Raw genomic sequence first — 55,993 nt, 5'->3', positions numbered from 1 at the left:
AAATTTTCGCAATTAGTCACTTCATTTTTAGAAAATATCGGTCACTTATAAGTATGAAGGCGGTTTGTCAGGTAAATCATACGGCTTACACATCGCTGGCAACAGGAGCGTATGATGGCTATTGAAACTTAAACTTCAATAGCGAAAGACGGAACTTGGATGACCCTACACCCTCTAAGTGTTAGCACTCAGGAAATCAGAGTGCTAACATCCAACGCTGGAGTCGATCTCTGACCACGCTTTTGTCTGATTCCAAAGGAGTTTCCTACGTGAGCCATGCAATGACCCTTCCGAATACTCTGAGCCCGTTGTCGGCTAAGGCCGCTTCGGCAGGTGCACTGGCGCTCTCGCATTCCTCGCTGCTGCCCGGTCAACTGGGCAATATCGACGCCTACATCCAGGCCGTAAATCGGATTCCGATGCTGACGCCGGCGGAAGAACGCCAGTTCGCCACCGAATTTCGCGAGCAGGACAATCTCGAGTCCGCGCGCCGTCTCGTCCTGTCGCACCTGCGGCTGGTCGTATCGATCGCGCGCAACTATCTCGGTTATGGCCTGCCGCACGCCGACCTGATCCAGGAAGGCAATATCGGCCTGATGAAGGCCGTGAAGCGCTTCGACCCGGAGCAGAACGTGCGCCTCGTGTCGTACGCGATGCACTGGATCAAGGCCGAGATCCACGAATACATTCTGCGCAACTGGCGCATGGTGAAGGTGGCCACCACCAAAGCGCAGCGCAAGCTGTTCTTCAACTTGCGCAGCCACAAACAGGGCTTGGGCGCATTCACGCCGGATGAGATCGAAGGTCTCGCCAAAGAGCTGAACGTGAAGCGTGAAGAAGTGGCCGAGATGGAAACGCGGCTCTCCGGCGGCGACATCGCACTGGAAGGTCAGGTCGAAGACGGTGAAGAGTCGTACGCGCCGATCGCCTATCTGGCCGACTCGCATAGCGAGCCGACCGCCATGCTGGCTTCGCGTCAGCGCGACAAGCTGCAAAGCGACGGCATCGCCGGCGCGCTCGAATCGCTGGACGCCCGTAGCCGCCGCATCATCGAGGCACGCTGGCTGCATGTGGAAGACGACGGCTCGGGTGGCTCGACGCTGCACGAACTGGCCGACGAATTTGGCGTGTCGGCCGAACGTATTCGCCAGATCGAGGCAAGCGCCATGAAGAAAATGCGCAGCGCGCTGGCGGAATATGCGTAACCCTTAAAGAGATCCAGAACGCCGGCTTGCCCGGCGCGCTATTGGGTCACTGAGCCCTGCCCTCGCAAGACGGCAGGGCTTTTTTCTATCCGGGCGCCGATGCGCCGGGCGCCGATGCGCTCGCGCATCTCCGCACCAGTGTCGCACTCAATCAGGAACGCGCTCAGCCGGCGCGCATTCCTTGACGTATCTCAAGTCACCTTGCAATACTCTCCAAAGGGGGCAAGCTTCGCGACCCAATGCCGCAGCGCTGAACTCACGCGCACAAGGTCACTGCTCCTAGAATCGGGATGCACTCGCCGGACCGCAATGCGGCCTGGTTCCAGCCGGACTCACCGGCGTGAAGTCGTCTTCGACCGATCATGACCCTAGCCCTCAATCGCAATAACGCTCACCGGCCAGGCTTGCGCAAGCGCCTCGCCGCCTGGGTGCGCGGTCCAACGCTGGCGCGGGATATCGCCATCGTCCTCGCCATCAAGCTCGCACTGCTGATGGCGCTCAAATACACGTTCTTCAACCATCCGCAGGCGGAGCATATGTCGCTGCCGCCTGAGCAAGTCGCGCAGGCGTTGCTGTCTGTGCCTGTCTCGCATCCGTCCCAAGGTGATCCCCATGCCCGTTAGCGAAGTCGTAGAACTGTCGCGCCTCCAGTTCGCCATTACGGCGCTTTATCACTTTCTGTTCGTGCCGCTCACGCTCGGCCTGTCCTGGCTGCTCGTCATCATGGAGTCGGTCTATGTGATGACCGGCAAGCAGATCTACAAGGACATGACCCAGTTCTGGGGCAAGCTGTTCGGCATCAACTTTGCGATGGGCGTCACGACCGGCCTCACGCTGGAATTTCAGTTCGGCACGAATTGGTCGTACTACTCACATTACGTCGGCGACATTTTTGGCGTGCCGCTGGCAGTGGAAGGCCTGATGGCATTCTTCCTCGAGTCGACCTTCGTCGGGCTGTTCTTCTTCGGCTGGAAGCGGCTCTCGAAAGTGCAACACGTGATCGTCACATTCCTCGTCGCGCTCGGTTCGAACCTGTCCGCGCTGTGGATTCTGGTGGCCAACGGCTGGATGAACAATCCGGTCGGCGCAGAATTCAACTACCAGACGATGCGCATGGAACTCGACAGCATCTTTTCCGTGCTCTTCAATCCGGTCGCGCAGGTCAAGTTCGTGCACACCGTATCGGCCGGTTATGTGACGGCGTCGATGTTCGTGCTCGGCGTGTCGTCGTGGTATCTGCTCAAGCGCCGCGATACCGAATTCGCGTTGCGCTCGTTCGCGATCGCCGCGGGTTTCGGCCTGGCGTCGACGCTGTGCGTGATCGTGCTCGGCGACGAGTCCGGCTACCGTACCGGCGAAGTTCAGCAAGTGAAGCTGGCCGCGATCGAATCCGAGTGGGAGACGGCGCCCGCGCCCGCACCGTTCACGATCTTCGGCATTCCGAACCAGAAGGGAGAGCGCACCGACTACGCCATCCGGATTCCGTACGCGCTCGGCCTCATCGCAACGCGTTCGATCGACGAACCGGTGCTCGGCCTGAAAGATTTGATGGCGCAGAACGAGGTACGCATCAAGAACGGCATGCTGGCCTACGCCGCGCTGCAAAAACTGAAGCAAGGCGACGCCACCGACGAAGCGAAAGCCGCCTTCGACGCGCACAAAAAGGACCTCGGCTACGGCCTGATGCTCAAGCAGTTCACCGCGAACGTCACCGATGCAACGCCTGATCAGATCGTAGAGGCCGCCAGGAAGACGATCCCGCCGGTGGCGCCCGTGTTCTTCTCGTTCCGCCTGATGGTCGGCCTCGGCATTCTGTTCCTCGCGACCTTCGTGCTGGCGTTCTGGTTCTGCGCGCAGCGCTCGCTGCTGCTGGATAAGCGCCGCTGGTTCCTGCGCTGGGCCGTGTGGGCAATTCCGCTGCCGTGGCTCGCGGCTGAATTCGGCTGGATCGTCGCGGAGGTGGGCCGTCAACCGTGGACCATCGCCGGCATTCTGCCGACCGCGCTGTCCGCGTCGAGCCTGACGCCGACCGACCTGTATCTGAGTATCGCCGGCTTCGTGGTGTTCTACACGGTGCTGTTCATCATCGAAATCATGCTGATGTTCAAGTACGCGCGGCTCGGGCCCTCGTCGTTGTATACGGGCCGCTATCACCACGAACAACAGCCGCTGAATCAGCCGCTGCCGTCCAACACGGCCGCATGAATCGCCGCCACGCCGTCTTAAGGGAAAAATCATCATCATGGATTACGCAACCCTCAAACTGATCTGGTGGGTGCTGATCGGCGTACTGCTGATCGGCTTCGCGCTCACCGACGGCTTCGACATGGGCGCGGCGATTCTGCTGCCGTTCATCGGCAAGACCGACGCCGAGCGGCGCATCGTCGTGAACACGGTCGGCGCGACGTGGGAAGGCAATCAGGTGTGGTTCATCACGGCGGGCGGCGCGATGTTCGCCGCGTGGCCGCTGGTGTACGCCGCATCGTTCTCCGGCTTTTACTTTGCGATGCTGCTGGTGCTGTTCTCGCTGTTCTTCCGGCCGGTCGGCTTCGACTACCGCAGCAAACGCGAAGACCCGCGCTGGCGCAACGCATGGGACTGGGCGCTGTTCGTCGGCGGCTTCGTGCCGGCGCTGGTGTTCGGCGTCGCGTTCGGCAACCTGCTGCAAGGCGTGCCGTTCTCGTTCGACACCGATCTGCGCGTCACGTACCACGGCAGCTTCTTCGCGCTGCTCAATCCATTTGCGGTGTTGTGCGGGCTCGTCAGCGTGTCGATGCTGGCCGCCCACGGCGCGGCCTTCGTGAAGATGAAGGCGGACGGCATCGTCGCACAGCGCGCGTCCACGGCGCTGCGGATCGCCTCACTGGTCGGCGTGGTGCTGTTTCTGATTGCCGGCGCACTGATCGCGACGATGATCGGCGGCTACCAGATCGTCAACGCCGCGCCGCTCGACACCGTCGCCAATCCGCTCCTGAAAAACGTGCTCGGCGCACCGGGCTTGTGGCTCACCAACTACGCGACCTATCCGTGGATGATGACCGCACCGGTAGCGGGTGTGGTGGGCGGCGTGCTGGCATTGCTGCTGGCGCGCTCGCGCTTCGAAAAGAGCGCCTTCCTGTCGACCTCGCTGATGATCATCGGCGTGATTCTGACGGCTGGCTTCTCGATGTTCCCGTTCATCATGCCCTCTTCGCTCGACGGCCGCAGCAGCCTGACGGTGTGGGATTCGACCTCGAGTCAGATGACGCTGCAGATCATGCTGATCGCCGTGATCATCTTCCTGCCGATCATCCTGCTCTATACGAGCTGGGTGTATCGCGTGTTGCGCGGCAAGGTGACCGCCGCGGCGCTCGAAGAAAATCACCATTCGATGTATTGATCCGGAAACGATTAACAGGAGTTTGCGATGTGGTATTTCAGCTGGATTCTCGGCATTGGCGTGGCGTTGGCGTTCGGCGTCATCAACGTGATGTGGCTCGAATCGCGCCGGCCATTGGAAGCGGGCAAGCATAAGACGCGTTGACGCATCCTGTGACGGACACGCTGCCGTCGACGCTGCCGGTAAACGCAAAAGCGGCACCTTGCTTCCAAGGTACCGCTTTTTTATTGCCGCGCTTTTTATTGCCGCATTGCCGGCGATGAAGCGACTCAGCGCGCTCCATCACCCCTGTATCACACCGGCAGAGGTGTCGTCCCGCCAGCCACTAGCAGACGCGTTGCCAGTTGTGCGGCGTAGCGTTGCGCGGCGTCGCCAACGACGATGTGGAAGGTATCCGCCGAGACCCATGCGGTATCGAGCGTAGCCAGACGCTGACGATCGAGCGCCGACGGATCGCGCACCACGACACGCAGACGCGTCGCCGCCACGGCGTCCAGCGACACCACGTTGCCCGCGCCGCCGAACACGGCGAGCCAGCGCAGCGGATCGGGGTCGAGCGGACCGCCTCGAGCGCTCGTTGCCGCCGCCGCGGGCGCCGCCGAGGCAGCCGAGGCAGCCGGTGCAGCCGAGGCAGCCGGTGCAGCCGGTGCAGCAGGCGCAACAGCAGCAGCAGCCGGCTTCACGGGCTCACCGCCACCTTGCGCGATCACGGTGCGAATCTCGTCGGCGATGATGTCGGCTTCCGGCCCAATGATCACCTGCACATTGGTCGAGCCGCGCTTGAGCACACCGCGCGCACCGAGCGTCTTCAGATCGCTTTCCGAGACCTTGTCCGAATCGACCACCGACAGACGCAGCCGCGTCGTGCAGGCATCCACCAGCGACAGATTCGACGCGCCGCCCAGCGCAGCGATATAACGCTGCGCGCGCGGCACGGCCGCACCGGCAGCCGGCGAGACGTAGCCACCAGCGGTGAACGACTCCACCTGTTCATCGGCGGCAGCGGGTTCGCGGCCCGGTGTCGCCATGTTGAATTTGCGGATGAAGAAGCGGAACAGACCGTAGTACGCCACCGCATACGCGAGGCCGAGCGGAATCGCCCACCAGCCCTTGGTCGACAGGCCGTAGTTCAGCACGTAGTCGATCGCGCCCGCGGAGAACGTGAAGCCGAGGTGAATCCCGAGCGCCGAGCAGATCGCGAGCGACAGACCGGTCAGCAACGCGTGGAACACATACAGCACCGGCGCGAGGAACATGAAGCTGAATTCGATCGGCTCGGTCACGCCCGTCAGGAACGACGTGAGGGCCATCGAGAACAGCAGGCCGCCGACCACCGCGCGGCGATCCTTCGGTGCTTCATGGAACATCGCCAGACACGCGGCCGGCAGGCCGAACATCATGACCGGGAAGAAACCCGTCATGAACGTGCCCGCGGTCGGGTCACCGGCGAAGAAGCGATGCAGGTCGCCCGTCACAGCGGCGCCGCCCGCCGGCGTGAACGTGCCGAACACGAACCACGTCAGCGAATTCAGGATGTGATGCAGACCCGTGACGAGCAGCAAGCGGTTCAGCACGCCGAACACGAATGCACCGATCGCGCCGGCGGTCGTCAGCCAGTGTCCGGCGAGGTCGATGGCGGCCTGCACAGGCTGCCAGACATAGCCGAGCACGATGCCTATCGCCAGACATGCGACGCCCGTGACAATCGGCACGAAGCGTTTCCCGCCGAAGAACGCGAGGTAGTCCGGCAGCTTGATGTCCTTGTACCTGTTGTACAGCAAGCCCGCGACGATACCTGCCACGATCCCGGACAACACGCCCATGTTGAGCTTGTCGTTGATGTCCTTCATCACCGCGATTTCGATCAGGTAACCGATCGCGCCCGCGAGCGCTGCCACGCCGTTGTTGTCCTTCGCGAACCCGACCGCCACGCCGATCGCGAACAGGAGCGGCAGGTTGTCGAAGATCGCGCCGCCGGCGTCGGCGATCATCTTGATGTTGAACACATCGGGCTGGCCGAGGCGCAGCAGCAGGCCGGCAACCGGCAGCACCGCGATCGGCAGCATCAGCGCGCGTCCAAGGCGCTGCACCTTCAGAAACGGATTCCCATCCATCGATACCTCCAATCCTTTGTCTCGTCGTTGAGTTTTGTAGCTGTACGTGATGATTGAGCGAAGCTGGTTGCGGACCGTGTGGGGTTCAGTCCAGAGGCCAGGTTTCGCGGCTCACTGCTCTTACCGCCTGTGCCGACTCGAGCGCCAGCGCATCCTGCGCGCGTTGACGGCACAGCTGATAATCGAGATTGCGCACCCGCGCCTTGATGCCCGGCACCGACACCGGATCCACCGAAAGTTCGGTCACGCCGAGGCCGACCAGCAGCGGCATCGCAAGCGGATCGCCCGCCAGTGCGCCGCAGACGCCGACCCATTTGCCATGCTTGCCGGCGCCCTGCACGGTTGCCGCGATCAGCCTCAGCACCGCCGGATGCAAGCCGTCGGCCTGCGCGGCGAGATCGGCCTGGCAGCGGTCCATGGCGAGCGTGTATTGCGTCAGATCGTTGGTGCCGATCGACAGGAAGTCCGCGTGTCGCGAGAGTTGATCGGCGAGCAAGGCCGCCGACGGCACTTCGATCATCACGCCGACTTCGATCGGCTCGGTACGGCCCAACTCGCGGGCGAAGTCGTCGATACGTTTGCGCAGGCGGATCAGCTCGCCGACATCGGTCACCATCGGCAGCAGGATGCGCACGGCGCCGAACGGCTTGACCGACAGCAGACCGCGCAACTGGTCGTCGAGCAGGTCCGGGCGCACTTGTGCGAGGCGGATGCCGCGCAGGCCGAGCGCCGGATTCGGTTCGGGCGGCAGCGTCAGGTAATCGACTTCCTTGTCCGCGCCGACGTCGAGCGTGCGGATGATCGCGGTGCGGCCATTCAATGCGTCGACGATTGCCTGGTAGCTCTGACGATGTTCGTCGGTGGTCGGCGCCTGCGCGCGGTGGATGAACAGCAGTTCGGTACGCAGCAGGCCGACGGAATCGGCGCCGTTGTCGACTGCGGTTTTCGCGTCGTCGAGCGTGGCGATGTTGGCGGCGACTTCGATCGCGCGGCCGTCGGAAGTGACGGCAGCCTGTTGCGAAGTGCGGCGGTTCGCTTCACGCACGCCGGCGAGGCGGTTGCGCTCGAGACGCGCACGTTCGACGTCGAGTTCGGTCGGCGCGAATTCCAGACGGCCGTTGGTGGCGTTCACCACCACTTGCGTACCCTCGGGAATCGCGTGCAACGCATCGCCGACTGCGACCAGCGCGGGGATGCCCGCTTGACGCGCGAGAATCGCCGCATGCGAAGTCGCGCCGCCGCGCGCCATCACCAGCGCGGTGACGCGCGAGCGATCCAGCGAGGACAGATCCGACGGCGTGAATTCTTCGGCCGCCAGGACGGCTTCTTCCGGCAACGTGCGCGCTGCGGCGTTCGTATAGCCCAGCGCACGCAGGACGCGCTTTTCGATGTCGCGCAGGTCGGCGGCACGCTCGGCGAGCAACGCGTCTTCGATATTCGTCAGGATGCCGATCTGTGCGCGGATCGTGTCGCGCCATGCGAAGCCGGCGCTCTTGCCCAGGCTGATCAGATCGCGTGCGGCATCGAGCAAGGTGGGGTCCTCGAGCAGCACGCGATGCACCGCGAAAATACCCGCTTCGCCGACCGCGCCGCGTTGCGACGCGTCGCGCACGGTGGTGCCCAGCTCGGCATCGACGGTGGCGATCGCCTTATCGAGCAGACGGCTTTCCGCCGCCGACGTGCCCTTCGCTTGTTCCGGCGGATCGATATCCGCGTCGTCCCAACGCACCAGCTTGCCGACCGCGACGCCCGGCGCCGCGCACACGCCCGCGAGCGTATTCGGCGCGAGCGGTTCGCCCACAGCGTGCGCGACGGGTTGCGGCGCCGGCGAGATTTGGCGTGCGGGCTGCTCCTCGACTTCGCCCTGCGCTTCACGCGTCAGTTCGCGGGCGATTGCTTCGACAGCCTCGGCCGCTTGCGGGCCGACGCCGAGCAACTCGACGGTCGCGCCCTCACCCGCACCCAGACCGAGCAGACCGACCACGCTCCCGATCGCCGCCTTGCGTCCTTCATAGCGCACTTCGACGCGCGCATCGAAACCGCGCGCCGCTTCACGAGCACGCGCGGCCGGCCGCGCGTGCAAACCGCCGGCGTGGAGCAGCGTGATCTGCTGACGCGCTTCTTCGGTGACGTGGGTCGCCTCACGCGATGCCTGCGCGGCCGCACCGGCGCGAGCACGCAGGACCAGCAGCGGCGTTTCGCCTGCTTTGAGCATGCCGCTTTCGACACGCTCGACAATCTCGAACGCCTCCGAATTGGCGATCGCGATCACCGACACGAGACTCGGCGCATTCAGCGCGACCTGGTCCTGATCGAATTCGATCAACACGTCGCCGGCGCGCACGTGAGCGCCTTGCGCGACCATCGGCGCAAAACCCTTGCCGTTCAGCTTGACCGTATCGATACCGATATGCAGCAAAATCTCCGCGCCTTCGGCGGTGGCCAGCGTCACGGCGTGACCGGTACGCGCGAGATGGGTGACGGTGCCGTCGTATGGCGCGACGAGCCGGCCCTCGAGCGGATCGACGCCGATGCCGTCGCCGAACATCCCACCCGAGAACACTGGGTCGGGTACGTTCGCCAGCAGCACGACCGGACCGGTCATCGGCGCGAGCAAAACAATATGGCCTTCAGAATGGCTCATCAAGCGGGACTCCTCGACACGTCGCATCTGATTTCTCGATCAGTGAGTTTCGGTGACTTTGTTGAGATGGCGCGGCGCATCGGGATTGCGCCCGCGCGCGGCGGCAAGGCCGGCGGCCATCACATAAAAGGACAGGATCGCGGCGATCGGGTCGAGCGCCGCATGAGCGGTGGCGGCAAGCGGCAAGCTTGCTTCGGGCACGTCGTCCGGAGCGGCCAGCAGCACGCGGGCGCCGCGCGCCCGCATGTCGCGCGCGAGTTGCAGCAAGCCGGCCTGTTCCGGTCCGCGCGGTGCGAAGACCAGCAGCGGATAGTCGCGGTCGATCAGTTCCATCGGACCATGCCGCACTTCCGCGCTCGAAAACGCTTCCGCCTGGATGCCGGAGGTTTCCTTCAATTTCAGCGCGGCTTCCTGCGCGATCGCGAGACCCAGGCCGCGGCCGATCACGATCATGCGTTCGATGTCGCGCAATTCGTCGATCGCTTTCGGCCAGTCGAGCTTGCCGGCCGCGTGCAACGCATCGGGCAAGGTGCGCAGCGCGCCGAGCAGCGCTTCGTCGCGCTGCCAGTGCGCGACGAGTTGCGCGGAAATCGACAGCATCGCGATGTAGCTCTTGGTGGCCGCGACGCTCAGCTCGGGACCGGCGACGAGCGGCAGATGCCACTCGCACGCATCGGCCAACGGCGAGCTAGGCGCATTCACCGCGGCCACGGTCAACGCACCGGCATTGCGCAGCGCTTCCATCGTGCCGACCAGATCGGGACTCTTGCCTGACTGGGAAAACGCCAGCGCGAGCTGACCGCGCACCTGCAGCGGCGCTTGCTGGAGTGTCGCGACCGACATCGGCAGCGAAGCGACCGGCACGCCGATACGGCTCATCGTCAGGCTTGCGAAGTAACTCGCCGCATGGTCCGAACTGCCGCGCGCGATCGTCAGCGCGACATGGCGCGGCTCATCCGCGAGCGCGGCCGCCAATGCCTCGACGCGCGAAGTATCCGTGAGTTGCGCGGCGACCGTTTCGGCGGACGCCAGCGCTTCGTTAAGCATATTCGACAATCGATTCTCCTTCGACGTAAGTCGCGCTCAACGCCAGTTCGCGGTCGAATACGACCACATCGGCCCACGCGCCGCGCACGATGCGGCCACGGTCTTCGACGCCGAGGTAGTCGGCGGCATAGCGCGACAAACGGTTCGACACATCGGCGATCGGCAAGCCGATCGACACAAGATTGCGCAGCGCCTGATCCATCGTCAGGGTGCTGCCGGCGAGTGTGCCGTCGGCAAGACGCACGCCGCCGAGACACTTCGTCACGTGCTGGCTGCCGAGGCGGTATTCGCCGTCCGGCATGCCGGTGGCCGAGGTGCTGTCCGTGACGACGTACAGACGCGGAATCGCGCGCAACGCAGCGCGGATCGCCCCCGGATGGACGTGCAGCAAATCGGGAATGATTTCGGCGAACTCGGCGTGCGCGAGCGCCGCACCGACGAGGCCGGGATTACGGTGATGCAGCGGCGACATCGCGTTGAACAGATGCGTGAAGCCGCAGGCGCCGTGTTTCAGTGCGGCGACCGCGTCGTCGTACGTGCCGAGCGAATGGCCGAGCTGCACGCGCACGCCGCGCGCCGCCATCTCGGAGATGATCTCCATGTGGCCGGCGATTTCAGGCGCCAGCGTGACCACGCGAATCGGCGCGATCGACAGATACTTCAGCACTTCGTCCATCACCGCCGAAACGGCAGCGTCCGGTTGCGCGCCAAGCTTGCCGGGATTGATGTAAGGCCCTTCAAGATGCACGCCGAGCACGCGCGAACCGCCCGGCGTGCGGACCCGCGCCACGTCGCCGAGGCCCGCGACCACGCGCATCAACTCGTCGCGCGGCGCGGTCATGGTGGTGGCGAGCAGGCTGGTCGTGCCGTAGCGCGCGTGCGTGCGGGTAATGGTTTCGATTGCATCGCCGTCTTCCATCACGTCGGCGCCGCCGCCGCCGTGCACGTGCAGATCGATGAAGCCAGGCAGGATGTACGGCGCGTCGTTCGTCGACGGATCGACGCGGTCGCCGGTCAGCGCCGTGATGCGGCCGTTTTCGTATTCGAGCGTGCCGTGAATCCACCCATCGGTGGTGAGTATGTTTCCGGTCAGCATGAGTCTCTCTGGTGAGGCGTAATGCAGGTTGCGACTGAATCGCGCTGTCTGGCGCCGCACATAGCGGCTGGCCGCGCGGACCGCTCAGGTGCGCAATTCAGGTGCGCAAATCATGTGCGCAATTCAGCGACAAAATCGTAGTAATCGTCGCGGCAATAGGTGTCGGTCAGTTCGATCGCTCGCTGTTCGGCGCTATAGCCGATACGGGTAATGACCAGCAACGCCGAACGCGGTTCGATGTCCATCAGCGCGGCGATCTCGCTCGATGCGTTGACCGCGCGAAAGTGCTGCAACGCGCGCACGACGGCGGCACCGCGTTGTTCGAGATAGCTGTAAAGCGACACGCCGATCGCCAGCGGGTCGGGCACGACGGCCACCGGCAACGCGGAATGTTCGACCGCCATCACGATGCCGTCCGCACGCCGCAGACGCCGCAGACTCGCCACCGCCGTGCCGGGCGACAGGCCGAGGTGCACCAGCTCGTCACGGTTGGCGGCGCGGATATCGCGCTCGAGCCACACCGAATCCGGCCGGAAACCGCGTTGCTGCATTTTCTTCGTGAAGCCGGTGAGCCGCGACAGCGGGTCTTCGACGCGCGGCGTGATGAAGCTGCCCGCGCCGCGTGCACGCCGGATCAGCCCTTGTTCGACCAGCAGTTCGATCGCCTTGCGCGCGGTGATGCGCGACACGCCGATCGCATCCGACAGCGTGCGCTCCGAAGGCAGTGCTTCACCCGCCGACCACACGCCGCAGTGGATCGCCGTCGCCAGATTGCGCGCGAGCTGCAAATAAAACGGCGTGACGTTGCGGGCGTCAGGCATCAGTGCGGACCAGCGAGTTTCCATGGGGCTCCGGCGGTCGTCTTGAAGAGTGCGGCCTACGAAAATGAGAGCCCATTATATAACCAACATAATACCAGTCAATCGATTGGTCCCATGCTGGTTCGTATCCGCGGAAAGCCTTGTCGGTACGGCGTTAGAAGGCGGTTAAGGGGCTTTGGAACGCGGGTTTCGGGGATCAGGATTTACCCGTATTCGCAATAGCGGAAAGCGTCGGAGCGGTTCGCACTGGTTCTTGTCCCAAATGCCAGAAATCCCTGGGAATCGATACCTTTCTGATACCAGTTTGACGCGCCCCCCCTTGCCGGAGCGACTTTTTTAATGGCAAGCGTTCCAATATAGTGCTGTGTACCAAGCCAGTAAAAATTCCCGGGGAGCCGCATTTGACAGATTCCGAGGCGCTGCGGCGTGCTCAGGCCGTCCGCCATTTCAATCGCTTCTACACGCAGCACATTGGTGCGCTGCACGAGCATTTGCAAAAGAGCGCCTTCTCGCTGACGGAAGTGCGCGTACTGCACGAGCTATCCCGCGGACGTGCCCAGACCGCCTCGGTGCTGGGGCGCAATCTCGGACTCGACAGCGGTTATCTGAGCCGCCTTCTGACCAGCTTCGAACGACGCAACCTGATTACGCGACGACCGTCCGACACGGACGCGCGCCAGTCGCTGATCGCCCTCACCGAGGGCGGTCACGCCGCGTATGCACCGCTCGATACGGCGGCCATCGAGGAGGTCTCGGCGGTGCTGAACGGCCTCAGCGCGCTCTCCCAGGAGCAGCTGATCGCGGCGATGAAGCTGATCGAGCGGCTGCTCGACGGCGGGCCAAAACACGAACTCGTGATCCTGCGCCAGCCGCGCGCGGGCGAGTGCGGCTGGCTCGTGCATCGTCAGGCGCAGTGGTTCGCCGCGGAATACGGCTGGGACCAATCGTTCGAAGGCTTGCTTGCGCGCGTCGTCGCAGATTATTCGCAACGTCAGGATCCGCTGCGCGAGATGTGCTGGATCGCCGACCAGGACGGCATGGTGATCGGCTCGGTGTGCATCGTCGGCGTGTCGACGACGGTAGCGGCCGTGCGGCTCCTGTGGGTCGAGCCGGACGTGCAGCGTCTGGGCGTCGGCACGCAGCTGATGAGCGAATGCGTGCGGTTCGCGAGGCGCGCGGGTTACACCAAGCTCACGCTGACCACCGCGAGTACGCTCAAGGAACCGCGGCGGCTATGCGAGCGCGCCGGTTTTCAGCTGGCAGGCACGAGCGCGGAGCGGCGTTTCGGCAAGGATCTGACGATCGAGCGATGGGAGTTGGCGTTGTAGCCTCGGGCTCGCCGGGGCGCAACCGCACGGACGCACGACGGTTCGGACGAAAAAAACGCCACAGTTTCCCGTGGCGTTTTTACTTTGCGGTACCGGTTGCGCGCAGTTGCTTAGAACGACGGCACCACCGAACCCTTGAACTGCGTCTTGATGAACTGACGGACGTCTTCCGACTGGTAGGCCGCGACCAGCTTCCTGACCCACGGCTTGTCCTTGTCCTGCGCGCGCACGGCGATCAGGTTCGCGTACGGGCTGCGGATGTCTTCGAGCGCGATCGCGTCTTTGGTCGGCTGCAGACCAGCGGCCAAAGCGAAATTCGTGTTGATCGCCGCGGCGTCGACGTCCGACAGCGAGCGCGGCAGTTGCGCGGCGTCGAGTTCGACCAGCTTGATCTTCTTCGGATTGTCCTCGACATCCAGCGCCGTTGCGTTATTGCCGTTGGTGCCCGCGCCGGCCTTCAGCTTGAGCACGCCTTGCGCCTGCAACAGCAGCAGCGCGCGATTCTCGTTCGACGGATCGTTCGGCACCGCGACCTTCGCGCCCTGCGGCAGGTCCTTCAGCGACTTCAGCTTCTTCGAATAGATGCCGAGCGGCGAGATATACGTGAGGCCGGCGTTGACGATCTTGTAGCCGCGCTGCTTGATCTGGCTGTCGAGGTACGGCTGATGCTGGAAGCTGTTGGCGTCGAGATCGCCCGCGTCGAGTGCGGCGTTCGGTTGCACGTAGTCGTTGAACTCGACGACCTTCACGTTCAGGCCTTCGCGCTTCGCGACCTTGGTGACGACTTCCCAGATTTGCGCATCCGGGCCGCCGATGGTCCCGACCTTGACGGCCTTGTCGTCGGCGTGCGCGCCGAAGCTGGTGACGATCGCCGCGCCGGCGACCACTGCGGAGAGGGCTTTGAGGATGTTTCTGCGCTGCATATGATTCTCGCTTTCTTCTGATCGATGTCAGATTCGGGTGGAAGCCGGCGGCGAGCGCCTTGTGGACGCGCCGCCAACTGGACCGCAAATGGTCTCATACGTCTGGCGAGATGGGAAATATCACAATCGCATATGGTTATGCACTGCATCGGCGCGGGCGGCATTCGCTGCGCTGCGACTGCCGCCGATCGCTGCGTCACGCAACGGCGCCGTTCACGCGGAACTCGCTCACCGTGTCACGCAGACGCCCCGCCTGATCCTGCAACGAAGCCGCCGCAGCCGCCGCCTGCTCGACCAGCGCCGCATTCTGCTGCGTCACTTCATCCATCTGCGTGACTGCGCGGCCGACCTGCGAAATGCCGCTGCTCTGCTCTTCCGACGCCGCGGCGATCTCGCCCATGATGTCGGTGACGCGCTGCACCGCCGTGCACACGCGTTGAGCCCGCGCAACAAATCGTCCGCTGGTCGATAATTGAAGGCCATTGGCCGCGAGCACAGGCGGCCGGATCAATCGCTCACGAGGCCGCTCATGTACGTCATCAATCTCATCTACACCGCACCGCTCGAGCGCATCGACGACGCGCTGGAAGCACACCGCGCGTTTCTGACCAAACAGTTCGAAGCAGGCGTGTTCGTGGCCGCCGGCCCGAAGGTGCCGCGCGACGGCGGCATCATTCTGGCGGTGCGCATCGAGCGCGATAAGCTAGATGAGATTCTCGCCAGTGATCCGTTCGCCGAGCAGAACCTCGCACGCTACGAGGTGACGGAGTTCAAGGCGACGCGGCTGGCGCCGGAGGTGAATTTGCCGATTCCGGCTTGAGGGTTACTGCGGAAGAATTTGAAAACGGGCGCGCGGCCGATGCGCGCGCCCGGGTGCATCAGCCGTGCGTCAAAGTATCAATCCAGCAGCAGCTTGATATCGTGCACCCAAGGCGTCGCGCCCTGGCCGTCGCGCGCGAATAGCCGCAGCTTGCCGTCCGGGTCGAACACATAGCTCGCCGCGGTGTGATCCATCGTGTAGCTGTCGGCGGTCTTGCCCGGTACCTTCGCGTAATACACGCGGAAATCCTTCGTGACCTTGGTGAGTTGCGCCTGGTCGGCCGGACGCAAACCGACGAACGTCGGATTGAACGCCGGCACGTACTGCGCCAGCAAAGCCGGCGTGTCGCGCTCCGGATCGACGGTGACGAACAGCACCTGCACGCGTTTCGCGTCCTCGGGGCCGAGTTGCTGGAGCGCTTGCGAGAGTTCGGCCATCGTGGTCGGACAAACGTCCGGGCAATGCGTGTAGCCAAAGAACAGCACCACGACTTTGCCCTTGTAATCCGCCATCGTGCGGATTTTGCCGGCCGTGTCGGGCAGCGAGAAGTTGCCGGCGAATTGCGTGTTGCCGGTGATATCGACATTCTGGAACGCCAGCTGCTGTTTGCCGCAGCCGGCCACCAGCAGCGCGCCGCCGAGCGCACAGGCAATCACGGCAGCACGCGCGGTACGCGCGAAGCGGTCTTTGAGCATGGTGTTACGCGCCGATCACGACGCGCGCATAGTGGTCGATCAACAGCGCGGCGAACAGCAGCGACAGATACACGATCGAGTAACGGAAGGTTTTGCGCGCCAGGTCGTCGGAATATTCCCGATAGATATTCCACGCGTAGGCAAGGAACACGGCGCCCAGCAGCACCGCCGACACGAGATACACCACGCCGCTCATGCCGGAGATGAACGGCATCATCGTGACCGCGAACAGGATCACGGTGTACAGCAGAATGTGCAGCCGCGTGTACTTCTCGCCGTGCGTGTTCGGCAGCATCGGCAGGCCGGCGTTTTCGTAGTCTTTGCGGCGATACAGCGCGAGCGCCCAGAAATGCGGCGGCGTCCACACGAAGATGATCAGCACGAGAATCCACGCGTCGCCCGGCACGTGACCGGTGACCGCGGCCCAGCCGAGCGCCGGCGGCATCGCGCCTGACGCGCCGCCGATCACGATGTTCTGCGGCGTGGCCGGCTTGAGCAATAGCGTGTAGATGACCGCATAGCCGACGAAAGTGGCGAGCGTCAGCCACATGGTGAGCGGATTGGCGAACGTGTAGAGCGTCCACATGCCAAGTCCGCCGAGCACAGCCGAAAACAGCAGGATCTGCGCGGTCGTGATCTCGCCGCGCGCGGATGGACGCCACGAGGTACGGCGCATCTTCGCGTCGATTTTCTGTTCGACGAGGCAATTGATGGCGAACGCCGCACCGGCCAGCAGCCAGATGCCGACGGTGCCGCCGATCAGCACGGTCCACGGCACCATGCCGGGGGTCGAAAGAAACATGCCGATCACGGCGCAGAACACCGCAAGCTGCGTGACGCGCGGCTTGGTCAGGGCGATGTACTGGGAGACCCGGCTGCCGGGCGTTTGGGAGAGTGTTGTGCTGTCCATGTGGGGTCACGCTGGCGCGGCATCGCGCGCAGGCAACACGGCGCGGCCGGGACGGCTATAAGCGATCCGAAAGTTTAACATAACGAGCAGAAGCAGCAGGATCGCGGCCCCACCGTTATGGGCGACAGCAACGGGCAACGGCCATTGCAGGACGATGTTCGACAGCCCGGTGACGAACTGGACCAACACCACCAGCAGCACGCCGTTCGCCGGCCGCCGCAGCGACTCGAAACGGCGCAGCTTCAGCGCGAACCAGACCAGATAGGCGACCACCACAAGCGCGAACGTGCGATGGGTCCAGTGGATCGCCACCAGCGCGTCCTGCGTGATCATGTCGCCGTCGCCGGTCATGCCGAGCGCGCGCCACAGGTGGAAGCCGTGCGCGAAGTCCATCGGCGGGACCCATTGGCCGTTGCAGGTCGGGAAATCCGTGCAGGCGAGGACCGCGTAGTTCGTGCTGACCCAGCCGCCCAGCGCAATCTGCGCGACCAGCAGAATCAGCCCGCCAATCGCTGCCGCACGCCAGCGCGCGGCTTCAGGCTCGTAAGCGGGCAGCGGTGTCTGCCGGGCGGCCAGCCAGCCGAGTGTGCCGAGCAGCGCGAGACCGAGCAGCAGGTGCGTCGTCACGATGACCGGTTGCAGCTTCATGGTCACCGTCCACGCGCCGAACGCGCCCTGCACGAGGATCAGCAGCAACAGCGAGGTCGGCCACCACGGCGACACATGCAACGGACGGCGCTTGATGCGAGCCGTCCACGCAATGACGGTCTGCGCGATGATCAGCACGCCGATCGCCATCGCGAAGTAACGGTGGATCATCTCGATCCAGGCTTTGGTCATGCTGACCGGCCCGGTGGGCATCGCCTGATGCGCGGCGGTAATCGCGGCGTGCGCGATGAACGGCGACGAGGTGCCATAGCAGCCCGGCCAGTCCGGGCAGCCGAGGCCGGAATCGGTGAGGCGCGTGAAGCCGCCGAACATCACCAGGTCCAGCGTCAGGAAAGTGGTGAGCCAGACCAGCTTGCGGAATTGGTTGTCGTCGGCCTTGACCCATACGTAGGACAGCGGCAACAACGCAATACACAAGCCGATCAGGGCCAGTTGCAGTACAAACATCGTTCTTACCCTGGTTGCGGCATCAGCCGATGCTCGACCATTTGAGCAGCTTCGTCACGTCGCCCTTGATCTTGCTGGGATTCGGATCTTTCGGGAAACGCATCATCAGGTTGCCGTTCGGATCGACCATGTAGAGGTGGTCGGTGAGCCTGGTGCCGTTGTCGGTGGGCAGCCAGGCTGACACCTGCGCCGGGTCGGCGACCAGCATGGTGGTGTCAGGGTAGGCCTTTTTTATCACGTCGGCGACCTTGCCTGCATCGGTGCGCAGCCACACCTCGACGACGCGCTCGCGTTCCGGGCCTTGAGCTGCGCGGATTTGCCGCATGAAGTACAGCTTGGTGGCGCAGGCTTTGTCGCACGCGCTGCTGTCGACCGAGATCAGCAGCCAGCGGCCACGCAATGAAGCGAGCTTGACCGGCTTGCCGTCTTCGCCTGTCACGACGAGCGATTCGGGAATCGGCCGCTGCGGTTCGACCAGCGTGCCGTAGCTCGTGCTGCCGCCGGCCGGCTTGATCACGTAGTACGTGAAATACGACACGACGATCGGCGCGGCGCAGATGATCGCCAACAGCAGCAGAGTCCAGCGGCCACGCCGCCACGATCCCTGACCGTTCGGCTGGCCGGGCATCACTTTGGGTGCGGCGGATTTGCCGGCTTGCGGCGAACGGGGAGATTGCGTCGACACTACAGGACCTCTTTCAATGATTGCGCGGTTCCGGCCCTTGGGCCACGAAGCCGCGCGCGCTGCATTACACGCTCGGCGCGTGCTCTTTCTTCGCGGTGCGGCGCGCGGCGTAGAGACCGAAGCCCAAGGCCGCGACCGCCATGCCCCACCACTGGAACATGTAGCCGTAGTTACGCTCGACGCCGCTTGTCGGCGCCGGCCAATCTCGCACCAGTTTGTCGCCGTCGTCGCTCAATTGCTGGATCACGAACGATTGCAGCGGCAGACCGGTTTCCGCCGCGTAGGCGCCGGTATCCAGATTCTGGCGGATCAGTTGATGCGCGGCCGAACCACCCTGCCCCAACTCGAATGCGCGCGAGGCATCGGCACGCGCAATGCCTTCGATGTCGATCTCGCCTTGCGGCGTGGTGTACGGCGCGATCGTCTCGCGATTGTTCATGTTGCGCGGCAGCCAGCCGCGATTGACCAGCACATACCCGCCGCCGGCCAGTTTAAAAGGCATCACGACGTAAAAACCCGGCTGATCGTTATACGGGCGATTATCGAGGTAGACGACCTTGTCCGCGACGAAGCTGCCACGCGCTTTCACGCGATGAAATTCGATACCCTTCAGTTCAATCGGTGCGGCGCCGATCATCTGCGCGGGCGCATTTTCGAACTGTGCGATGTGCGCTTCGAGCGCTTCCTTCTGATGCGCGCGGTCGCGCTGCCAGAAACCGAGCCGCACCGTCACCGCGATCACCAGCAGAATCAACAGCGCGGGAATCAGGCGGATCTTCACCGAAAACACTCCACCACCGCTTGCGGCACCGCCTGGAACACACGACAGACGCCGGCGCGCGGTGCGATAATAACTGTCTTGCCTCTGCGCTTTCCGATCTCAGTTGGTTCCATGCACATTCTCGTTCCCATCGCCTTCGTCCTGATCATCGCCAGCATGGTGTCGGCGCTGTACTTCATGATGCATGACAAGGGCAAAACCAAACGGATGGTCTGGTCGCTCGCCACACGGGTGGGCCTGTCGATCTCGCTGTTCCTGTTCATCCTGTTCGCACACTGGATGGGCTGGATTCAGTCGACCGGTATTCCTTACGGGCGTTGAGCTCGACGCAAAAATCCCCTTCATCAAGCAAAACGCCGCCCTGACAGGGTCGAGGGCGGCGCTGCATAAGTCTCTTCGTACTGCCCGTGCGCGGCGCCCTTGGGGAGTTTTGCGCGAACGGCCTGCGTATTCCGGTAACCGCTTCCGGCAACCGCTTCCGGCAACCGCTTCCGGCAACCGCTTCCGGGAAACCGGTATGAGGCAGGCCAGACTGCGTTACAGCCAGTACACGACGACGTACAACCCGAGCCACACGACGTCAACAAAGTGCCAGTACCAAGCCGCGCCTTCGAACGCGAAGTGATGCTCCGCCGTGAAGTGGCCGCGGATCATCCGCACCAGCACCACTGCCAGCATCGTGCCGCCGAGGAACACGTGGAAACCGTGGAAGCCCGTCAGCAGGAAGAACGTCGAACCATACACACCCGACGACAGCGTCAGGTTCAGTTCGTTGTACGCGTGGAAATATTCGAAGCCTTGCAGGAACAGGAAGCTGACGCCGAGTACGAGCGTGGCGGCCAGCCAGGCGATCGCCTTCTTGCGATGATCTTCGCGCAGTGCATGGTGCGAAACCGTCAGCGTGGCGCCCGACGACAGCAGCAGCGCCGTGTTGATGGTCGGCACCGGCCACGGCTGCATCGACTTGAAGGTCGACACCAGCGCTGCCGGACCGTTGTTCGGCCACACTGCCGAGAAATCCGGCCAGATCAGCTTGTAGTCGAGGCTGCCGAGTTGATGCATCGCGATCTCACGGGCATAGAACAGTGCACCGAAGAACGCGCCGAAGAACATCACTTCGGAGAAGATGAACCAGCTCATGCTCCAGCGGTACGACTTGTCGACTTTCTTGCCGTACATGCCGCCTTCCGATTCCGCGATCGCGTCGCCGAACCAGTGCCACAACGTAAAGAGCAGCCACAGCAGACCGACGACGACGCCGATCGGCGCCAGGGTATGGTCGTTGATCCAGGCCGCAAGCGATCCGAGCATGACCAGCAATCCGACCGCGGCGTTGATCGGATGCCGCGACGGATGCGGTACGAAATAGTACGGGCTCTCGTTTTGACCGCTCATTCTTGATTCTCCACTTCAGTCCAGTTGTTCCGGAATCTCCGGCTGTATCTTCGGCGGCGCGTCGGTACCGCACCGCTTCACTCTAATTCGTGGGCTTTGCAGCGCCCGGTACTACTTGTTCGACTGCCGCCTCAACCCACTACGGCGCGCACGATCAGAATCAACACGACAATCAGGATCGCCGCACTGATCAGCGCTGCTGCAATCACATGCAGCGGGTTCAGCGCCGCGTCCGCTTCCAGATCGCGCCGCTTGCGCACGCCGAAAAACGACCAGAACACGGCTTTCATCGACTGGCCGAAACTGCTCTTGCGCGGGCCGCCCCCGTTATCGCTCATACGTCTTCTCTCCCTTCGCCTGCGGCAAACGCCATCAGGCGGGATTGGCGGTGGTTGCCGCCGTGTTGGCCGCGGGTGCCGCGGTACCGGCAGCCGCCGGCGCCGGCGTGTTCAGTTCGAAGAACGTATACGACAACGTGATCGTCTTCACATCCTTCGGCAACTTCGGATCGACCACGAACATCACCGGCATCCGCTTCGTCTGATTCGCCGTCAAAGTCTGCTGCGTAAAGCAAAAACACTCGATCTTCTTGAAGTACTCGGTGGCCTGCTTCGGTGCGTAGCTCGGAATGGCTTGCGCCTGAATCGTGCGCGCCTGTTCGTTGCTGACCTCGTACATCACCGTCGTCACTTCGCCCGGATGCACGTCGAGACTGCGCTGCTCCGGCTTGAAACCCAGCGGACCGCGCGCGTTCGCATCGAATTCGATCGAAATCGTGCGGCTCATGTCGACCTGCGTGTTCTTCGCCTCGCGCGCCGTGGCATCACGCTGCACGAGGTTGTTGATGCCGGTGATCTGGCAGATCGCGCGGTACATCGGCACCAGTGCAAAACCAAACCCGAACATCATCAGCGCGACGACGAACAGCTTGATCAGCATTGAACGGTTAAAAGAGCGAACGGCCTGAGCCGGCGGTTGCGTCGACATCTCAATCCTCAACAAACCTGCAAACCAGACTGCAACGGCCGCGTCAGGCGAACCACCACTGCTTGATGATGACGCTCGCGAAAAAGACCGCGGCGATGGCGAGCATCACCCAACCTATCCGCCTGTTGCTCGCGCGAATCTGTTCCGGCGTACGTCTTTCCTGTGGATTGGGCGTCATGCTCGACTTTCTGAATACTTTCGTGACTACCGTTTTGCAGCGGCCGCCGAGGCGGCTGCCCGGTTCCGGCGGCTGCGACACCTACTCGCGCCGCCGCTGGAACCGTCACTCTCGCTGAACGCCGATTACTCGACGGTCGGCGGGTTTTCGAACGTATGGAACGGAGCCGGGCTCGGCACGGTCCATTCGAGACCCGTTGCGCCATCCCACGGCTTGTCGCCGGCCTTTTCAAGCTCGCCGCCGCCGCGGTATGCCGGCAGTGCGACTGCGAACAGGAAGTAGACCTGTGCCAAACCGAAGCCGAATGCGCCGATCGAGATGACCTGGTTCCAGTCGGTGAACTGCGCCGGATAGTCGGCGTAACGACGCGGCATGCCTGCGAGACCGACGAAGTGCATCGGCAGGAACGCAAGGTTGAAGAAGAACATCGACGCCCAGAAGTGGATCTTGCCGCGCGTTTCGTTGTACATCCAGCCGGTCCACTTCGGCGCCCAGTAGTACCACCCGGCGAACAGCGCGAACAGCGAACCCGCCACCAGCACGTAATGGAAGTGCGCCACCACGAAATAGGTACCGTGATACTGGATGTCGAGCGGCGCCATCGCGAGCATCAGGCCCGACAGACCGCCGAACGTGAAGACCAGCAGGAAGCCGACAGCGAACAGCATCGGCGTTTCGAACGACAGCGAACCGCGCCACATCGTCGCGACCCAGTTGAACACCTTCACGCCGGTCGGCACCGCGATCAGCATCGTCGCGTACATGAAGAACAGCTGGCCGGTCACCGGCATGCCGGTGGCGAACATGTGGTGCGCCCAGACCATGAACGACAGAATCGCGATCGACGAGGTTGCATACACCATCGAGCTATAGCCGAACAGCGGCTTGCGCGAGAACGCCGGGATAACCTGCGACACGATCCCGAACGCCGGCAAGATCATGATGTACACCTCGGGGTGACCGAAGAACCAGAAGATGTGCTGGTACATGACCGGGTCGCCGCCGCCTGCCGCGTTGAAGAACGACGTGCCGAAGTGGCGGTCGAACAGCACCATGGTGATCGCGCCTGCCAGAACCGGCATCACGGCGATCAGCAGGTACGCGGTGATCAGCCACGTCCAGACGAACATCGGCATCTTCATCAGCGTGAGGCCGGGTGCGCGCATGTTCAGGATCGTCACGACGATGTTGATCCCGCCCATGATCGACGACGCACCCATCAAGTGGACCGCGAAAATCGCGAAGTCCATGCCAGGGCCCATCTGCGTGGAGAGCGGCGCGTACAGCGTCCAGCCTGCGGCGGTCGCGCCGCCAGGCGAGAAGAACGAACCGACCAGAAGAACGGCAGCAACCGGCAGCAGCCAGAAGCTGAAGTTGTTCATCCGTGCGAAGGCCATGTCCGATGCGCCGATCTGCAGCGGCACCATCCAGTTCGCGAAGCCGACGAACGCCGGCATGATCGCGCCGAACACCATGATCAGGCCGTGCATGGTGGTCAACTGGTTGAAGAACTCGGGACGCATGATCTGCAGACCCGGCTCGAACAGCTCGGCACGGATCATCAGCGCCATCACGCCCCCGGAGAGGAACATGGTGAACGAGAAGATCAGGTACAGCGTACCGATGTCCTTGTGATTGGTTGCGAACAGCCAACGGCGCCAGCCATGCGGCGTTTCGTGGGCATGCTCGCCGTGCACGTGCTCGTGGCCCGCGACTACATCGCGTCCGATGCTAGACATGACAATCTCCTAAAGCGAATACTGCGGTGCTGACCATGAACACGTCAGGCAGCCGGGCTGATCTGAACACGCCGGGCTTCTTTCGCGTCGCTGCCGCCCGTGATCGTTTCCGGCTTCTTCAAATTGATGTGGTCTTCGGCAATGCCGGCTGCTTTCAACGCGTCGCGCACAGCTTCGGCGCGGCTCTTCGCGAGCTTCGCGTTGGCGTCGGCCGAACCGGTGGCGTCGGTGAAACCCGACAGCGCGAACTTCGCATCCGGATGCGCCTTCGCGTAGGCCGCGGCCGCGTCGACCGCCGCTTTCGCGTCGGCCGGCAGCGTGCTCTTGCCGGTCTCGAAGTAGACGTTTGCCGGAAGCGCTGCCTGCGACGTTGCCGCGCTCTCCGAACCGGCCGCAGCCGCTTCGGCACCCGAGGCGCCCGCTGCGCCCGAAGCCGCCGCTTCCGCGCCGCTTGCCGCTGCGCCTGCTTCGGCTAGATGGTTGCCGCCTTCCGGCAGCTTGCCGTTACGGGCGTCCGCAACCTGTTTCGGCTGGAGAAGGTCGCCGGTGTGGTTGCCCCACGAGTTACGTTCGAACGTGATGACCGAGGCGATTTCGACGTCGTTCAAGGTCGGCGCCCACGAAGGCATCGCGTTCTTGCCCTTCAGCACGAGGCTCACGTGCTCGGCGAGCGAGCCGTTGGCGATCTTGCTGCCGTCGATCGCCGGGAAGGCGCCTGCGCCCTTGCCGGTCGGCTGGTGGCAGACCGCGCAGTTGGCTGCGTACACCTTGCCGCCGTGCTCCATCAACTCGGCGAGCGTATAGGTCTTGTTCGGATCGTCCTGGCCGGCGGCCATTTTCTTTTTCTGCGTGTCGACCCACTTCGCGTAGTCGTCAGCGGACAGCACCTCGACCACCACCGGCATGAACGCGTGTTCCTTGCCGCACAGTTCGGTGCAGAAGCCGCGGAACGTGCCGACCTTTTCAGCCTTGAACCACGTATCGCGCACGAAGCCCGGAATCGCATCCTGCTTCACGCCGAAAGCCGGCACGTACCAGGAGTGGACCACGTCGTTCGCGGTGGTGATGATGCGGATTTTCTTGTCGACCGGGACGACGAGCGGATTGTCGACTTCCTGCAGATACGTGGTGGAAATCGGCTGGCGACCGTCGGTTTCCGCACGCGGCGTGGCCAGCGTGGACAGGAAGCTGATGCCCTCGCCCGGACCCTTCACGTAGTCGTAACCCCATTTCCACTGATAGCCCGTGACCTTGATGGTGACGTCGGCATTGGTGGTGTCCTTCATCGCGACGACGGTCTTGGTGGCGGGAAGCGCCATCAGCACGACGATAACGAACGGCACGATCGTCCAGATGATTTCGACGGTGGTGCTTTCGTGGAAGTTAGAAGCCTTGTGACCCTTCGATTTGCGGTGGGCAAAGATCGAATAGAACATCACAGCGAACACGCCGATGAAAATCACCGTGCAGAGAATCAGCATGAACGTGTGAAGGTTGTAGAGCTCCTCAGCGATTTTCGTCACAGGCGGCTGGAGATTGATCTCGTTGACGGCGGGGCCGCCCGGAACATCGCCCACTGCCAGGGCGGCACCGGCGAAAAGCAGTCCGCTCATCGCCAGCACGCCCATGAGGGCTCGCTTGATTGTTTTCATAGCTTCCTTACCCAAAATTTCCATTCAAACCCTCGACCCCGCTGGCAGGTTGCCCCGCGCTCCCCGTGAACGCCGCGCGCCTTCACGCGTTTAACAACGCGTGAGCCACATACGCAATTCGCCTGCGAACTGCGCGCGCCGATACTGCGCGAGATGTTGCCCGATCATGATCGTCTGGCCGCGCGAGACCAGTTTGATCTGGTCACGCGGCGTTGCGCCCGCCTCGATCCGCACCCAGCGCGGATTGAATTCGAACTGCGTGAGCTGCTCAGCGCTGACCTGCTCGATGACGAGCCGGTTCTGAAACAGCCGGACGCGCTCGTAATCGACAGCATGGCGCGCATATATGGCAAACGCGATGCCCACCGCCAACAATTCGATACCGGTGAACGGCAACACCAGCCAGGCGCCGACCAGAACCAGCATGAAAGCAATTGCCAGCGAGAACAACGCAAGCGACACGTAGAAACACACGAACTGCCGTGGCGATATCGAACAGTTGCGTTTCATCGTCCAGTCTTTGAGGACTGGGTCAGAATCCGCCAGCAGATCTGATGCATCCATCGCTGCCTCCCGCGAATCGCCGCCCGCGGCCTTCCATAACCGCCGCGCCACCTCGTGTTGCAGCCCCGCGCCTCGGGCCTGCCGCCCCAAATGTGGGAACTCCGGGCGACAAACTGACGCATTATAGGCGTGATCCATAGCATCCACAAGCAAGCCTCTATCGGCTCACAAGCCAGGCGCGACAAGCCTCCGCGCCGTTTTGACGCACCCTCCGGGCGTCTTTTGAAGCGCTAATTTCAGACATAACAGATGTCCTCTTTACCGCTTCAACGATTCTTCGACGAACCTCGCCCGATGTCCTCGATCCGCACGATCCCATGACCTTCCGCCGTGGTGCGCGGCACGGCTTTCCATGCGTGCCCGTAGATCACCTCGAAGGTCAGCGCGATCGTGCCGTCGGCGCGCCGGCGGGCTTCGAGCGCCGCCAGCAAAGCCTTGCGCAGCCGGCGCGCAGCCGGATTCGACGACGCCGCGCGCTCGAACGGATACGCGCCCCAACGGCGCACGTCCGCGAGCAGCGACTCGGGCGACTTATAAGTAATTGTCAGCGCTTCCTGGTCCATCACGGGAATCTCGAAGCCGCTTTCGACCAGCATGTCGCCAAGATCATGCATGTCGACGAAGTCAATGACATGCGCGCGCGAACTCACGCCGTGCGCCGCCTCGACCTCGGCGTACGCGCCGCGCAATTCCTTCAGCGAATCGGGACCGAGCGTGCTGAACATCAGCAGGCCGTTCACTTTCAATACCCGCTGCCATTCGGGAAATACGAGATCCGGCCGCGAGTGCCAGTGCAGTGCGAGATTGGACCAGACGAATTCGAAGGCGCCGGCCGCGAACGGCAGCGCGGAGAAGTCGGCCTGCGCAAACCGCGGACCGCGCGCGCCGAGCGCCTTGCCGAGCGTTGCAGGCAGAAAGCGCCGCCAGCTCGTGTCGCCGGCGTCGTGGCGCAGCGCACGCACGAGCATCCCATGCGACAGATCGGTGCCGAACACCGGCGCCTCGGGAAAGCGCTCGCGCAACACGGGAATGTCTTCGCCCATGCCGCAGCCCGCGTCGAGCACGCTCGACGGCGCGACCTTGATGTAGTCGAGACGCTCGCGCATGCGTTGCGCGATTTCGCGCGGCAGGAACGCGACTTCGTCGAAGGTCGCTGCACGGCGGTCGAAAATCCGCCTGAGGCGCCGGGAATCATAGGCCGGACGGCCAGATTGAGCGGGAGATGGGGACATGGGTGTCGTACTGGCGAAGAGCCCGAAGTATACTCGCTCGCTTCCGTCCCTTCAGCGTGAAAGGCCTTCGCGGGCGGTCCGATCATGTCATTTCGATCATTTTCTTCGTCTTCCGTTAGCCAGTGCACGCGTTTTGTGCGCGGCTTGCATTCGGCATGGCCACACGTCGTGCACGCCGCGCTGCCGAACCTGTGCGCACTGTGCGGCAATTTGTCGCACAAGACGCTATGCGCCGGTTGCGACGAAGCGTACTGGAATGAAAGCAGGTTGCGCTGCACGGCATGCGCCGTTCCGTTGCCCGGAACGCAGCGCGCGGGGCGCGCGCACTATCGCTGCGCGGATTGCATCGGCGAGCCGCCGCCGTTCGACGCGACCTTCGCGCTCGCCGACTACCGCGCGCCGCTCGACGCCCTCGCGCTCGGCCTGAAATTTCGCGCACGGCTCATGCTGGCGCGCGAATTTGCGCAACGCCTCGCACGTCTTGCCGAAGACTCGCTGGCAGATGCATCGGCATGGCCCGACGTGATCGCTCCCGTGCCGCTCGCCAGCAAGCGGCTGGCCGAACGCGGCTACAACCAGGCGTGGCAAATCGCCAAACCGCTGGCGCGCGCGCTAAATGTGCGCAGCGACACAACCCTGCTGCATCGGACCGTCCACACCGCGCCGCAATCGCGGCTCGACCTCGATGCGCGCCGGCTCAATGTAGGCCGCGCGTTCCAGGTCGTGAAACCGGTGCAGGGTCTGCACGTCGGCATCGTCGACGATGTAATGACGACCGGTGCGACGCTCGAAGCGTTGGCGCGCACGCTGAAGGCCGCCGGTGCGCGGCGCGTCACCAACTTCGTCGCGCTGCGCACGCCAAAAAACTAGTCTCAACCTGATCCCATCATGTTCAATGTCGTTCTCGTCGAACCGGAAATTCCGCCGAACACCGGCAACGTCATCCGCCTGTGCGCCAACACGGGCGCGCGGCTGCATCTGATCGAGCCGCTCGGCTTTCCACTCGACGACGCCAAATTGCGCCGCGCCGGCCTCGACTATCACGAGTATGCGCGGATGAACGTGCACGCCGATTGGGCAGCGTTCATCGCCAGCGAAGCGCCCGATCCGGCGCGCATGTTCGCGTTCACGACGCGCGGCTCGGGCCGCTTTCACGAGCACGCGTTTCAAGCCGGCGACTGGTTCGTGTTCGGCGCCGAGACGCGCGGCCTGCCCGACGCGGTGCTCGATCAATTCGCCAACGAACAGCGGGTGCGTCTGCCGATGCGGCCGGACAACCGCAGCCTGAATCTGTCGAACACCGTCGCAATCGTGGTGTTCGAAGCGTGGCGTCAGACCGGCTTCGAAGGCGGCGTCTGACGGCGCTCCAACTCGGTTTCGAAGCGCGCGAGCATCGCGTCGTCGAAACAGGCGAACACCACGCGCTCGATGCCCGGTGTGCGCGGCAGCGTTTCCAGCACAGTGCCGAGCGCGATCTGCACGGCTTCGTTGGCGGGAAAATGGTAGATCCCGCAACTGATTGCGGGAAACGCAATGCTCTTGCAATGCGCCTGATGCGCCACTTCGAGCGAGCGCTGATAACACGAGGCGAGCAGATCCGCCTCGCCGCGCGCGCCGCCCTGCCAGACCGGCCCGACCGCGTGAATCACGTGTTTGGCCGGCAATTGATAGCCGCGGGTGATTTTCGCGTCGCCGGTCGCACAGCCGCCGAGCGTCTCGCATTCGCGCAGCAACTCCTTGCCGGCCGCGCGGTGAATCGCGCCATCCACGCCGCCCCCACCCAACAACGACGTATTCGCGGCGTTGACGATTGCATCGACGGCGAGCGTCGTGATGTCGACCACGCGCGCCTCTAACGCACAACGATTGAAAGTGAGCATGGGAACCCCGCTAGTCCGAAGCGTCGATAAAACGTGGACAGCGATGGCGGGCAGCCGTTCAGCGCGTTTTAGCGCCAAACGGCTGAAAGACGGGACTTATTCGGCTTTCGAATCGCGCCGCAGCAGGGCGCTGACGGCGTCACGCGGGGCCACGCCGTCGAATAGCACGGCACAGACCGCTTGCGTGATCGGCATCTCGATCGCATGCGCGCGCGCGATCGCCAGGACGGCTTGTGCACAACGCACACCTTCGGCCACGTGACCGAGGCCGCCGAGAATATCGTCGAGCGTGCGGCCGGCGGCGAGCTGCATGCCGACTGTGCGATTGCGCGACAGATCGCCCGTCGCGGTCAGAATCAGATCGCCCAGCCCGGTCAAACCTGTGAACGTTTCCGCGCGACCGCCGAGGGTCACGCCGAGACGCGACATTTCAGCCAGGCCGCGCGTGATCAGCGCAGCGCGCGCATTCAGACCGAGGCCGAGGCCGTCGGCAATGCCCGTCGCGATCGCCAGCACGTTCTTCACCGCGCCGCCGACTTCCACGCCGACGACGTCGTCGCCGGTATAGATGCGCATGGCGCCATGATGGAACGCGGCGACCGTGCGCTCGCGGCAAGCCGCCGACGCACTCGCGATGGTCAACGCCACCGGCAGCCCCAACCCCACTTCGCGCGCGAAGCTCGGACCGGACAGCACGCCGTTGCTGCCGTGCCCCGGCAGTTCGGCGGCGACCACCTGATGCGGCAACAGCTGCGAGTCGGCTTCGAAACCTTTGCACAGCCATACCACATGCGCCGGCACTTTGCCCGCGTCGTGCATCGCCCGAAACAGACCGCGCAGGCCGGCCACGGGCGTTGCCACAACGCACAGGGCGTCGTCGGCAAGCGCGTGGTCGAGCGCCGCGCTCAAGTCCGCTTCATAGCGAAGCGCCGCAGGCAAAGCAACGCCCGCCAGATAGCGGGCGTTTTCGTGCGAAGCGGAGAGATCGGCCACGAGCGCGGGTTCCCGTGCCCACAACACCGTGTCGTGCCGTACGGCCAGATGGCCGGCGAGGGCTGTGCCCCATGCGCCGGCGCCGAGGACAGCAACCTTCATAGCCGGCTCTGCGTGCGACGCGTTAATGCGTGACGCCGTTTTGCGCCGCGCCCGCGCCGTCCTGGCTGCCCATCTGCGCGAGACGTTGCTCGTACAGGGCCTGGAAGTTGATTTCGGCGAGGTGGATCGGCGGGAAACCGGCGCGGGTGATCGCGTCGGCGATGTTCGAGCGCAGGTACGGGAACAGGATCGTCGGGCAAGCAATGCCGACCAGCGGATCGATCTGCTCAGCCGGGATGTTGCGAATGTCGAAAATGCCGGCTTGCTTGGCTTCGATCAGGAACGCAACCTTGTCCGACACCTTGGCCGTCACGGTGCCCGTGACGAGGATTTCGAACACGGTGTCGGCGAGGCGCTCGGCCTTCACGTCGACTTCGACTTCGACCGACGGCATTTCCTGCTCGAGGAAGATAGCCGGCGAATTCGGCTGCTCGAGCGACATGTCCTTCAGGTAGATGCGCTGGATATTGAAGAACGGCTGGTTATTCTCGTCGGACATGATTGGATGATTCCCTGATTTATACACATGGCGGCGGCCCATTCAGCCACGGGCCGCCAGATCGTTGCGGCGCATCACCGCCCTTGGCGGGACGCCGATGCGCCGGCTTGGTTTCGTTCCACCCGGCTCACGCGCCGGCTGGCGCGCAAACTCAGGCGGCTTCAGGCAGCAGCTTCGAGCAGCGGCATCAAACCGCCCGCGCGATCGAGCGCGGACAGATCATCGTACCCGCCGACGTGCGTCTCGCCGATGTACACCTGCGGCACCGTACGACGGCCGGTCCGCGTCATCATTTCCTCGCGACGGGCCGGGTCCTTGTCGATCAGTACCTTTTCGACCTGCTCGACGCCGCGCGACTTTAAAAGACGTTCGGCCATCTGGCAATACGGACACACCTGGGTGCTGTACATGATCACTTTGTTCACTTCGCTGCTCCTTGTTTCACAACCGGCATGCCGGCTTTCTGCCAGGCGTCGACACCGCCTTCGAGAACGTGGACTTCGGCGTATCCAGCATCTTGCACGATACGCGCCGCCTTGTTCGACTGCTGGCCGGTCTGGCACACCAGCAGCACCGGGTTGTTCTTGTTCTTCACGAGTTGCGCGACTTTTGCCTGCAGCTCAGCAAATTCAAGGTGCCGTGCCGCGGGCAGATGGCCCTTGGCAAAATCAGCCGACGGACGCAGATCGATAACCGCCGCATTGCGACGGTTGATCAGTTGGGTGGCTTCAGCGGCCGACAGGCCGCCACGGCCGCGCCGGCTGATCGTCGGCCACAGCAGCAACCCACCGGAGATGAGGACGATCGCGATCAGTACAAGGTTTGTGTAATCAGTGAAAAACTTCACGGAAAATCCGCCGAAAAAGAGAGAAATCGAAAAGGGCAATCCGCCCATTATAAAATAACCGTTTGACGCGATGGCGGCGCTCCTCAAGACGGGCCTCGCAGCGCTTTACCGCTTCCTTACTACCGACCGGCAATCTCATGTACAAACTCGTTCTCATCCGCCACGGCGAATCGACGTGGAACAAGGAAAACCGCTTCACGGGCTGGGTCGACGTCGACCTGACCGGGCAGGGCAACCGTGAAGCGCAGCAAGCGGGCGTGCTGCTGAAGGAATCCGGCTACACGTTCGATATTGCCTACACATCGGTGCTCAAGCGCGCGATCCGCACCTTGTGGCACGTGCAGGACCAGATGGACCAGATGTACATCCCCGTTGTGCATTCGTGGCGTCTGAACGAGCGCCACTACGGCGCGCTGTCGGGTCTGAACAAAGCGGAAACCGCCGCCAGATTCGGCGACGAACAGGTGCTGGTCTGGCGCCGCAGCTACGACACGCCGCCGCCCGCGCTGGATCCGTCGGACGAACGCGCTCCGTACACCGATCCGCGCTACGCCAAGGTGCCGCGCGAACAGCTGCCGCTCACCGAGTGCCTGAAAGACACTGTCGCGCGCGTTCTGCCTTTGTGGAACGAGTCGATCGCGCCGGCCATCAAGTCGGGCCGCAAGGTGGTGATCGCCGCGCACGGCAACTCCATCCGCGCGCTGGTGAAGTATCTCGACAATATTTCGGACGACGACATCGTCGGCCTGAACATTCCGAACGGCGTGCCGCTCGTCTATGAACTCGACGACAACCTGAAACCGATCAAGCACTACTATCTGGGCGACCAGGATGCGATCGCGAAGGCGCAAGCCGCGGTCGCAAGCCAGGGCAAGGCGGGCTGATTCCGCTAGGTCGCCGCGGCCGCTGCGTGAGATGCGCAGCGGGGCGCGGCAAACCGCGACAAATGGCGACAAGCAGCGGCAAACGGCAGCAAGCGGTGGCAAGCGGCAGCCAACGGGCCGCGCCGGCCGGCAAGACATACCGGCACGCGCGGCACGCGTCATCTCAAGCGTCCATGGCTGGCCGCCATTTGCCTGTTACCGCACATTACTTCAGCGTCGCGGCTCCGATCTCCCGAACCAGACCCGGCCGGCGCTGTCGAATTACGATTGCCTGCGTCGCGCCCTGACTGGGCGGGTGTGCAGTTATACTTGTCCGTCCCCATCTCTATCGACGCTGCCACGCGCTTCCGACCGCAACAGACTCTATGCGAAAGAACCTGAAAAATATCGGCCTGATCGCCGCGGGCCTTGCTACCGGCGCATTTGCCACTTTGCAACTGTCCGCCTCGGCCCAGCAACCCGCCAGCGCCACGGCCGCGCCGCTGCCGCTGGACCAGCTCCGGCTCTTCGCCGAGGTCTTCGGGCAAATCAAGCATGAGTACGTCGAACCGGTCGACGATAAAAAGCTGCTCACCGCCGCGATCAAAGGCATGGTGTCGAGCCTCGATCCGCACTCTTCGTACCTCGACAAGACCGATTACGAAGAACTGCAGGAGCAAACCAAGGGCCGCTTCGCGGGCTTGGGGATCGAAATTTCGTCCGAAGACGGCCTGATCAAGGTGATCTCGCCGATCGAAGACACCCCGGCGTTCCGCGCCGGCATCCGTCCGGGCGACCTGATCACCCGCATCAACGACAAACCCGTGCGCGGCATGACGCTCGACCAGGCGGTCAAGCAGATGCGCGGCGAACCGGGCACCAAGGTCACGCTCACCCTCTTCCGCAAGACCGACGACCGCACGTTCCCGCTCACGGTCACGCGCGCGATCATCAAGGTCCAGTCGGTCAAGATGAAGATTCTCGCGCCGGGCTACGCGTACGTGCGCATCACCAGCTTCCAGGAGCGCACCACGCCTGATCTGGCCGCGAAACTGCAAGACATTGCGCGTCAACAGCCGAACCTGAAGGGCCTCGTGCTCGACCTGCGCAATAACGGCGGCGGTCTGCTGCAAAGCGCGGTCGGCGTCGCGGGCGCGTTCCTGCCGCCTAACTCGGTGGTGGTATCGACCAACGGTCAGATCCCGGATTCGAAGCAGGTTTATCGCGATACGTACGACAACTACCGTCTGCAATCTTTCGACGGCGATCCGTTGAAGGATGAAGCGCAGATCTTCAAGACGGTGCCGATGATCGTGCTGACCAATGCGTACTCGGCGTCGGCTTCGGAAATCGTCGCGGGCGCGCTGCAGGATCAGCATCGTGCGCTGATCGTCGGCAAGACCACGTTCGGCAAGGGCTCGGTGCAAACCGTCCGGCCCATGACGGCAGAGACCGCGCTGCGTCTGACCACGGCGTACTACTACACGCCGAGCGGCCGTTCGATCCAGAACAAGGGCATCCGTCCTGACATAGCGGTGGATCAATACGGGGAAGGCGATCCGGACGACGCGCTGGTCACCCGCGAAGTCGACTACTCGAATCACCTTGCGAACACGCAGGACCCGAACGAGAAGAAGGAAGCGGAACAGCGCGAACAGGAGCGCATGGACCAGTTGCGTCAGCTTGAGGAGCAGAACGACAAGAAGACGCCGGAACAGCGCCAGAAGGATCGTGAGCGCAAGCCGGTGGAATTCGGTTCGACCGACGATTTCATGCTGCAACAGGCGTTGAACAAGCTGGCAGGCAAGCCGGTGCAGGAATCGAAGTCGTTGACCGAGCGGCGTCTGGCGCAGAACAAGCCGGCTACGTCGGCCTCCGCGCCGGTCGCGGTAAAGCCGACGCAACCGGTGCCCGGAGCGTCGGCGCCGGCTGGCGCTGCGGCGCCTGCCCCGGCCAAGTAAGCATCCGTCTCACGTGTCTTCGCAGCGCTGAATGCTGCGAAGACACGCTCCCCGCGCGATTAGAATAACCATCACGACAACGCGCGCCGCAGGCCATCGGTCTCGCACCCCATCGCGCGATCCACTTCACGCGCCCGCCATGAACGACGATCAACTCCTCCGCTATTCCCGCCATATCCTCGTCGACGAAATCGGCATCGAGGCGCAGCAGCGTTTTCTCGATGCGCACGCGATCGTTGTCGGCGCGGGCGGGCTGGGTTCGCCGGCGGCGATGTATCTGGCGGCCGCGGGCGTCGGCCGACTGACGCTGGTCGATGCCGATACGGTCGATCTGACCAATCTGCAGCGGCAGATTCTGCATGTGACCGCCTCGGTCGGACGCAAGAAGGTCGAGTCCGGGCGCGACGCAATCGCACGGCTCAACCCTGAGGTGGCGGTGAACGCTGTGGCCGAACGCGTAGACGATGCGTGGCTCGACCGGGAAGTGCCGCACGCCGCTGTCGTGCTCGATTGCACCGACAACTTCGCGACGCGCCACGCGATCAACCGCGCTTGCGTGAAGCACGGCGTGCCGCTGGTGTCCGGCGCGGCATTGCGCTTCGACGGCCAGATCAGCACCTTCGATTTCCGCGAGGAATCGTCGCCCTGCTACGCGTGCGTGTTTCCCGAAGACCAACCGTTCGAGGAGGTCGCGTGCTCGACGATGGGCGTGTTCGCGCCGACGGTCGGCATCATCGGTTCGATGCAGGCCGCCGAGGCGCTACGGGTGATCGGGGGAATCGGCACGCTGCTGGTGGGTCGCCTGATGATGCTCGATTCGCTGCGGATGGAATGGAACACGATGCGCATCGCGCGCCAGCCGGACTGCCCGGTATGTGGCGAGAAGCATTCGGGCTGAATGAAATTGACAGAGGCTGACGGAAGCGCCGCGACCGCGCGGCGCTTCCGTCGCGACGCCGCTTAAGCCAGCGCCACGCGCTTGAGCGCTGCCTGTACTTCTTCCGGTTCGAACGATGCCAGCACGTCGGCCACCGGCTTCTCCAGCGTCTTCAGATGCGAGCGCAGAATTTCCTGCTTGACCACCAGCAACTGGCTCGGGTGCATTGAAAACTCGGTGAGACCCATGCCGAGCAGGAGACGCGTCAACGCCGGATCGCCCGCCATTTCGCCGCACACCGACACCGGCACGCCTGCCCGCTTCGCTTCGCGCAGCGTGAACGCGATCAGATGCAGCACCGCCGGATGCAGCGGGTCGTACAAATGCGCGACCGAATTATCCGCGCGGTCGATCGCCAGCGTGTACTGGATCAGATCGTTCGTGCCGATCGACAGGAAATCGAGCCGCTTCAAAAACAGCGGCAACGCGATCGCGGCGGCCGGAATCTCGATCATCGCGCCGACCTGCACGTTCGGATCGTAGGCGATGCCTGCGTCGTCCAGCTGACGCTTGGCTTCGCGAATCAGATCGAGCGTCTGGTCGATCTCCTGCGCGTGGGCGAGCATCGGAATCAGAATCTTCACCTTGCCGAACGCCGACGCGCGCAGAATCGCCCGCAACTGCGTCAGGAACATCTGCGGCTCCGACAGGCTCCAGCGGATCGCCCGCAGGCCCAAGGCGGGGTTGGCGGCGGTTTCGTAACCGTCCCCCCCACCCATCGAATCGAGCGGCTTGTCGGCGCCGACGTCGATCGTGCGAATCGTCACCGGCAGGCCGTTCATCAGCTCGACGGCGTGCCGGTACGCGCCAAACTGCTCTTCCTCTTCGGGCATCCGGTCCTTGTGATTCATGAACAGGAACTCGGTGCGAAACAGGCCGACGCCGGTCGCGCCGGCGTCGACCGCCGCGCGTGCGTCGTCCGGCAACTCGATGTTCGCGCACAGCTCGATGCGTGTGCCGCACAGCGTTTGCGTCGGCGAAAATTTCAGGCGCTGGAGCTTGCGCTGCTCGAGCGCCTTTTCGCTTTGACGGTACGAATATTCTTCGAGAACGATCGGGGCGGGATCGACGATCACGATGCCGTGATCGCCGTCGACAATGATCAGGTCGTCCTGGCGAATCAGCGCGCTTGCGTGCTGCACGCCGACCGCAGCCGGAATGCCGAGGCTGCGCGCGACGATCGCCGTATGCGAAGTGCGGCCGCCGAGATCCGTGACGAAGCCCTGAAACGTTTGCGTCTTGAACTGCAACATGTCGGCCGGCGCGATGTCATGCGCGACCACGATCATCTCGTCGCAGGCGCCGTGTACGCCGTCCACCAGCGCCACCGACGCACCGGCGAGCGCCTTCAGCACGCGCTCGACCACCTGCTCGATGTCGGCTTTGCGCTCGCGCAGGTATTCGTCTTCGATATCGTCGAAATGGCGCGACAGGCGCTCGAGTTGCTCGGTCAGCGCCCACTCGACGTTGTAGCGGCGTGTACGGATCAGATCGATGGTTTCCTGCACGAGCATCGCATCGTTCAGGATCATTGAATGAACGTTGATGAACGCGCCCATTTCGCTGGGCGCGTCTGCCGCGAGATCGGCGCGCAGCGCGTCGAGCTCGTGATGCACGAGTTGCTGGGCCAAGCGGAAGCGCTCGACCTCCCCTTCGATCTGGGCGGGTTCGATCAGATAGTGGTCTACGTCAAGTGCAGCCGGGGCGATCAGATAAGCCCGCCCGATGGCGATACCGCGTGACACGGGAATTCCATGCAGCGTGAATGACACGCGCGCCTCCTCTAGTTGTGTGATGCCGCGGTAAACCGCTGCAGTGCTCTCAGACTCTCTTGGCCATTATAAATTCCGTGCCCGTTCCAGGTACGACCACACTATGTGCAGCGCAACACGAATTGCCGTTAGCGATGCTCGCCCACGGCGCCAGCTCATCTGCAAATACCGCCATTGTCACGCGCTAAAAAAAACGCCGCGGACTGCCGCGGCGTTTTGCTCAAAGCAACGTGAACACGCGAACTCATTGACCCTCGCCGAATTTATCGGCAATCAGTTTCAACAATGCGTCCATCGCTTCTTTTTCGTCGGCGCCTTCCGTTTCGATCAGAACAGAGCTGCCGATGCCTGCTGCCAGCATCATCACGCCCATGATGCTCTTGGCGTTGATGCGGCGGCCGTTGCGGCTCATCCAGATTTCCGCCTGATAGTTGCCCGCGAGTTGCGTCAACTTGGCCGACGCGCGCGCGTGCAGCCCCAACTTGTTCACGATAGTCGTTTCCTGTTGCTGCATGTGATGGTCCGAAGCGCGGGTAAGTGTTGTTGTGAAGGGTAAAACTGCAAATTGTCCGAAGCCGTCGATCCGCTTACAACCCGGTCGAGCCGGCCTTCTGGGTCAGATCGGCCTCAGGCGGCAGGGCCGGCAAACAGTCGCTGGCACAGGCTGTCGGCGCAACCGGCTCCGACGTGGCGGGTCCGATTGCCTGCACGCCTTTGGTGGCGCCGGCGAGCGCCTTGTCGACCAGCGTGTCGAGCGGCGTGGCGCGGTAACAGACCGCGCGCACCAGCATCGGTAAATTGACGCCGCACAGCACGCGCACATTCGGCACTGAAGCGAGGCGCCCGGCGATATTCGCCGGCGTCGCACCGAACATATCGGTGAGCACGAGCGCACCGTTTTCTTCTTTGAGCCGCTCGATTTCAGCGTGCGCGAACGCGACCATCTGGGCGGGATCGCAATCCGGCGATACGTCGATCACGCCGATGCGAGCCGGCAAGCCACCATAGATGTGCGAAATGCAATCGCGCAACGCGGTGGCGAACGGAGCGTGCGCAATGATCAGAATGCCTGCCATGTCAGCCTTGCTGCAAAAAAACGGCCTCGAACCGGGGACCGGGACACACTGCCCGGTTCGCAAGCGCCCTCGACCGGCCGTGGGTCGTGAGGGCCGGAACGCACCATTTGACGAGCGGCCCGCAGCACCTGAAGCACCGTGAACAACCACTCGCTCACTGTCCGCGATCCATGCCCGCGGTGTCCTGGCGACCTCGTCCAATCGGCTTGGACAGGCTTGAATCGGAAGAACGGGCATTGTAGCAGGCCCATTTTCGCGCTAAAGCCGTCGTTTCGCCTGATGCGTGCTCGATGCGGATTTACTACGCAGTTTGGGGGCGACGGCGGCCGTTCAAGAGCAGCGCTCTCAACCTGCCGCGCGCTCCAGTGCGTCGATGAACATCGCTGCAACGTCGAAACCGGTCTGATCCATGATTTCGCGGAAGCAGGTCGGGCTCGTCACGTTGACTTCCGTGAGCCAGTCGCCGATCGCATCCAGACCGACCAGCAGCAGGCCGCGCGCAGCCAGCACCGGCGCGAGCGTGTCGGCAATCTTGCGGTCGTGCCCGGTGAGCGGGCGCGCCACGCCCAAGCCCCCTGCCGCCAGATTGCCGCGCACTTCATTGCCCTGAGGAATGCGCGCGAGTGAAAACGGCACCGCCTCGCCGCCGATCAGCAGAATACGTTTATCACCGTCCTTGATATCGGGAATGAATTTCTGCGCCATCACGGAACGCGCACCGTCGTGGCTCAGCATTTCGATGATCGAGCCGAGATTCATGCCGTCGGCCTTCACGCGGAACACGCCCATGCCGCCCATACCGTCGAGCGGCTTGAGGATCACGTCGCCGTGTTCTTCATGGAACGCGCGCAGACGGGTGGCGTCGCGCGTGACCAGCGTGGGCGTGACGAACTGCGCGAACTCGCCGATCGCCAGCTTTTCCGAGTGATCGCGAATCGCCTGCGGCTTGTTGAAGATGCGCGCGCCGCCGCGTTCGGCAAGTTCCAGCAGCCACGTCGACGTCACGTATTCCATGTCGAACGGCGGGTCCTTGCGCATCACCACCGCGCTGAAGCTCTTCAGCGTCCGCGGCGTGGCCGCAACGGCCGCGTACCAGGTGTCGCGATGCAGGTCCGCCCCGTCGCCAACGATCGCAAAGCGCTGCACGTTCGCCTCGACGTCGCCGCCCGTCCACGCCAGATGCTTCGGCTCGCACGTGTACAGCGTGTGACCGCGGCGCGCGGCCTCGGCCATCATCGCGTAGGTCGAGTCTTTGTAGATCTTGAACTGCGTGAGCGGATCGGCGATGAAAAGAATGTCCATGAAGGTCCCGGTGCGCCCTGATGGGCTTGGCATTGATCGTAAATATAGACGGTGTGGACCGTGTCCACAGCGGCGGCGGCGGTGGCAGCAGTGACGGCGGCACCCAGCCCGCCGTCAATCCGCTTGCGGAATTCAGACCTGAATCGCTTCCGGATCGGTCTTTTCCAGTTCGACCGATGCAGCCAGCAACCCCAGCCGCGCCACCACGCCATACATGTAGAAGCGGTTCGGCGGCGCCGCGCCGGGCTTGGCGTGCGCATCGGGCAGCGCCGTATGCTCGAAGCCGAGCGGCACGAAGTGCATGCCGGGCGCGTTGAGATTCTGATCGCGCTCGCGGCTGCCGTGCACGCGATAAAAACCGCCCACCACGTAACGGTCGATCATATATACGACCGGCTCGGCGACTTCTTCGCCGATGCGCTCGAAGGTGTACACGCCTTCCTGCACGATCACGTCATGCACTTCGAGGCCGTCTTTGGTGACCGCCATCTTGGCGCGTTCGCGCTTGGTGAGCGCAGCCACTTCCGACGCGTCGTGCACGGTCATCACTCCCATACCGTAGGTGCCCGCATCGGATTTGATGACGACATACGGCTTCTCGGAGATGCCGTACTCGCGGTACTTCCTGGCGATCTTCTTGAGCACGCCGTCGATCGCGTCCGCCAGCGCTTCCTCACCGGTGCGTTCCTGGAAGTCGACGCCTTCGACGTGCGCGAAGTACGGATTGATCATCCACGGATCGATCTCGACCATCTTCGCGAACTTCTTCGCGACGTCGTCATAGCAGGAGAAGTGCGTCGACTTGCGGCGCACGGCCCAGCCCGCGTGCAGCGGCGGCAGCAGATACTGCTCGTGCAGATTTTCCAGCACGGGCGGAATGCCGCCCGACAGATCATTGTTCAGCAGAATCGAGCAAGGATCGAAGTTCTTCAGACCGAGGCGCCGTGGCGAGCGCTCGAGCGGTTCGAGCACGAGTTTCTGCCCGTCCGACAGCGCGATCGTGACCGGCCCGACGATGCTTTCGTCGAGCGTGCCGAAACGCACGTTCAGACCCGCCTGGCGCATGATCGCGGCCAAACGGGCGACATTCTCGAGATAAAAGGCGTTGCGCGTATGGCGCTCGGGAATCACCAGCAGATTCTTCGCGTCCGGGCAGATCTTTTCGATCGACGCCATCGCGGCCTGCACGGCGAGCGGCAGCACTTCCTGCGGCAGGTTGTTGAACGCGCCGGGGAACAGATTAGTGTCGACCGGCGCGAGCTTGAAACCCGCGTTACGCAGATCGACGGAACAATAGAACGGCGGCGTGTGCTCCTGCCATTCGAGCCGGAACCAGCGTTCGATGGCGGGCGTAGCGTCGAGGATCTTCCGCTCGAGGTCGAGCAGCGGGCCGTTTAACGCCGTAACTAGGTGCGGAACCATTGATCACTCGCAGACTGGAGAAAAAAGATTGTAGAGCAAATGCTTTGTCCATTTGGGGACGGTTTCTCCATTCGCAAGCGGATGCGAATGCATTCTCGCTATCGCCATGATAGGCAGGGAAATCTGCTGTTTACAAGATAGGCCGCAAGAAAAAAGCCCGCCATAAAGGCGGGCCAAAGTCGCTGCGCTTGATTCTGTGATCCGTCAAGCCCTGGAGCTTGTATTCGATCCTTATTCGACGTGTTCGCCGTGCAGCGTCACGTCCAGACCTTCGCGTTCCTGTTCTTCCGTCACGCGCAGACCCATCACCATGTCGATGATCTTCAGCAGGATGAAGCTCACCACGCCGCTGTAGATCAGCGTCGTCAACACGCCCTTCGCCTGCAGAACGATGCTGCCGTCCGCGCCGCCGATGTCCTTGACCGCGAACACGCCGGTCAGGAGCGCACCCACGATACCGCCGATGCAGTGCACGCCGAACGCGTCGAGCGAGTCGTCGTAACCGAGCTTGTGCTTGAGCCACGTTGCCGACCAGAAGCAGACCACGCCTGCCACGATGCCGATCACCAGCGCGCCGAGCGTACCGACGAAGCCCGAAGCCGGCGTAATCGCGACCAGACCTGCCACGGCACCCGACACGATACCGAGCACCGACGGCTTACCCTTGGCTGCCCATTCAGCGAACATCCACGCGAGCGCTGCCGCTGCGGTTGCCACTTGCGTTGCGAACATCGCGAAACCGGCACGGCCGTCAGCCGCCACTGCCGAACCCGCGTTGAAGCCGAACCAGCCCACCCACAGCATGGCGCCACCGATCAGCGTGAGCGTCAGGTTGTGCGGCGCCATCACTTCCTTGCCGAAGCCGACACGCTTGCCGAGCACCAGGCAGCAAACCAGACCCGCGACACCGGCGTTGATGTGCACCACCGTGCCGCCCGCGAAGTCGAGGATGCCCGCGCTAGCCAGCCAGCCGCTCGGTTCCCAGACCATGTGAGCGATCGGCGAGTAGACGATGATCGACCACAGCGTCATGAACACCAGCATCGCCGAGAACTTCATACGATCGGCAAACGCACCGGTGATCAGCGCCGGGGTGATGATCGCGAACGTCATCTGATAGACGAAGTAGACCGTTTCCGGGATCGTCGGGGCCAGGTGGCTGACTGTCAGCGTGGTTGCCTTGTCGCCATGGATGTAGTTCATCCCGGCCATGAAGACGCGCGAGAAGCCACCGATGAACGAGCCGCCCGGCGTGAACGCGATGCTGTAGCCCACCACGGTCCAGACGATCGTCACGAGGCAGGTGATCGCGAAGCTTTGCATCAGCGTCGCGAGCACGTTCTTCTTGCGGACCATGCCGCCGTAGAACAGCGCCAGACCCGGAATCGTCATGAACAGCACGAGTGCGGTGGAGGTCAGCATCCAGGCGGTGTCGCCCGAATTGATTTTCGACGAATCGACCGAGAACGGCGCGGTCGGGGCTGCCGGCGCGGCGGCAGCGGATGCGGCCGATGCATCAGGGGCGGCTGCGGCGCTGGCAGCCGGTGCGGCGGATGCTTCCGCGGCCGGCGCCGAAGCCGCGGCGGCAGCGGGTGCCGCCGAAGCTTCCGGCGCCGGCGCGCTCGCCGCTGTACCGGAAGCAGCTGCCGAGGCGGCTGCCGGAGCGGAAGCGTCGTCCGCGAGGGCGGCGCCGATACCGCCCGCGAGCAGCGAACCGGCCATCAGCAAGGACATCAATAATTTGCGCATCTTCGTTTTCCTCTTATCGCTATCTGTGTCGCTATCTTTTGATGTTACAGAGCGTCCGCGCCGGTCTCCCCGGTGCGAATCCGAATCACTTGCTCGATCGGCGTGACAAAAATCTTGCCGTCGCCGATCTTGCCGGTGCGTGCTGCACGTTCGAGCGCTTCGATCGCCTGGTCGACGATGTCGTCCGAGACAGCCGCCTCGATCTTCACCTTCGGCAGGAAATCGACCACGTATTCGGCGCCCCGATACAGCTCCGTGTGGCCCTTCTGACGGCCGAAGCCTTTGACCTCCGTCACTGTGATGCCCGAGACGCCGATGGCCGACAAGGCTTCGCGCGCCTCATCGAGCTTGAACGGCTTGATGATTGCGGTAATGAGTTTCATGAAATCCCTCGCTAAGTTGCGTAACCCGTTGCGTAACCTGTTTGCGTACCCGTAATCCGTTCGCGTGGTCTCGTTCCGCTGCCGGGTAAACAGCTTCCGGCAGTGCGCGCGGGGCAGTAACAGCAACTCGCATGCCAGTTGTGTCAGACTTCGCTCGCGGCACGCTGCAAAAGGGGCGCAAGCGGCCCTGGCCGGATGGCCAACGTTGGCGGGGCACGGTGGCGCAGCACATGGATCGTTGCTAGAGTGGTCGCAGGCTTCGAACGCACGGCCGCGCACCAAACGGGCTCATGCGGCGGCGGCAGGCAGCCGGTCATGCACCAATAGCGATCATTCGCTGCGACAAAGCACAGACGTAACGAAACATGCACACTTTTTGTGCGCCAAGGGGAACACCATGAAACAACCGAACGATGTCTTTAACGATTTCCAGGCCCGCATGAGCGAGCTGTTCAAGAACTCGCCGGCCAAGGATGTCGAACGCAACGTCAAAGCCATGCTGTCGCAGGGCTTTTCCAAGCTCGATCTGGTCACGCGTGAGGAATTCGACACGCAGACCCAGGTACTGGTGCGCACCCGCGCGCGCCTCGAGGAACTGGAGCGCCGCGTCGCCGAACTCGAGCAGAAGCTCCCGGTAACGACGCAAACGCCTTAAGGCGTCGCGCACAGCCTTGTAGCTGTATCGTGTGCTGCACATCACTGGCAAGCGAGCCGTGACGTCATCAGCGTTTTAGGGGATGTGCGCGCCATTGGCGCCGTCCGACGGGAGAAAACATGTCGCTTGCCGTGGTGCGCAGTCGCGCGCCGGCCTCTGGCCGCGCGCCTGAAGTAACCGTCGAAGTTCACCTCGCGAACGGATTACCCTCTTTTTCCATCGTCGGCCTTCCCGATCTGGAAGTGCGCGAAAGCCGCGAGCGCGTGCGCGCGGCGCTGCAGAACTGCGGCTTCGACTTCCCTGTCCGGCGTATCACAGTCAACCTCGCTCCGGCCGATTTGCCGAAGGAGTCCGGCCGCTTCGATCTGCCGATCGCTCTGGGCATTCTCGCGGCAAGCGGGCAGATTCCGGCGGAATCGTTGCTGCACCGTGAATTTGCCGGCGAGCTGTCCCTGACCGGCGCGCTGCGGCCTATGCGCGGCGCTTTTGCGATGGCCTGCGGGACGGCGCGCAGCGGGGCCTCTCACAGCAGCGCCTCTCATAGCAGCGTTTCTCACAGCAGCGTTTCTCACAGCGCCCCTCGCAGCGTGCCCAACGGGGCCTCCAGCGCCGCCTCTATGACTGCGAGCGAGCGGTCCGCGGCCGGGACGCCGGCACAGCCGACCGCGCAGCTTTATCTTCCGGCTGCCAGCGCCGCAGAAGCCGCGCTCGTGCCCGGCGTCGATGTCTACGGCGCCGCCGATCTGCCGTCGTTGTGCGCCCATCTGGCCGGAGCGGCCGACGCCCAACTCTATCCTGTCGCCGCGCCCGACCTGGCCGGGACCGCGCCCGCCGTGGTCCCGGACATGGCCGACGTGATCGGCCAGCGCGGCGCGCGCCGCGCACTCGAGGTCGCCGCCGCGGGCGGCCATCACGTGTTGATGGTGGGACCGCCCGGCGCGGGCAAGTCAATGCTCGCCGCGCGCCTGCCAAGCCTGCTCCCGCCGATGACCGACGATGAAGCGCTCAGCTCCGCCGCCTTGCTGTCCGCCAGCCGGGCTGGCTTCACGCCCTCCCAGTGGCGGCAACGGCCGTTTCGCGCGCCGCATCACTCGTCGAGCGCGGCGGCGCTGGTCGGCGGACACAATCCGCCGCAGCCCGGCGAAATCACGTTGGCGCATCTGGGCGTGCTGTTTCTCGACGAACTGCCCGAATTCGATCGGCACGTGCTGGAAACGCTGCGCGAACCGCTCGAAGAGGGCCGTATCACTATTTCGCGCGCGGCGTTGCAGGCGGATTTCCCAGCGGCCTGCCAGTTGATCGCCGCAATGAATCCCTGTCCATGCGGATGGCGCGGTGACCCCAACGGCCGTTGCCGCTGCACGCCGGAGATTGCGGCACGCTATCTGCGCAAGCTGTCGGGCCCGCTGCTCGACCGGATCGATATTCAGATCGAGATTCCCGCGCTGGCACCCGCTGAACTGTCCGCGCGCAAGGCAGTGACCGCGGAGCCGAGCGCGGCGATAGCGGAAAGGGTGAGCGCGGCTCGGGCGCGGCAACTGGCACGCCAGGGCAAAACCAATCGAGAACTGAGCGGGCGCGAAGTTGACGACGTGTGCCGGCCCGACGCAGCCGGTGAAGCCTTGCTGCGCGAAGCAGGCGAGCGCTTCGGCTGGTCAGCGCGTGCTTACTACAGGGTCCTGAAAGTGGCCCGGACCATCGCCGACCTCGCCGGGGCGGCTGCGCCAAGTGCCGCGCAGATCGGTGAAGCGATCCAATATCGGCGCGCTTTTGGCTCCGTATGAGGCGAAAAAAACGCTGTCAAGACTTGACTTATTCACACACGCGCGTTCCGCACAGATTTTGATACATCTGAAAGGTGCGCCTGAGCCAAAGCATAAAAGGCTTTGATTTTATTGATCTTTTTCGATTGCCCCACGCACGCGCAAACTAACAGAATGCCCACCGGACGGGCATCTGCGACAAACGGCAAAGAGTTTTCAACATAGTTATCCACAGCGCCTGTGGGTAACCGGAAAACCTCCATGTAAACCAGCAATTAGCGCGCGAAGCTGCGAAGGAACTTTCACTGTGCCCGGCCGGTAATTACCACCGGATGGGCCAAAACTCCCGCTGTCAATAAAGCTGGAACGACAAAAAAAACTGGTCGACCTGTTCCTGCGGCAGCGGCTTCGCAGCGATGATCGCAGCCTGATAGACGTGCCGGCCGCGCGCCACCAGACGCGCGTAGACGGTGCGCGCTTCGTGTTGCGAACCGGCCTCGCCGCTTAGCTTCATTTCCAGACCTGGCACCTGACCGCCTGCGGCGAGCGGGATCTGCACGGCGTGCGCATCGGGCGCGGCGCCCACGTTGCGGGCGAGGCCGGCGCGCAGGAATTCGAGCGCGGCCCGCTGGATCTGCGGATCGTCGTTCGGCAGCATCACCGTGCCGACCGCGAACACGGCATCGCCGGCCTCGGCCGTCTGCATCGCCATCTGCATCGGCTGGCCGGCGATCTGCACCGGGCGCTGATCGTTGCCAGGCTTGGCCGGCAAGTCGACGGTGTAGCCGTTGTCGTTGTTCATGACGGTGCGCCAGTCGAAGGTCGGCGAGCACGCTGTCAGCGCGCCGCCCAGCGCCAGCGCGCAGACCGCCGTGCCGAGCGCGGCGCGCGCGCGCCGCAAGCGCGAAGCGGGAGCGACTGGACGGCGACCCACCAGAGACTGGCGAGAGAAGCGGCTATCGGAAGGGCGAAGCGGGCTGCAAACCGGGCTGCAAAGCGGAAAGCGGGCGAGAAAACGAAAAGCAGTTCGGAGCATGGGAACAGACGATCGGACTGACGAGAACGGAAAACTCCATTATCCGCTCCCGGTCCGCGTCCTGCCGCACAGCCGGGTCGAGGCTATTGGCGCTACAATAGCGCCGATAAGCATTTCGGGCCCAAAACCCAAGCCGACGCACTGTCCCGCGCGTTCCGCGCGACTCTCGAGGTTCCGTTCATGAGCTCCACCCCGTCCACCGCCGCCCGGCGCGCGAGTCCGCTTCGTTACATCATCATGGCAGTCGTCGCCGCGGTGGTGGCCATTGCCGGCTATTTCGCCTTTGCCGGCCAGCAGCGCGTGCCCGATGCGACCTTCACCTTGTTGTCCGGCCAGAAAGTCTCGACCGCCGATCTGAAGGGCAAGGTCTATCTCGTCAATTTCTGGGCGACCAGCTGCGACACCTGCATGAAGGAAATGCCGCAGATGATCCAGACCTATAACCGCTTCAAAGGCCAAGGGCTCGAATTCGTCGCGGTTGCGATGAACTACGACGCGCCGATGTACGTGACGAATTACACGCAAACGCGCCAGTTGCCGTTCAAGGTTGCCATGGACGACGGTTCGGCTGCCAAGCAGTTCGGCAACGTCCAACTGACGCCAACCACCTTCGTGGTCGACAAGAACGGCAAGATTCTCAAGCGTTATGTGGGCGAGCCGCAATTCGCGGAACTCGACCAACTGCTGCAAAAAGCGCTGAACGCAGCCTGACCTCGTAGCGTTTCCCGAGCCAGACTGATCCATATCGATCCAGACGCCGCCGGCGCGCATCGCCTCGCCGCCGGCGCTTCAGATTCTCACCGCTCCCCTTCCCCTTTGGCCGCCAGGCCATATCGCTTGATCTTCTCGTAAAGCGTCGCTTTCCCAAGCTGCAGCTTGTCTGCCGCGACCGCGACCACGCCGCCGGTCTGTTCCAGCGCTTCCGCGATCACCGCCCGTTCGAACTGCTCGACCCGCTCCTTGAGCGGCTGGGTCGCCGCATCGTCATCGGCGAACGACATCACGGGATCGTCGGCGACGCCGAGCACGAAGCGGTCGGCGGCATTGCGCAACTCGCGCACATTGCCCGGCCAGTCGCGCTGCATCAGACTCGCGCGTTGCCGGTCGGTGAGAATCGGCGCGGGGCGTTGGTAACGCACCGCTGCATCCAGCAGGAAGTGCTCGAACAGCGGCACGATGTCCTCACGCCGCTCGCCTAATGGCGGCAGCGCGATCGTCACCACGTTCAGCCGATACAGCAGGTCGCGCCGGAACGAGCCGTCCGCGACATGCTCGGCCATATCGCCCTTCGCGGCGGCGACCACGCGGCAATTCACGCGAATCGGCTGATTCGAGCCGAGCCGCTCCAGCACGCCGTCCTGCAAGACACGCAGCAGCTTGACCTGCAACGCGAGCGGCATGCTCTCGATTTCGTCGAGGAACAAGGTGCCGCCCGACGCGTGTTCGAGCTTGCCGATCCGCCGTTTTGCCGCGCCCGTGAATGCGCCCGGTTCATAGCCGAACATCTCCGACTCGAACATCGGTTCCGGCAGCGCGCCGCAATTGACTGCGATAAACGGCTTGTCACGCCGCGGCGACAGTTCGTGCAAGCTGCGCGCGATCAGTTCCTTGCCCGCGCCGGTGTCGCCGTTGATCAGCACCGACGCATCGGTGGGCGCGACATTCGCAATCAGCCGCCGCACCTGCTCGATCGCCGGACTGCGGCCGATGATGCGCGGCGCCACCGAGTTCTGTCCGGCCAGTTCGCGGCGCAGCGCGAGGTTCTCCAGCACCAGCGTGCGGCGCTCCAACGCGCGCCGTACGGTCTCGATCAAACGCTCGGAGGCGAACGGCTTCTCGATGAAGTCATATGCGCCGTCGCGCATGGCCTGCACGGCCATCGAAATGTCGCCGTGGCCCGTGACCAGAATCACCGGCACGTCGGGCGCGCGCTCGTGGCACTGCGCGAGCAGATCGAGACCGCTCGCGCCCGGCAGGCGGATATCGCTGACGATCACACCGGAGAAATCCGCGCTGATCATTTTGGCCGCCGCTTCCGCCGACGCATGACCGACCACGTCGAAGCCCGCCAGTTGCAGGCTCTGCACGCTGGCGCGGCGCACCAGTTCGTCGTCTTCGATATACAGCACTTGCAAGCCGTGATTCAACATGTTGTTCTCGTCTGATTCAGGAACCCGTCGTAAGCGGGTCCGATGTTTGGCTCGTTTGCACGCGCACGCGGCGCAGCGTCAACACGAATAGTGCCCCCCCGCCGTCCGGCGCATTGCGCGCGACCAGCGTGCCGCCGCAATCGCGCGCAATCGACGACGAAATCGCAAGGCCGAGCCCCAGCCCCTGGCCCATTTCCTTCGTAGTGAAGAACGGCTCGAAAAGACGCGGCAGCACGTCGTCGGGAATGCCGTGACCGTTGTCGCGCACGGCGAACGACAAGGTCGCATCGGCGACTTCGATCTCGATGGAGATACGCGGCGGCGTCATGCCCGCCGTCGCGTCGAGCGCGTTGCCAAGCAGATTGATCAGCACCTGTTCGAGCCGCAGATCGTCGCAATTCGCGATCAGCTGCGGATGATCGTCGGCGAGATTCAAGAGCGTGCGCGTGCCGCTGCCGGTATCGAGCAGCGCGAACTCGACTTCGACACCCTGCAAACGCTTTTGCAGCAGCGCGATCACGTTGCGCAACGCCCGCACGATCGGCGCGCGCGCATTGCGGGGCCGCGCCCGGCCCACGAACAGCTTCAACTGATTGGTGATCTTGCCCATGCGCTCGGTGAGCGCCGCGATCGCTTCGAGGTTTTCGCGCGCCGACGCCTGATCGCCGCGTTCGAGCAGTACACGCGTGTTGTCGGAGAAACCGCGCAACGCCGCGAGCGGCTGATTCAATTCGTGCGTGATGCCGGCCGCCATCTGACCGAGCGCGGCGAGCTTGCTCGCCTGTATCAGTTCGTCGTGCGCGGCGCGCAGTTCCTGTTCGGCGCGGGTGCGTTCGGCCACTTCCTTGTGCAATTGCTCGTTCGCCTGCGACAGGTCCGCGGTGCGCTCCGCAACCCGCCGGTTCAGTTCCGCATAGGCCTTTTGCAGCAGCGCGCGGCTGCGCATCACCTCGCGCACGCGGGCGCGCCGCATTCTCCAGTAGAACGCGAGCAACACCAGCGAGACATAACCAAAACCGGTGACGATGGTCGCGTTGCGCGCGTCGGCGTCGACCGGATCGACCGGCGACATCGTGACCAGATGCCAGTCCGGCTCGCCCATGCCGCGCCGCGACGCGAGATAGCGCGGCGCATAGCGGCCGCCGCCGATGCGCACGATCTGCGCATTGCCTTCGAGCGTGCGCTCGATCGTCACCGGCAGCGGCGCAATCGGCTGCTGCGCGTATTGACGCGCCTGGTAAATCGAATCGGCGACCCGGCCCGACAGCGGCCGTATCGTGTGATATTTCCACGCCGGCACCGACGACAGAAAGATCACGCCGTGGTCATCGGTGACGACGAGCGGCTCGGACGCATCCGCGCCCTGGAACCACTCGAGATCGAGCTTGACCACCGCCGCCCCGACAATCCTGCCGTCACGCCGCACCGGCTGCGAAATGTAGTAGCCCGGCGCCTGCGAAATCGTGCCGATGCCGAAGAAGCGGCCCACGCCGCCCTTGATCGCATCGAGAAAATACGGCCGGAACTGATAGCCCGCGCCGATGAAGCTGCCCGGCCCGTCCCAGTTGCTCGCGGCGACGCAATAGCCGTCGAGAGGAATGATGTACGTGACTGTCGCCCGCGCGTGGCGGTTGAGGTCTTCGAGATAGAGATTCGCGCGCTCGACGTTGGCTGGACTGGGGTTGACCAGCACGTCCTGCACGATCGGATGCTCAGCGAGCAGATAAGGCAGCGACTCGTAACGCTCGAGTGTGCTTTTCAGCGCGCTGGCGGTGCGGTCGACACGCACCGCGGCGTTGTGCCGCAAACTGTCGATCCCGCGCTGCCAGGCGATGCTGTAGGTGAGCCCGCACGCCGCCACGAGCCCGGCGACGAGCGCGAAGAGGATCAGCAGGCGGCGCGTCACGTTGGCAATTCCCGATCGGTGGTGATCGGTTATTGTGGCATAAGGCGAGCGGGCATAAGGTGACGCGCCGTCGGCGGAAGGTTCAGCCGACGGCAAACTCTGCCGGCGCGCGGCCGCCCGTTTCATACGTTGGCGTCCGCGGTCGTAGTCGTGGTCGTCGTGGTCGTCGTGGTCGCGGCTTAGACGCCAGCCGGCTCTTTGACCGGCACGTCGCCACGCAGCGCAGCGTTCAGCTTCGAGCGGTCCAGTTCCTTTTCCCATGCCGACACCACCACCGTCGCCACGCCGTTGCCGACGATATTGGTCAGCGCGCGGCATTCGCTCATGAAGCGGTCGATGCCGAGAATCAGCACCATGCCTGACAGCGGAATGGTCGGCACTACGGCAAGCGTCGCAGCCAGCGTGATGAAGCCTGCGCCGGTCACGCCGCTCGCCCCCTTCGAGGTCAGCATCGTCACAGCCAGCAGCGTGAGTTGCTGCGTCCACGTGAGGTCGGTGTTGGTGGCCTGGGCGATGAACAGCACGGCCATCGTCATGTAGATGTTGGTGCCGTCGAGGTTGAACGAGTAACCGGTCGGCACCACGAGGCCCACCACCGAGCGCGAGCAGCCGAGCTTTTCGAGCTTCAGCATCAATTGCGGCAGCGCCGCTTCCGACGAGCTCGTGCCGAGCACGATCAGCATTTCTTCCTTGATGTACCCGACGAAGCGCAGGATGTTGAAGCCCACCGCCCGCGCGATGATGCCGAGTACGACCACCACGAACACGATCGAGGTCAGATAGAACGTGCCGATCAGCTTGAGCATCGGCAGCAGCGAGCCGATGCCGTACTTGCCGATCGTGAACGCCATCGCGCCGAACGCGCCGATCGGCGCCAGCTTCGTGATGATGCGCACGATGCCGAACAGCACGTGCGAGATGCCGTCGATGAAGTTCGTCACGACCTTGCCCTTCTCACCCGCCGTTGCCAGTACCGCGCCGAACAGCAGCGCGACCAGCAGGATCTGCAGGATTTCGCCTTGCGCGAAAGCCGACGAGATCGTGTCCGGAATGATGTGCATCAGGAAGTCGACCGTGTTCTGGCCGTGCGCCTTGGCGGCGTACGAAGCGACCGCCTTGCTGTCGAGCGTGGCCGGATCGATGTTGAAGCCGACACCCGGCTTCAGCACGTGCGTGGCGATCAGGCCGAGCACCAGCGCGAAGGTCGAGACGATTTCGAAGTAAAGCAGCGCCTTGCCGCCGACCCGACCGACCTTCTTCATGTCTTCCATGCCGGCGATGCCCGTCACCACCGTACAGAAGATGATCGGCCCGATCACCATCTTGATCAGCTTGATGAAGCCGTCGCCGAGCGGCTTCATGTCGACGGCGAGGTTCGGGTAGTAGTGGCCGAGCGCGATACCGATGATGATCGCCACGATCACCTGGACGTATAGCACTTTGTAGATTGGTTTCTTCACGATGTTTCCTGCGATGTGGATGAGCCCATGGCCTGCCACGCTGCGCATCATGCGAACGAATGATCGTCACGCCTGTGCACGGCATTAGGCCGCGACAAGACGACGAATTCAGAAATACCGGGAAGGGAAATCAGACATCGTTGTCTCCTTGCTTTAGTTGTCGGACCGTTGCGGCCGCGCGATCTATTTCGCAAGGTCGATGCCAGCTTGAAGCGCGATATAAATCATTGATTTATATAGGTTTTTTTGTGCACTCTCACGCGCGCCGTCCGGGATTCCGGAAATCCGGACGAGGGCTGTCAGGGAATCCAGAATGCATCGAGGCGGCGACCTCGGGAAAACCCCGAGAACTTTTCAGCAGCGCCCTTCGCTCACTTCAGGCACTGCCGGCCAGCTTTTTATGCGCCGCCTTCTTCGAGCACCAGCAGGTTCTCATGTGAGAAACCCAGCGACACCGGCTGCCCGCGTTCGGGCAAACCGCGATTCGGGTCGTTGAATACGTCGAGCGAAATGACCGCGTCCTTCACACGCGCTCTGATGCGCACCACCGCGCCGAGGAAGTTCACCTCTTCCACCGTCGCACTCAGCGTGTTGCGGCCAGGCGCGGCCGGCTCCAGCACGATCGCCTCGGGCCGCAACGCGAGCAGACGCTTCTTGCCGGCGTCGTCAGGCGGCAATTCCTGAGTGGTGGTCAGCTGCTGGCCGTCGACGGCCATCGTGCCGGCCGCCGGATCGACCACATGCCCGGACAGAATGTTCAGCGTGCCGACGAACGACGCGACAAAGCGCGTGCGCGGATAGTTATAGATTTCCGAAGGCGAGCCGATCTGCTCGACACGGCCCTCGTTCATCACGACGATGCGGTCGGAAATCGACAGCGCCTCTTCCTGGTCGTGCGTGACGAAAATCGACGTGATGCCGAGTTCGCGCTGCAACGCGCGAATGTCCTGCCGCAGCGAAATGCGGATTTTCGCGTCGAGCGCGGAGAGCGGCTCGTCGAGCAGCAGTACCTGCGGCTTGCCGGCCAGCGCGCGCGCCAGGGCCACGCGCTGCTGCTGCCCGCCCGACAACTGCCACGGATAGCGCCCGCCGAGATGCGGCAGCTTGATCAGTTGCAGCATTTCTTCGACGCGCTGGCTGATCTCCGCCTGCGGGCGGTGCGTGATCTTCAGCCCGAAGCCGATGTTCTCGGCCACCGTCATGTTCGGAAACAGCGCATACGACTGAAACACCATGCCGACCTTGCGCTGACGCGTGCGCAAATGCGTGACGTCCTTGTTGCCCAGCCGGATAACGCCGCGCGTCGGCGTTTCGAAGCCGGCGATCATCCGCAGCACCGTGGTCTTGCCGCAGCCGGACGGCCCGAGAAAGGTGATGAACTCGCCGCGTTCGATCTGCATGTCGAAGTGGTGCAGCGCCGTGTTCGCCCCGAACGCCTTGTGCAGATTTTCGATCTCAAGGAATGCCATGATTCGCTGCCTCAGTCCGTCAAATTTTCTGGCCGCTCATTGCGCGGGCCGAGCCGAATACCTGAATCAAACCCATCGACGCCCACGTGATCACGAACGCGATGATCGCAAGCGCCGACGGCTCATACGCGCGGTTCGCGCCGATCAATTGCAGATACGGTCCGAACGCGGGCCGGTCGAGCAGGCTCGCCAGCGTGAATTCGCCGATCACCACGGCAAAGGTGAGAAACGCGCCGGACAGAATGCCCGAGCGGATATTCGGAAAGATCACCTTGAAGAGAATCGTCGGCCAGTTCGCGCCGAGACACTCGGCGGCTTCGGTCAGCGAGCGCACGTCGACGGCGCGCAAACCGGCATCCACCGCGCGGTACATGTACGGCAGCGACAGCGTCACATAGCCGAGCACCAGCAGTAAGTCGGTCGCGCGTTCATTGCTGGTGAGCGGCAGAATCGAACTGCTGTTGTAGATGCGCAGATAGCCGAACACGATCACGATCGCTGGCACCACCAGCGGCAACAGCGTGATGAACTCGACGACCGGCCGCAGTTTCGGCAGCCGCAATTGCACCCAGTACGCGGTCGGCACCACCAGCAGCACGCCGATGATGATCGTCAGCACCGCCATCAGAATCGAATAACCGAACGAGGCCTGAAAACGCGGATCGGCGAGCACGACGCTGTACGCCTCGAAGCTGTAGGTGCCGCGCTTCATACGCAGGCTGAATTCGAAGGTTGCGATCAACGGAATCAGGAAGTACAGCGAACCGACGATCATCGCGGTCCACGCGCCCACACGAGACTGGCTTTTCATCGACGCCCCCTTTCCGCGCGCGAACGCAGCCAGATGTAGCCGCCGTTCGACAGCCCCGTCACCAGCACCATGCCGAGCGCGAGCGCGTAGCCGAGGTTCTGGTTATGCATCACGTCGCCGCGAATCTGTGCGTACAGCAGGATCGTGACGATGTTCAGCGAACTGCCGGTCAGCGCATAAGCGGTGGCGACCGCGCCGAACGAATTGGCGAACAGCAGCAAGGTGGCGCCGAGCACGCTCGGCCACAGCACCGGCAACGCTACGTAGCGCCAGTATTGATACGACGTGCCGCCGAGGCAATCGCAGGCTTCGCGCCATTCCCGCTTCAGGCCGTCAAGCGCGGGCGTGACGATCAGCACCATCAACGGAATCTGGAAGTACAGGTAAGTCAGCGTCAAACCGGAGAAGCTCAGGATGCTGAAGCCTGTGGAGTACAGATTGAAGCCGAGGTATTTCTTCAGCAGCACGGTGACGAGACCGACGCGCCCCAAGGTGCTGATGAAGGCGAACGCGAGCGGCACGCCGGCAAAATTCGACGCGACGCCGGAGAACGTCATCAAGGTCGGACGAATCCAGCCCGGCAGTTTGCCTTGCACCGCCGCCCACGCGAGCAGCGAACCGATCACCGCGCCGCCGAGCGCGGACGCGGCGCTCACCTCGAAGCTGATCCAGTAAGCGTCGAGCACGCCCGACTGGAACAGGCCGCGGAAATTGGCGAGCGTGAAGTGGCCTTGCGAATCCTGGAACGCGCCGACCATCAGAAAGCCGGTCGGCAAAATCAGGAACAACAGCGCGAAGGTGAAAAACGGCACCACGCCGATCCAGTTCAGGAACTGCGACGCGCGGCCCGGACCGTCGATGCGAGGTGCCGGCGTGGGCACAGTCGGAACCAGCAATTCCGGCTGTACCGATCCAGCATCCGATGAAGCGCTCATAGCTCACCCTTGGGGCTTTCTGACTAACGCCGGGCGCGCCGCCCAACTGGGGCGACGCGCCGCCGACAACACCGCGCGCTGCGCCTGGAAGCAGCGTTGCTTCGCTTACTTCACGTTCGCGCCGACCGCTTCGTCCCAATGCTTCGTGATGGTTTCCTTATAGGCGTCCTGTTGGGACAACGTCGGGAACACCACATTCTTGTATGCCGAAGGCGGCGGCAGTTTGTCGAGCAGCGCTTGCGGGACCTTCTTCGCCGCGACCATTTCGTTGTAGCGCATCGGGTGGCAATAACCGGTCAGCCAGCCGACCTGACCTTCGTCCGAATACAGGTACTCCATCCACAGCTTGGCCGCGTTCGGATGCGGGGCATAGGCGCTGATCGCCTGCGCGTAGACACCGGCGACAACGCCCGTTTTCGGAATCACCACCTGCACCTTCGGATTGCCCTTCAGCGTGTCGCGGTCGGCGAGCGCGTTGTAGTCCCAGCGCACGATGATCGGCGTGGTGCCCTGCGCGAGCGACGCGGCCTTGCCGATCACCGGTACGAAGTTGCCGCTCTTGTTCAGGTCGGCGAAGAATTTGAGGCCGGCTTTATCGGCCTTGCTCACGTCGCCCTTGCTCTGCGACAAGCCTGAGGCGAACACGCCCTGGATCGCCTGGTTGGCCGAGCGCGGGTCGCCTGCCAGCGAAACGGCGTTCTTATAGTCCGG

55 protein-coding genes and 1 pseudogene (1 of these 56 only partly in view) are annotated in these 55,993 nt (G+C 63.5%); 16 read left to right on the top strand and 40 right to left on the bottom strand.

All coding sequences use genetic code 11. From position 1 onward, the window contains the following. Positions 1–269: 269 nt before the first annotated feature. From rpoH to cydX, 5 genes are all read left to right on the top strand, one after another. Positions 270–1,205 carry an RNA polymerase sigma factor RpoH gene (gene rpoH / locus AC3WLT_RS11080; protein ID WP_492591920.1) on the top strand — a complete coding sequence of 312 codons (936 nt, stop codon included), beginning with the start codon at positions 270–272 and terminating at the stop codon, positions 1,203–1,205. 362 nt (positions 1,206–1,567) lie between these two features. After that, positions 1,568–1,828 carry a cytochrome oxidase putative small subunit CydP gene (cydP, locus tag AC3WLT_RS11075; protein WP_492591919.1) on the top strand — a complete coding sequence of 87 codons (261 nt, stop codon included), beginning with the start codon at positions 1,568–1,570 and terminating at the stop codon, positions 1,826–1,828. Next, positions 1,818–3,410 (top strand): cytochrome ubiquinol oxidase subunit I, encoded by a 1,593-nt coding sequence (locus tag AC3WLT_RS11070; RefSeq protein ID WP_492591918.1) that lies wholly within the window; start codon positions 1,818–1,820, stop codon positions 3,408–3,410. Before cydP ends, AC3WLT_RS11070 begins: the two co-directional genes overlap by 11 nt. Positions 3,411–3,447: 37 nt before the next feature. Beyond that, complete coding sequence (cydB, locus tag AC3WLT_RS11065; protein ID WP_492591917.1) at positions 3,448–4,584, top strand: cytochrome d ubiquinol oxidase subunit II; 1,137 nt, start codon at positions 3,448–3,450, stop codon at positions 4,582–4,584. A gap of 27 nt (positions 4,585–4,611) precedes the next feature. Continuing rightward, the gene (cydX, locus tag AC3WLT_RS11060; protein WP_492591916.1) at positions 4,612–4,728 is read left to right on the top strand and encodes a cytochrome bd-I oxidase subunit CydX; all 117 of its coding nucleotides are present in this window, start codon (positions 4,612–4,614) and stop codon (positions 4,726–4,728) included. A 149-nt stretch (positions 4,729–4,877) separates the two neighbouring features. On the opposite strand, the gene nagE is transcribed toward cydX, so the two are convergent. The 5 genes from nagE to AC3WLT_RS11035 form a co-directional block, all read right to left on the bottom strand. Further along, positions 4,878–6,698: an N-acetylglucosamine-specific PTS transporter subunit IIBC gene (nagE, locus tag AC3WLT_RS11055; RefSeq protein ID WP_492591915.1), complete on the bottom strand. Its 1,821-nt coding sequence runs from the start codon at positions 6,696–6,698 to the stop codon at positions 4,878–4,880. An 85-nt stretch (positions 6,699–6,783) separates the two neighbouring features. Next, positions 6,784–9,369, bottom strand: a complete 2,586-nt coding sequence (ptsP, locus tag AC3WLT_RS11050) for a phosphoenolpyruvate--protein phosphotransferase (protein WP_492591914.1) — start codon at positions 9,367–9,369, stop codon at positions 6,784–6,786. 12 nt (positions 9,370–9,381) lie between these two features. Beyond that, positions 9,382–10,389 carry an SIS domain-containing protein gene (locus tag AC3WLT_RS11045; protein WP_492591975.1) on the bottom strand — a complete coding sequence of 336 codons (1,008 nt, stop codon included), beginning with the start codon at positions 10,387–10,389 and terminating at the stop codon, positions 9,382–9,384. Further along, the gene (gene nagA / locus AC3WLT_RS11040; protein WP_492591913.1) at positions 10,382–11,485 is read right to left on the bottom strand and encodes an N-acetylglucosamine-6-phosphate deacetylase; all 1,104 of its coding nucleotides are present in this window, start codon (positions 11,483–11,485) and stop codon (positions 10,382–10,384) included. Before nagA ends, AC3WLT_RS11045 begins: the two co-directional genes overlap by 8 nt. 110 nt (positions 11,486–11,595) lie before the next feature. After that, positions 11,596–12,330 (bottom strand): GntR family transcriptional regulator, encoded by a 735-nt coding sequence (locus AC3WLT_RS11035; protein ID WP_492591912.1) that lies wholly within the window; start codon positions 12,328–12,330, stop codon positions 11,596–11,598. Between the two features lie 377 nt (positions 12,331–12,707). Here AC3WLT_RS11035 and AC3WLT_RS11030 point away from each other — a divergent pair, with 377 nt between their 5' ends. Next, complete coding sequence (locus AC3WLT_RS11030) at positions 12,708–13,634, top strand: bifunctional helix-turn-helix transcriptional regulator/GNAT family N-acetyltransferase (protein WP_492591911.1); 927 nt, start codon at positions 12,708–12,710, stop codon at positions 13,632–13,634. A gap of 110 nt (positions 13,635–13,744) precedes the next feature. Here the strand turns inward: AC3WLT_RS11030 and AC3WLT_RS11025 are convergent, their stop codons facing one another. Both AC3WLT_RS11025 and AC3WLT_RS11020 read right to left on the bottom strand, forming a co-directional pair. Next, entirely contained in the window at positions 13,745–14,557 is an 813-nt protein-coding gene (locus AC3WLT_RS11025) for a MetQ/NlpA family ABC transporter substrate-binding protein (RefSeq protein ID WP_492591910.1), read from the bottom strand. A 196-nt stretch (positions 14,558–14,753) separates the two neighbouring features. Then, a pseudogene (locus tag AC3WLT_RS11020) lies at positions 14,754–14,990 on the bottom strand (hypothetical protein); the annotation flags it as partial. Positions 14,991–15,086: 96 nt separating this feature from the next. On the opposite strand from AC3WLT_RS11020, the gene AC3WLT_RS11015 reads away from it, so the two are divergent. Beyond that, on the top strand, positions 15,087–15,377 hold the full coding sequence (locus AC3WLT_RS11015) for a YciI family protein (RefSeq protein ID WP_492591909.1): 291 nt from the start codon (positions 15,087–15,089) through the stop codon (positions 15,375–15,377). Between the two features lie 77 nt (positions 15,378–15,454). Here AC3WLT_RS11015 and AC3WLT_RS11010 read toward each other — a convergent pair whose 3' ends face one another. The 5 genes from AC3WLT_RS11010 to AC3WLT_RS10990 form a co-directional block, all read right to left on the bottom strand. Continuing rightward, on the bottom strand, positions 15,455–16,072 hold the full coding sequence (locus tag AC3WLT_RS11010) for an SCO family protein (protein WP_492591908.1): 618 nt from the start codon (positions 16,070–16,072) through the stop codon (positions 15,455–15,457). A 4-nt stretch (positions 16,073–16,076) separates the two neighbouring features. Further along, the gene (gene cyoE / locus AC3WLT_RS11005) at positions 16,077–16,982 is read right to left on the bottom strand and encodes a heme o synthase (protein ID WP_492591907.1); all 906 of its coding nucleotides are present in this window, start codon (positions 16,980–16,982) and stop codon (positions 16,077–16,079) included. A 6-nt stretch (positions 16,983–16,988) separates the two neighbouring features. Next, positions 16,989–18,098: a COX15/CtaA family protein gene (locus AC3WLT_RS11000; RefSeq protein ID WP_492591906.1), complete on the bottom strand. Its 1,110-nt coding sequence runs from the start codon at positions 18,096–18,098 to the stop codon at positions 16,989–16,991. A gap of 22 nt (positions 18,099–18,120) precedes the next feature. Then, positions 18,121–18,783, bottom strand: a complete 663-nt coding sequence (locus tag AC3WLT_RS10995) for an SCO family protein (RefSeq protein ID WP_492591905.1) — start codon at positions 18,781–18,783, stop codon at positions 18,121–18,123. Between the two features lie 64 nt (positions 18,784–18,847). After that, a complete protein-coding gene (locus tag AC3WLT_RS10990; RefSeq protein WP_492591904.1) occupies positions 18,848–19,564 on the bottom strand; it encodes an SURF1 family protein in 717 nt (238 codons plus the stop codon). 111 nt (positions 19,565–19,675) lie between these two features. On the opposite strand from AC3WLT_RS10990, the gene AC3WLT_RS10985 reads away from it, so the two are divergent. After that, positions 19,676–19,885 carry a twin transmembrane helix small protein gene (locus tag AC3WLT_RS10985; protein WP_007179452.1) on the top strand — a complete coding sequence of 70 codons (210 nt, stop codon included), beginning with the start codon at positions 19,676–19,678 and terminating at the stop codon, positions 19,883–19,885. Positions 19,886–20,101: 216 nt separating this feature from the next. Here AC3WLT_RS10985 and AC3WLT_RS10980 read toward each other — a convergent pair whose 3' ends face one another. From AC3WLT_RS10980 to AC3WLT_RS10945, 8 genes are all read right to left on the bottom strand, one after another. Beyond that, positions 20,102–20,959 (bottom strand): cytochrome c oxidase subunit 3, encoded by an 858-nt coding sequence (locus AC3WLT_RS10980; protein ID WP_492591903.1) that lies wholly within the window; start codon positions 20,957–20,959, stop codon positions 20,102–20,104. A gap of 131 nt (positions 20,960–21,090) precedes the next feature. After that, on the bottom strand, positions 21,091–21,297 hold the full coding sequence (locus AC3WLT_RS10975; protein WP_492591902.1) for a DUF2970 domain-containing protein: 207 nt from the start codon (positions 21,295–21,297) through the stop codon (positions 21,091–21,093). 34 nt (positions 21,298–21,331) lie between these two features. Further along, entirely contained in the window at positions 21,332–21,946 is a 615-nt protein-coding gene (locus tag AC3WLT_RS10970; RefSeq protein WP_492591901.1) for a cytochrome c oxidase assembly protein, read from the bottom strand. A gap of 43 nt (positions 21,947–21,989) precedes the next feature. Beyond that, positions 21,990–22,124: a cytochrome oxidase small assembly protein gene (locus AC3WLT_RS10965; RefSeq protein ID WP_492591900.1), complete on the bottom strand. Its 135-nt coding sequence runs from the start codon at positions 22,122–22,124 to the stop codon at positions 21,990–21,992. A gap of 125 nt (positions 22,125–22,249) precedes the next feature. Next, positions 22,250–23,863, bottom strand: a complete 1,614-nt coding sequence (ctaD, locus tag AC3WLT_RS10960) for a cytochrome c oxidase subunit I (RefSeq protein WP_492591899.1) — start codon at positions 23,861–23,863, stop codon at positions 22,250–22,252. Positions 23,864–23,907: 44 nt separating this feature from the next. Then, on the bottom strand, positions 23,908–25,539 hold the full coding sequence (coxB, locus tag AC3WLT_RS10955; protein WP_492591898.1) for a cytochrome c oxidase subunit II: 1,632 nt from the start codon (positions 25,537–25,539) through the stop codon (positions 23,908–23,910). 66 nt (positions 25,540–25,605) lie between these two features. Then, positions 25,606–26,079, bottom strand: coding sequence for a DUF2244 domain-containing protein (locus AC3WLT_RS10950; RefSeq protein WP_492591897.1), 474 nt, complete (start codon positions 26,077–26,079; stop codon positions 25,606–25,608). Between the two features lie 266 nt (positions 26,080–26,345). After that, positions 26,346–27,311 carry a methyltransferase domain-containing protein gene (locus AC3WLT_RS10945; protein ID WP_492591896.1) on the bottom strand — a complete coding sequence of 322 codons (966 nt, stop codon included), beginning with the start codon at positions 27,309–27,311 and terminating at the stop codon, positions 26,346–26,348. Positions 27,312–27,395: 84 nt separating this feature from the next. Between AC3WLT_RS10945 and AC3WLT_RS10940 the strand changes: the two genes are divergently transcribed. Further along, positions 27,396–28,181, top strand: coding sequence for a phosphoribosyltransferase family protein (locus AC3WLT_RS10940; protein WP_492591895.1), 786 nt, complete (start codon positions 27,396–27,398; stop codon positions 28,179–28,181). Between the two features lie 18 nt (positions 28,182–28,199). Further along, a complete protein-coding gene (gene trmL / locus AC3WLT_RS10935; RefSeq protein WP_115099525.1) occupies positions 28,200–28,670 on the top strand; it encodes a tRNA (uridine(34)/cytosine(34)/5-carboxymethylaminomethyluridine(34)-2'-O)-methyltransferase TrmL in 471 nt (156 codons plus the stop codon). On the opposite strand, the gene AC3WLT_RS10930 is transcribed toward trmL, so the two are convergent. The 5 genes from AC3WLT_RS10930 to AC3WLT_RS10910 all read right to left on the bottom strand — a co-directional run bounded on the left by AC3WLT_RS10930 (position 28,643) and on the right by AC3WLT_RS10910 (position 31,632). Continuing rightward, positions 28,643–29,191: an O-acetyl-ADP-ribose deacetylase gene (locus tag AC3WLT_RS10930; protein WP_492591894.1), complete on the bottom strand. Its 549-nt coding sequence runs from the start codon at positions 29,189–29,191 to the stop codon at positions 28,643–28,645. The genes trmL and AC3WLT_RS10930 overlap by 28 nt on opposite strands. Positions 29,192–29,287: 96 nt before the next feature. After that, positions 29,288–30,286 carry an NAD(P)H-dependent glycerol-3-phosphate dehydrogenase gene (locus tag AC3WLT_RS10925; protein WP_492591893.1) on the bottom strand — a complete coding sequence of 333 codons (999 nt, stop codon included), beginning with the start codon at positions 30,284–30,286 and terminating at the stop codon, positions 29,288–29,290. 22 nt (positions 30,287–30,308) lie between these two features. Then, entirely contained in the window at positions 30,309–30,785 is a 477-nt protein-coding gene (secB, locus tag AC3WLT_RS10920) for a protein-export chaperone SecB (RefSeq protein ID WP_492591892.1), read from the bottom strand. A 161-nt stretch (positions 30,786–30,946) separates the two neighbouring features. Then, positions 30,947–31,210, bottom strand: a complete 264-nt coding sequence (grxC, locus tag AC3WLT_RS10915; protein WP_492591891.1) for a glutaredoxin 3 — start codon at positions 31,208–31,210, stop codon at positions 30,947–30,949. Beyond that, entirely contained in the window at positions 31,207–31,632 is a 426-nt protein-coding gene (locus AC3WLT_RS10910; RefSeq protein WP_169485379.1) for a rhodanese-like domain-containing protein, read from the bottom strand. The genes grxC and AC3WLT_RS10910 overlap by 4 nt, the downstream gene beginning before the upstream one ends. Before the next feature lie 137 nt (positions 31,633–31,769). Here AC3WLT_RS10910 and gpmA point away from each other — a divergent pair, with 137 nt between their 5' ends. From gpmA to AC3WLT_RS10895, 3 genes are all read left to right on the top strand, one after another. Further along, complete coding sequence (gene gpmA / locus AC3WLT_RS10905; RefSeq protein ID WP_492591890.1) at positions 31,770–32,516, top strand: 2,3-diphosphoglycerate-dependent phosphoglycerate mutase; 747 nt, start codon at positions 31,770–31,772, stop codon at positions 32,514–32,516. A 365-nt stretch (positions 32,517–32,881) separates the two neighbouring features. Beyond that, on the top strand, positions 32,882–34,456 hold the full coding sequence (locus AC3WLT_RS10900; protein WP_492591889.1) for a S41 family peptidase: 1,575 nt from the start codon (positions 32,882–32,884) through the stop codon (positions 34,454–34,456). Between the two features lie 139 nt (positions 34,457–34,595). Continuing rightward, the gene (locus tag AC3WLT_RS10895; RefSeq protein ID WP_492591888.1) at positions 34,596–35,354 is read left to right on the top strand and encodes a HesA/MoeB/ThiF family protein; all 759 of its coding nucleotides are present in this window, start codon (positions 34,596–34,598) and stop codon (positions 35,352–35,354) included. 62 nt (positions 35,355–35,416) lie between these two features. Here AC3WLT_RS10895 and ptsP (AC3WLT_RS10890) read toward each other — a convergent pair whose 3' ends face one another. From ptsP (AC3WLT_RS10890) to AC3WLT_RS10860, 7 genes are all read right to left on the bottom strand, one after another. Next, entirely contained in the window at positions 35,417–37,165 is a 1,749-nt protein-coding gene (gene ptsP, locus AC3WLT_RS10890; RefSeq protein WP_492591887.1) for a phosphoenolpyruvate--protein phosphotransferase, read from the bottom strand. 244 nt (positions 37,166–37,409) lie between these two features. Beyond that, a complete protein-coding gene (locus AC3WLT_RS10885; RefSeq protein ID WP_492591886.1) occupies positions 37,410–37,679 on the bottom strand; it encodes an HPr family phosphocarrier protein in 270 nt (89 codons plus the stop codon). A gap of 73 nt (positions 37,680–37,752) precedes the next feature. Continuing rightward, entirely contained in the window at positions 37,753–38,241 is a 489-nt protein-coding gene (locus tag AC3WLT_RS10880) for a PTS sugar transporter subunit IIA (protein WP_492591885.1), read from the bottom strand. A 345-nt stretch (positions 38,242–38,586) separates the two neighbouring features. Beyond that, positions 38,587–39,543, bottom strand: coding sequence for a glutathione synthase (gene gshB, locus AC3WLT_RS10875; protein WP_492591884.1), 957 nt, complete (start codon positions 39,541–39,543; stop codon positions 38,587–38,589). 132 nt (positions 39,544–39,675) lie between these two features. Next, complete coding sequence (gene gshA, locus AC3WLT_RS10870) at positions 39,676–40,965, bottom strand: glutamate--cysteine ligase (RefSeq protein WP_492591883.1); 1,290 nt, start codon at positions 40,963–40,965, stop codon at positions 39,676–39,678. A 231-nt stretch (positions 40,966–41,196) separates the two neighbouring features. Further along, on the bottom strand, positions 41,197–42,714 hold the full coding sequence (locus AC3WLT_RS10865) for an ammonium transporter (protein ID WP_492591882.1): 1,518 nt from the start codon (positions 42,712–42,714) through the stop codon (positions 41,197–41,199). Between the two features lie 44 nt (positions 42,715–42,758). Next, on the bottom strand, positions 42,759–43,097 hold the full coding sequence (locus AC3WLT_RS10860; RefSeq protein WP_006048089.1) for a P-II family nitrogen regulator: 339 nt from the start codon (positions 43,095–43,097) through the stop codon (positions 42,759–42,761). Between the two features lie 397 nt (positions 43,098–43,494). On the opposite strand from AC3WLT_RS10860, the gene AC3WLT_RS10855 reads away from it, so the two are divergent. Both AC3WLT_RS10855 and AC3WLT_RS10850 read left to right on the top strand, forming a co-directional pair. Beyond that, a complete protein-coding gene (locus AC3WLT_RS10855) occupies positions 43,495–43,752 on the top strand; it encodes an accessory factor UbiK family protein (RefSeq protein WP_154564624.1) in 258 nt (85 codons plus the stop codon). 119 nt (positions 43,753–43,871) lie between these two features. Next, entirely contained in the window at positions 43,872–45,536 is a 1,665-nt protein-coding gene (locus AC3WLT_RS10850; protein ID WP_492591881.1) for a YifB family Mg chelatase-like AAA ATPase, read from the top strand. A gap of 331 nt (positions 45,537–45,867) precedes the next feature. Here the strand turns inward: AC3WLT_RS10850 and AC3WLT_RS10845 are convergent, their stop codons facing one another. Then, positions 45,868–46,551: a hypothetical protein gene (locus tag AC3WLT_RS10845; protein WP_492591880.1), complete on the bottom strand. Its 684-nt coding sequence runs from the start codon at positions 46,549–46,551 to the stop codon at positions 45,868–45,870. Positions 46,552–46,731: 180 nt separating this feature from the next. Here AC3WLT_RS10845 and AC3WLT_RS10840 point away from each other — a divergent pair, with 180 nt between their 5' ends. Further along, positions 46,732–47,262 carry a TlpA disulfide reductase family protein gene (locus tag AC3WLT_RS10840; RefSeq protein WP_492591879.1) on the top strand — a complete coding sequence of 177 codons (531 nt, stop codon included), beginning with the start codon at positions 46,732–46,734 and terminating at the stop codon, positions 47,260–47,262. Positions 47,263–47,348: 86 nt separating this feature from the next. Here AC3WLT_RS10840 and AC3WLT_RS10835 read toward each other — a convergent pair whose 3' ends face one another. From AC3WLT_RS10835 to AC3WLT_RS10805, 7 genes are all read right to left on the bottom strand, one after another. Further along, a complete protein-coding gene (locus AC3WLT_RS10835; RefSeq protein ID WP_492591878.1) occupies positions 47,349–48,701 on the bottom strand; it encodes a sigma-54-dependent transcriptional regulator in 1,353 nt (450 codons plus the stop codon). 16 nt (positions 48,702–48,717) lie between these two features. Beyond that, a complete protein-coding gene (locus AC3WLT_RS10830; RefSeq protein WP_492591877.1) occupies positions 48,718–50,733 on the bottom strand; it encodes a sensor histidine kinase in 2,016 nt (671 codons plus the stop codon). 53 nt (positions 50,734–50,786) lie between these two features. Beyond that, positions 50,787–52,067 (bottom strand): dicarboxylate/amino acid:cation symporter, encoded by a 1,281-nt coding sequence (locus AC3WLT_RS10825; protein WP_492591876.1) that lies wholly within the window; start codon positions 52,065–52,067, stop codon positions 50,787–50,789. Between the two features lie 398 nt (positions 52,068–52,465). Beyond that, complete coding sequence (locus AC3WLT_RS10820; RefSeq protein ID WP_492591875.1) at positions 52,466–53,536, bottom strand: ABC transporter ATP-binding protein; 1,071 nt, start codon at positions 53,534–53,536, stop codon at positions 52,466–52,468. A gap of 19 nt (positions 53,537–53,555) precedes the next feature. After that, a complete protein-coding gene (locus tag AC3WLT_RS10815; RefSeq protein ID WP_115099506.1) occupies positions 53,556–54,347 on the bottom strand; it encodes an ABC transporter permease in 792 nt (263 codons plus the stop codon). After that, positions 54,344–55,282 carry an ABC transporter permease gene (locus tag AC3WLT_RS10810; protein ID WP_492591874.1) on the bottom strand — a complete coding sequence of 313 codons (939 nt, stop codon included), beginning with the start codon at positions 55,280–55,282 and terminating at the stop codon, positions 54,344–54,346. Before AC3WLT_RS10810 ends, AC3WLT_RS10815 begins: the two co-directional genes overlap by 4 nt. Before the next feature lie 105 nt (positions 55,283–55,387). Continuing rightward, a protein-coding gene (locus AC3WLT_RS10805) for an ABC transporter substrate-binding protein (protein ID WP_492591873.1) crosses the window boundary here: on the bottom strand, positions 55,388–55,993 show its 3' portion. Its footprint extends 519 nt past the window's final position; only the last 606 of its 1,125 coding nucleotides appear in the window; its start codon lies beyond the right edge, outside the window; the stop codon is at positions 55,388–55,390.

It is taken from the genome of Paraburkholderia sp. FW306-2-2C-D06C (assembly GCF_058781505.1).
Note: the sequence above shows the minus strand (reverse complement) of the source record. Positions and strands in the feature narration are given on the sequence as shown.

Bases quoted from the DNA above. Each gene is read 5' to 3' on its own strand.
- AC3WLT_RS10885 (WP_492591886.1), bottom strand. From the start codon at position 37,679: ATGCAGCAACAGGAAACGACTATCGTGAACAAGTTGGGGCTGCACGCG.
- AC3WLT_RS10840 (WP_492591879.1), top strand. From the start codon at position 46,732: ATGAGCTCCACCCCGTCCACCGCCGCCCGGCGCGCGAGTCCGCTTCGT.
- AC3WLT_RS11015 (WP_492591909.1), top strand. From the start codon at position 15,087: ATGTACGTCATCAATCTCATCTACACCGCACCGCTCGAGCGCATCGAC.
- AC3WLT_RS10815 (WP_115099506.1), bottom strand. From the start codon at position 54,347: ATGAAAAGCCAGTCTCGTGTGGGCGCGTGGACCGCGATGATCGTCGGT.
- AC3WLT_RS11000 (WP_492591906.1), bottom strand. From the start codon at position 18,098: ATGTTTGTACTGCAACTGGCCCTGATCGGCTTGTGTATTGCGTTGTTG.
- AC3WLT_RS10850 (WP_492591881.1), top strand. From the start codon at position 43,872: ATGTCGCTTGCCGTGGTGCGCAGTCGCGCGCCGGCCTCTGGCCGCGCG.
- nagA (WP_492591913.1), bottom strand. From the start codon at position 11,485: ATGCTGACCGGAAACATACTCACCACCGATGGGTGGATTCACGGCACG.
- AC3WLT_RS11010 (WP_492591908.1), bottom strand. From the start codon at position 16,072: ATGCTCAAAGACCGCTTCGCGCGTACCGCGCGTGCTGCCGTGATTGCC.
- AC3WLT_RS10940 (WP_492591895.1), top strand. From the start codon at position 27,396: ATGTCATTTCGATCATTTTCTTCGTCTTCCGTTAGCCAGTGCACGCGT.
- AC3WLT_RS10930 (WP_492591894.1), bottom strand. From the start codon at position 29,191: ATGCTCACTTTCAATCGTTGTGCGTTAGAGGCGCGCGTGGTCGACATC.
- AC3WLT_RS10925 (WP_492591893.1), bottom strand. From the start codon at position 30,286: ATGAAGGTTGCTGTCCTCGGCGCCGGCGCATGGGGCACAGCCCTCGCC.
- AC3WLT_RS10980 (WP_492591903.1), bottom strand. From the start codon at position 20,959: ATGAGCGGTCAAAACGAGAGCCCGTACTATTTCGTACCGCATCCGTCG.
- secB (WP_492591892.1), bottom strand. From the start codon at position 30,785: ATGTCCGACGAGAATAACCAGCCGTTCTTCAATATCCAGCGCATCTAC.
- AC3WLT_RS10970 (WP_492591901.1), bottom strand. From the start codon at position 21,946: ATGTCGACGCAACCGCCGGCTCAGGCCGTTCGCTCTTTTAACCGTTCA.
- cydB (WP_492591917.1), top strand. From the start codon at position 3,448: ATGGATTACGCAACCCTCAAACTGATCTGGTGGGTGCTGATCGGCGTA.
- AC3WLT_RS11045 (WP_492591975.1), bottom strand. From the start codon at position 10,389: ATGCTTAACGAAGCGCTGGCGTCCGCCGAAACGGTCGCCGCGCAACTC.
- cydX (WP_492591916.1), top strand. From the start codon at position 4,612: ATGTGGTATTTCAGCTGGATTCTCGGCATTGGCGTGGCGTTGGCGTTC.
- AC3WLT_RS10845 (WP_492591880.1), bottom strand. From the start codon at position 46,551: ATGCTCCGAACTGCTTTTCGTTTTCTCGCCCGCTTTCCGCTTTGCAGC.
- trmL (WP_115099525.1), top strand. From the start codon at position 28,200: ATGTTCAATGTCGTTCTCGTCGAACCGGAAATTCCGCCGAACACCGGC.
- AC3WLT_RS10880 (WP_492591885.1), bottom strand. From the start codon at position 38,241: ATGGCAGGCATTCTGATCATTGCGCACGCTCCGTTCGCCACCGCGTTG.
- AC3WLT_RS11025 (WP_492591910.1), bottom strand. From the start codon at position 14,557: ATGCAGCGCAGAAACATCCTCAAAGCCCTCTCCGCAGTGGTCGCCGGC.
- AC3WLT_RS11035 (WP_492591912.1), bottom strand. From the start codon at position 12,330: ATGGAAACTCGCTGGTCCGCACTGATGCCTGACGCCCGCAACGTCACG.
- AC3WLT_RS10945 (WP_492591896.1), bottom strand. From the start codon at position 27,311: ATGTCCCCATCTCCCGCTCAATCTGGCCGTCCGGCCTATGATTCCCGG.
- AC3WLT_RS10895 (WP_492591888.1), top strand. From the start codon at position 34,596: ATGAACGACGATCAACTCCTCCGCTATTCCCGCCATATCCTCGTCGAC.
- AC3WLT_RS10830 (WP_492591877.1), bottom strand. From the start codon at position 50,733: ATGAAACGGGCGGCCGCGCGCCGGCAGAGTTTGCCGTCGGCTGAACCT.
- AC3WLT_RS10820 (WP_492591875.1), bottom strand. From the start codon at position 53,536: ATGGCATTCCTTGAGATCGAAAATCTGCACAAGGCGTTCGGGGCGAAC.
- gpmA (WP_492591890.1), top strand. From the start codon at position 31,770: ATGTACAAACTCGTTCTCATCCGCCACGGCGAATCGACGTGGAACAAG.
- AC3WLT_RS10975 (WP_492591902.1), bottom strand. From the start codon at position 21,297: ATGAGCGATAACGGGGGCGGCCCGCGCAAGAGCAGTTTCGGCCAGTCG.
- AC3WLT_RS10965 (WP_492591900.1), bottom strand. From the start codon at position 22,124: ATGACGCCCAATCCACAGGAAAGACGTACGCCGGAACAGATTCGCGCG.
- ctaD (WP_492591899.1), bottom strand. From the start codon at position 23,863: ATGTCTAGCATCGGACGCGATGTAGTCGCGGGCCACGAGCACGTGCAC.
- AC3WLT_RS10860 (WP_006048089.1), bottom strand. From the start codon at position 43,097: ATGAAACTCATTACCGCAATCATCAAGCCGTTCAAGCTCGATGAGGCG.
- coxB (WP_492591898.1), bottom strand. From the start codon at position 25,539: ATGGAAATTTTGGGTAAGGAAGCTATGAAAACAATCAAGCGAGCCCTC.
- nagE (WP_492591915.1), bottom strand. From the start codon at position 6,698: ATGGATGGGAATCCGTTTCTGAAGGTGCAGCGCCTTGGACGCGCGCTG.
- AC3WLT_RS10810 (WP_492591874.1), bottom strand. From the start codon at position 55,282: ATGAGCGCTTCATCGGATGCTGGATCGGTACAGCCGGAATTGCTGGTT.
- AC3WLT_RS10900 (WP_492591889.1), top strand. From the start codon at position 32,882: ATGCGAAAGAACCTGAAAAATATCGGCCTGATCGCCGCGGGCCTTGCT.
- gshA (WP_492591883.1), bottom strand. From the start codon at position 40,965: ATGGTTCCGCACCTAGTTACGGCGTTAAACGGCCCGCTGCTCGACCTC.
- ptsP (WP_492591914.1), bottom strand. From the start codon at position 9,369: ATGCGACGTGTCGAGGAGTCCCGCTTGATGAGCCATTCTGAAGGCCAT.
- AC3WLT_RS10985 (WP_007179452.1), top strand. From the start codon at position 19,676: ATGCACATTCTCGTTCCCATCGCCTTCGTCCTGATCATCGCCAGCATG.
- AC3WLT_RS10865 (WP_492591882.1), bottom strand. From the start codon at position 42,714: ATGCGCAAATTATTGATGTCCTTGCTGATGGCCGGTTCGCTGCTCGCG.
- gshB (WP_492591884.1), bottom strand. From the start codon at position 39,543: ATGGACATTCTTTTCATCGCCGATCCGCTCACGCAGTTCAAGATCTAC.
- cydP (WP_492591919.1), top strand. From the start codon at position 1,568: ATGACCCTAGCCCTCAATCGCAATAACGCTCACCGGCCAGGCTTGCGC.
- AC3WLT_RS10855 (WP_154564624.1), top strand. From the start codon at position 43,495: ATGAAACAACCGAACGATGTCTTTAACGATTTCCAGGCCCGCATGAGC.
- AC3WLT_RS10835 (WP_492591878.1), bottom strand. From the start codon at position 48,701: ATGTTGAATCACGGCTTGCAAGTGCTGTATATCGAAGACGACGAACTG.
- AC3WLT_RS10950 (WP_492591897.1), bottom strand. From the start codon at position 26,079: ATGGATGCATCAGATCTGCTGGCGGATTCTGACCCAGTCCTCAAAGAC.
- AC3WLT_RS11070 (WP_492591918.1), top strand. From the start codon at position 1,818: ATGCCCGTTAGCGAAGTCGTAGAACTGTCGCGCCTCCAGTTCGCCATT.
- cyoE (WP_492591907.1), bottom strand. From the start codon at position 16,982: ATGGACAGCACAACACTCTCCCAAACGCCCGGCAGCCGGGTCTCCCAG.